Consider the following 56,584-nt stretch of genomic DNA (forward strand, 5'->3'; position numbering starts at 1 on the left):
CTCGTACTGGACGTACTTGGGCTTTCGGCCGGTGCGGCGAGAGTGCGTGCCGGGCGTCGCGACGGGGCGAACGTTGCCTGCCGGGGCACTAGGTCAAGGGGCCTCCGCAGGGGCCCATGACGGCCAGATGAGCACCGCCTCAGGAGTTCTTTCGGGACACTCGGGGATCAGTCTCGCCTTACCTCGCACCCGGGCGAGCGGCCCTGGTACCCCAGCCGCTGTTTGTACCAAGCGCGCAGTGCCTGACTCGACCCCCAGGGCCATGTGCCCCTGGATCCGCTCGGGATCGTAGGGCACCGCACACACCGTCACCGGAACTTCCCGGCTGTCCGGCTGCCCGCGGTGCATCACCGGTGCAGGGACTCGGCGACGGCCGGGTCCTCGAGCACGGTGACGCACCAGGCGAAGTGCTCGTCACCGCCGCCCGGCGCGAAGGCGTCGCTCGTGGCCATCGCATAGGCGGCCCGGTACAGCAGGAGGTCGTCGACCGCGTAGCCGAACTCGTCGGCGAACCGCGTGGTGAGCTGCCGGGTGATCTCCGGGGCGTGCTCGGTGCCCGCCGGGAAGATGGCCGCGGCCACGGCGGCGTCGAACCGGGGGTCCCCGCCTGTGGACAGGAAGCCGTAGTCCACGAGGGCGAGCGGCCGCAGGTCGTCGTCCACCAGCACGGTCTCCGGGAAGACGTCACCGTGGACGACCGCCTCGTCGGTACGGGGCAGCGAGCGCAGCTTCCGAAGCACCCGGGCGCGCGTGTCGTCGAAGTCGCGGACATGCGTGGAGAGCCGGTCCGCGCACCGGCTGACCCGCCGGTCCACCAGGTCCGCCAGGGCGGATCCGAACGTGGTGTGGCCTTCCCACAGCGGGCGTTCCTCGTCCAGCACGGGAAGGTGCTTGACCTCGTCGACGTCATGGGCGTCCGCGAGGGCGCGCAGCACGCCGACCAGGCAGTCGACCGCTTCGGGCAGCACCTCGTCCGGGTCGTCGGTGCGGATCCTGCCCGCCAAGGGCTCGCCGGTCAGCTCCCGCTCCACGGTCATCGGGACACCGTCGATGTCCTCGACGGCGAGGATCTCCGGGGAGCCGAACGGCAGGTGCGCCGCGGCATCGGCGTAGAAACGCTGCATCCGCCGCAGTTCGGATACCCGTCGGCGCTCCCACACCTTGGCCACCGTTCCGTCCCCGAGACGGTAGACGGCTCCCTCCACCGCCGCCTCGACGGGCCCGGCGTCGGGATATCCGGCGTCGACGAAATGTCGTACGCGCCGGGCCGTGGTGTCCCGTATCGCATCGGACATCTCGTGCCTCCTTCCGCCCCCGGCGTGAACGACCGGCCGGTCGGCGGGGCCGACGCCGGGACCATCTCCCACGGTAGGCCCCTCGCCCGCGCGACACCCGGTGACGGAGCGCTGCCGGGCGCCGTGCGGTCCGCCACGCGTATACGGCGGAACAGTGCCGGCGGATCCTGCGTATCCGGAGCCGACAGTGGCTGTTCCTTCGTACACTGGCGGCCGTCGCCCGCCGACGGCCGCGTCCGGCCACTGCGCGGGGACCCGCCGACGGGCACCATGCACTGCGGCGTCCGTCGGCCGCAGCCCCCTACCGCTAATCCGGCCGTGCCCCGCCCGGGACGCAGGCCGAACTCGACCTTGCAGGATCGTGGGCGGAGCGGGAGGCGGCCCTTGACCAGGGCGCACGGCGAAGGGCCGCCCGGGGCCCCGCAGTCCTGTCGTAGCAGGGCGTTCCCACCTTGGAGCCGAAGCTGCGATTCAGCGCTACCGACTAGTACTCCAGCCGGACCGGGGGCAGCGCACCCCCGAACAGATGACGCGTTCCGCACCGCCCTCGCTGACAGGATCGAACAGCACCTCGCGCATTACTGCTGGCTGCCCAACGAGCCGGACTTCGGCTCCTACATGCGCGCCCTCGTGGTCGACCCTGTGCCGGACGACGTGCTCACGGACGCCGCCGAGCGCGCCGGCTTCAGGCTCACCTCGTTCGACCTCCCGATGAGAACCGTGGTGTGGATCGACCCCGGCATCGTGAAGGTCGCCGCGGGCCACGGTGCTGGGTCCGTCGTTATCTGGGCGGCGCCCACCACTGCAACTACCGGGAGGATGACCTCCTGACCACTGAGCGCATGACGGCCCGAGTGAGGCTGATCCTTTCAGGGGGTTCCGCTCCGAGGTGATGTCAACTCCAGCGCTGGCTGGAGCCGTTGACATCTATGTCTGACATCAAGGACTGCGAATGGCCCCGTACATCGACGGCCTGCCGTGGAACCAGCGACGCCGGCAAGGGGGCTCCAAGCAGGGCGAGTATGGTCGCCGGATCGAACTCCTAAAGCGGGTGTGCCCCTAAAGCATGTACCGGCACGGCGGGTTTGGTCATCGGCCTCTAATGCGTCGGGCTTGGGCTGGGCGGTGCGCCGGTAGCGGCGCCGCCCTTCGAGGGCCTTGGTGATGGGGGCGTCGTGCCAGCGGTTGGCGCCGTCGCAGGTGTCGTCCGGCTCGGGCCGGCGGCCCCGGCTGCGGTCGGCACGGATCGTGGCGGCGGTGACGCCGATCCGGGCGGCCTCGAGCTCGCGGGCGGTGCAGAGGCGCTGCGGCTCGAGCTCGGGGCAGCCGCCGGATAAGAAGCGCCGAGTGTCCTGGAGACGGGCTGGGCATGAGATCCGGTTGCCGCAGCCGCGAGGTGGGACGCACCGAATGCCCTAGAGGTGGGCTGAGCCCCGTCAGATCGGGTGGGTGGGAGGGCACCGGGCCCGCTCTTGGCAGTCGCCGTATCGGAGGGCGGGTGCGAGGGGGTTTCGGCGGGCGTCGCTGCTGCCCGGTCGTCGCTTCCTCTAGTGCTCGATGTGACGGCAAGAGTCGCGCCCAGGGCCACGGAGAGGGCCAGGGCCGTACCCGCTGCCAGGCGACGGCTGCGGCGAGTGCCGCCGGGGAGGTCGCGCCGGGTGACTGCCGCCTCCTGAGAGCGTATGTGCTCTTCCGTTCCGGGGTGAGCGGCCAGCGGCGTCGGAAGGCGCGCCTCGGAGGGCGCCGAGAGCGGCAGGGGGTATGGATCAGGTCCGGCGTGCCGGGAGGCGAGGGCTTGCGCGCACTGCTCGGCGTCCGGGCGGGCCTCGGGGTCCTGGGCGGTCATGGCCCGCAGCAGGGCCGCGAGTTCCGAGGGGAGCCAGGTGGGGACTTCGGGTGGGCGGTGTAGGCGGGCGACTGTCGCTTCCAATGGGGTGCCCTGGTACTCCAGTTCGCCTTTCAAGCACTCCAGCAGGACCAGGCCGAGCGCGTAGACGTCGGCGGCCGGCCCGATCCGCCCGCCCTCAACCTGCTCCGGTGCCAGATAGGCGGCGGTGCCTATCAGCACATCCGGTGCCGTATGGCGGGTGGCGTTGGCCAGGCGCGCGATGCCGAAATCAGCCAGGTGAGGAGCACCGGCCGCGTCGAGGAGGATGTTCGACGGTTTGATGTCTCGGTGCACGACGCCGGCGCGGTGGACATAGGCCAGCACCCGCGCGAGGGCGGCGCCCACATCTACCACACGCCGCTCAGGCAGCGCTCCACACGCCAAAAGGCTGCGCAGCGTGGGGCCCTTGATCAGTTGCATGACCAGGTAGGTGCGGTCGTCGTGGCGGCCGGCGTCGTAGACGGTGACCAGTCCCGGGTGCTGCAGGCGGGCCAGAAGGACGGCCTCCGCGGTGAGACGGTCCTCCGTCTGCGGGTCCGTGCCGGGCCGGAACACCTTGACGGCCACGGGCCGCCGAAGGCGCGTGTCAACGCCCTCGTACACGTCGGCCATGCCTCCCGATCCGATCCTCGCTCCCAACCGGTAGCGGCCGGAGAGGACTTCGGCGGGCTGCTCATCCGCTGGAACCGGCGCTGGCGTCGGCGGGGCTGCTGATTGGCGGGCCTTCATCTGGTTCTCCGTTGCTGTCACCGCGTACCGGACTCGGCCATGGGCCTTGCTGCGAGGCGGGTACCCCCAGCCTGTGTCAGATATCCGAACCAAGTCGGCGCAGCGACGAAAACGGCCCCATCTCCCCCGTGGCTGGCGCGTTGCGGCAGGTCAGGCAAGCCGCCAGCCGGACAACTGCCGTCGTCGCCAACCTCCGCCGTCAGCCGCTTCCCCGGCAGGTCACTGACCGGTAGCCGACAGCCGACCTGATCGTCGCTCCGGGCCGCGACTGATACAGGGCGACCGCGTCCGCCTTGAACTCGGCAGGGTAGTGCTTCATGACCACGAGATGTCCGTTCTCAGATCCTCAAGATCTGGTGTCTCGTGTCTCCAAGATCAGGGGTGGCCCCGCAGCGTCGCGTCAACTGCACCCCACTGGTCAGGCACGCTGCCCGATTGGCCGCGCCTTTCTTTGCGCTCGTCTCGCCCTCGCCTCCTCGACCAAGAATCCGTGCAGCTGACGAATGCGGTTGTGCTCGTCAGCATCGGCAGCAAGAGTCGCCAAAATGGCGTCCAGGACCGACCGCTTGTACAGGTACTTTCCGGTCAGCGCGGCATGAACCGTACTTTGGGCAATGCCGCTCATGCGTGCGATTTGCGTGATCGTGGGAGTCCCGGCCTGCACGCGCAAGTTTTTCAGAGCGTTGGTGAGGGGGCGTAAATCACCTGGTGTGGGCCAGGGCTCGCCTGTGGGCGCCATGGGTGTGGGCCGAGGCTCGCGTGTGGGTGCCAGTTCCGTTCCGGAACTGTCGGCGACGGGAGGACGGAGCCGGAGCCGGATGAGCTGGTGGTGTGCCGGCGCAGCGCGGGCCGTCGTCGACTGGGTGATCCGGCTGCTCACCGGCCACTGAACCCTTCGGCCTTGGCGCCGGTGCTACGGACGAGTGATGTCGAGGCCGTTTTTCTGACGGCTCTTGAAACCGTCCCGGGCCGGTTGTGGGCGAGCCTGAAGAGACAATCAGTGATAGCAGTGCCGAAGATCCTGACGGTGGAGTTGACGGCGGAGCAGCCTGTCGAGGTGCGGCGTCGACTGTCCGGGCGTGATCTGCCGGGGAACGAGCGGCGGCGGCATGAGTGCGTCCGGTTGCTGAAGCGTGGCCTGACCGCACCGAAGGTCGCCGACTTGCTGGGCATCTGGCGCTCGGCCAAATACGAGGACTACCCCTCACCGGGCCCATACCAGCGTCGAGGCCATCGGCACCGCCGTGGACCAGTCCCTGACCGCCAGCGAGCTCACATACAAGGATCAGCAACAAACTTCACCAAGACCGCTTAGAGGGCGGTCTGAAGTCTCCCGGACCGTCCTCGCAGCGCGATGACACGGACCGCTATGGAGCGTCTCCGTCCTCCTCCAACGCCTTTGCGATCTTTGCTTTGGCGGCTTTCTCTTGACCGTCGATGCAGCCGTGATAGCACCGGTGTATCACCTCGGAAGTGTTGCCGACTCGCCGGGCTACCTCAGCGATCGGTACCCCGCGTTCAGTCACCGCGTCATGCAGGCGTGCCGCAGGTCGTACGGGCGTCCGGCCAACGGCGAGTCGACGTGCTCGGGCGGGAGCGCGTACCCCCGCGCTTCCTCCCACACTCGCCAATAGGTCTTCGTAGGTGGTCTTTTGACCACCCGCCGTGACCGTCGAGTCGGTGAAGCCGGCGCAGGACCGCAGCGGGGATGTGATGGTGCGGCTGTACGAGTCCTGGGGGCGGCGGGGCGCGGGCCACCTCACGCCCGGGTTCCCGGTGGGCCGGTCCGAGGTGAGGGACCTGCCGGAACGGCCGCTGCACGAGAGCGCCTTGGCCTTCGAGCTGCGACCGTTCCAGATCCTCACGCTGCGGCTGCGGCCGGAGTGACTACTTGCGTCCCACGCCCTTCTCACCGATGTGGAAGATCCTGTGGCTGTCGCGGGTCATGTCGACGACCAGCTTGACGGTGGAGCCGCTGCTCCAGGTGAGGGTGACGACGGCCTCCGTGTAGGTGCGGGTGGTGCCGTTGTCGGTGACCTTCCAGGCGAGCGGGACGTTCTGGGCGCGCAGGACGCCGTCGGCGTGCTCCCGGTCCTCCCAGGCCGCCAGCTCCTTCTGGAAGGCGGGGGTGAGGTAGTGGTTGCGCAGGGCCTTTCCGAGGTTGCCGCTGTCCTCGTCGAGCACCGCGTCGATGTAGGTGCCGTAGAAGTCGGCGATGCGAGTGATGTCGTCGGACGGCTTGCCGCTGACGCTGCGCGGGGCGCCGGCGGAGGCCTGGGCGGTGGCGCCGAGGCCGAGGGCGACGGCGAGGACGCCGGCGGTAAGGACGGTGCGGGTCTTGCTGCTCATGTGTGTTCCCTGTTTTCCGAGTCGTGCCGAATGGCGCCGGGTGGCGCTGTCGGTGGTCGATGGGCCGCTCTCCCCACCCCCGTGGCGGAGAGCGGCCCCGGTCATGCGGTCAGTGGATCTTGTTGACGGCCTTGACGGTCGTCTTCTTGAAGGCCTTCGTCTGCGCGTCCCCGAAGGCGCCCGGCTGCCCCCGGGTCGATGACCGTGACGGTCCTGCCGTCCCGGCCGAAGGAGAGCAGACAGACGTCGGAGGCGCCCCAGGAGCTCACCGTGTGCAGGCCTTGGACGTGGGCGCGCTCCTCGACAGGCAGCCGGCCGACGTCCTTCAGCGTGGCCTCGGTCTTTGGGTCGGCCTTCTCGATGGGTGCCGCACAGGACTTGATGCTTGATGTCCTTGTTCAGCCGCGAGAAGCGCCCCTTCGCCGCAGCTGTCGGGGGCAACTGCACGCCGACCCGACGGGCGCTCGTGTCGAGGTCGGTACGGAACTCCCGGTACCAGGTGTCCGAGCCGTCGCCGACCAGCGCCATGCCTGGCCAGGAGCGGGCCTGCTCGGGTGCGCTTGGGCATGGGTGTCCCCCGTGGATGAGTGCATGGGTGTCCCCCGTGGATGAGTGCATGGGTGTCGTCTGTCGGCCGCCGCCGACTGGTCGGTCCGGCCCTGATCGGTGCGACACCAGGAGCATCGGCCGTCACGGCGGCCCGGCGCAACGGCGGACGCCCGTTGGGCGACGGTGGAACCATCCCAGCCCATCTGACGTGCAGGTATATGGACCGCCTGGAATACGGGGACACGTGGGGGGACGGGGGAACGGTGTCGACCGGGGACGATGTCGAGCAGTTCGCGGCGCTGCTGCGCCGGCTGAAGGACCGCACGGACCGGAGCTACGGCTCTCTGGCCCGGCGCCTCAACATGAACACCTCCACGCTGCACCGCTACTGCGCGGGCGAGGCGGTCCCGCAGGACTACGCCCCGGTGGAGCGCCTGGCCGCCTTCTGCGGGGCGGCACCGGAGGAACGCCTCGAACTGCACCGTCTGTGGCTGCTCGCGGTGACGGCACGAAAGCGGCCGAGGGCGGCTGAGGGGGCGGCGGGGCCGACAAGGGCCGAGGAGGCAGCGGAGCCGACAAAGGCCAAGGGGGTGCTGGAGCCGATAAGGGGCGAGCGGGCTTCGGGTCCGGACATCCGGACGGTGCGGGGCGCGGGTGGCGGCGCGGGCAGCGTCGGTGGCGGCGCGGACGGCATCGGTGGCGGCGCGGACGGCATCGGTGACGGGGACGGCATCGGTGGCGGCGCGGGCAGCGTCGGTGGTGACGGGGACAGCATCGGTGACGGGGACGGCATCGGTGACGGCGCGGGCAGCGTCGGTGGCGGCGCGGACGGCATCGGTGGTGACGGGGACGGCATCGGTGGTGACGGGGGCGGCACGAGCGGTGCACCGCCGCGACTCGACGCGGGCGCACCCGACGTGGGCGCACCCGATGACGGGCTGCCCGCTTCCGACGCTCCCGGACCGGGCAGTCCCGGGCCGACGGTCCAGTGGGATGCGGCCCGCTCGGCCGAACGGCCCTGGTACCGCCGTCGCCGCACCGTCGTCGGTGCCGCCGCGGCGACCGTGCTGCTGGTGACGCTGGGCAGTCTGTCGGCGCTGTCGGCCGACCGGTCTCACGACAACTCGGCCGACGCCCCCGGTCCGTCCCGTACGACAGGATCCGCTACGTCGCAGCACTCCTCGGCCACTGCGACCAGCCCCTCCCCCAGTGGTTCGTCGGCCTCGCCCTCCGCAGGAGTACGGGCCTCGGGGAGTCCCGGGGCAAGGGGCGGACCGTCGGCGGACACGAGGGGCGACGCTCCCGCGCCGACCGGTGAGCCGCTCGCCTGGACCGCCGACTCACAGATCTGGGACGGTGGTTGCGGGCACGACTACGTCATCGGCAAGGAGCCGGCCCAGGTGCCCCCGCCTCCGGTGGAGCAGGACGCCGGGGTGTGGGCGGCGACGCAGGGGGCGGTGCCGGGGCGGCAGACGATGGTGCAGATCTCGGTGCAGGGGAAGTCGTCCACGGCCGTGGTCCTGGAGGCCCTCCGGGTCCGTATCGTCAGCCGCGGCACCCCGGTCACCGGCAACGTGTACGCCATGGGTCAGGGCTGCGGCGGCGACCTGACGCCCCGTGACTTCTCGGTGAACCTGGACGTCAACCGCCCGGTCGCCCACGCGCGCGCCGTGCAGTTCCCCTACCGCGTCTCCGCCGAGGACCCGGAGGTGCTGCTGGTCACCGCCACGACCGAGACCTACGACTGCGATTGGTACCTGGAGCTCGACTGGTCCTCCCAGGGCCGCACCGGCACGGTCCGCATCGACGACCACGGCCGCCCGTTCCGCACCAGCAGCATCAAGGGCCTGCCCCACTACTGGTACGGCACGAACGGCCACGGTGCGCGTCAGTGGGTGCCCGCCGACTCTTGAGCTGCGCCAGTGGGACTGGGCGGACGGCCACTGTCCATAGCCGCAGGCTCCGACAACGAGCCTGCCATGACTGCCCGTTAGGGTCTTTCGTTCGGATCACGCCGGGCTCGTGTGCCCCGGCATGATGGGCGAGACCGTGCTTCACGGCTACCGGCGGCGGCCTGGGGAAGTCCGGGGGTTCCGCAGAGGCGTACCGGGGGGGTACCAGCCGTGGGGCGAGGTCTTCCGACTTCACAAAGGGGGGCATCATGGACGCCAGTTGGACGGGGTTGTTGATCGCCATGGTGGGCGTGGCGGGAACGCTGGGAGCCGCGCTGCTGACACAGAACCGCGCGGACCGCACCAAGCGCATGGAACTCCAGGCAGCCGCTGAACAACGGCGCGAGGAACGAGGTCATGCCCAGGAGCTGCTCAGGGCGGAGCAGGCCAGACAACGGCAGCGCGAGGGCCTTGAACGGCGCCGCACCTGCTACATCACGCTGAACACTGCCTCACGCCAGTACCTGACGGCCATGACCAACTACCTGCACGCGCTTCAACGCAGCGAGGACGTTGCCACGTCCCTGGAGAACCTGGAGGCAGACAGGCTGGCCTATCGGGACAGCTACGCGGAATCCCAGATGATCGTTCCGGACGCCGTGTTGCGCGCCTCCAGCACGGCAAAGACGCGTCTGAACGCCGCGTACGGCAAGCTCAGGAAGTATGGAGCGGCACCCTCCACGTACACACAGGAACTGGCGAACCTGGAGGGTGAACTCCATAAGGAGGTCTGGCCTTGCCTGGGGGCACTGAAGCGGTCCATGCGCGCCGATCTGGGCGTCGACGAGTAGTGCCTGCCGGGGCACTAGCTTTGGCCAGACACCCCGTACCACAGCCGCACCAGAACGGGCGGGAACAGCGGTTGTCAGGGGCCGGCCGTCGCGCCTTGCTCCGGTCGACGACACGGGCAGTGTGGCGGAGGCCGGTGGGGGTGCGGCGAGACACACACGCGCGCGCGTGGTCGGTCGGCGTCCTCGCCGTCGCGGCTGACTGTCGTCCGCTGAGGTTCGTGCTACAGCATGTGGAACCACCACGCCGACGCGAGGTGAAGAACGCCGAGGAGGCCGGCGGAGATGGCCATGCCCTTGTTGCGCTGTTGTACGCCGATCGCCAAGTCGCCGATCTGGGCCAGGCCGGCGACGGCAAGAACGGGGGCGACGGTGGACCGGTCGCCCATGGCGAACAGGGCGAGGGTGACGGCGGCGAGGGGGATCGCCCGGGCTCCGTAGGCGTTCGCGTAGAGATGCGTGCCGCCGTTGACGGTCGTACCCCTGGGCAGGGCGAGGCCAGGCCTGATCATTCCGGCGATGCAGAAGCCGGCCGAGATGAGGGAGGCGAGGCTGTTGGCGGCAATGAGGATGGCCTGTGCGGTGGACGAGTTCACAGTTACGTCTCCCCGTGAATCATTCTGGTCGTGAATGGTTTTGGGAAGCTATCATTCTCGGTATGAGCGATGTCAATGGGGCGACGGTCGGCGATGCCTCGGGCCTGACCTCGACCGTGGTGTTCAGGCTCGGCACTCTCGGCACGGTGGTCACCGACCGGTTCACACAGGAGATCGAGGGGCTGGGCCTCAAACCAAAGCACGTCGGTCTGATGGCCGCGCTGAGCCTCGCTGCCGTGGCGTCCCAGCAGGAACTGGCCACGCGGATGGGGGTTGCGCCCAGCCTGATGGTGTCGCTGGCCGACTACCTGGAGGGTCTCGGCGCGGTTCAGCGGGTCCGGGATCCGCAGGACCGCCGGCGGCAGGTACTGACACTCACCGAGGAGGGGCAAGGCCTGCTGGACCGCTGCACTTCCTTGGCGCGGACCCTGGACAAGGAGTTCGTGGCCGGGCTGACGGAGGAGCAACGGATGGCGCTGGGCGAGGCGCTGCGCGTGATGGCGAACCGCGTCGGCCTGCCGTAGAGGACGAGGGAAGGCAGCGGCCCTGCCCAAGTTGGGGGCGAAGGGGTCGCCGTGGCACAGCCGTGCCGGACGCAGGGGTCAGCAAGAGGAGCCGGCGTAGGCGTCGTTGCCCGCCGGCTCGACCGGCGTTCCGGCATCCGCATGCGCGCCTATTCGGGGATGGCCGCGGATTCTGTCGCCGCGATCGTTTGGCGCAGTAGGTCTCGGGCCGTGGCCAGGTCGGCCGCGCGAAGGTCGAGGGTGGTCAACTGGGCACGCAGGTGGTCGAGGACGCCGGGGCACGGACGCAGGGTCGGGCCGTCGACGGCGCACGGGAGAAGCCGGCGGATGACCCGCGTGGGCAGGCCGGCAGCGAGCAGCGCGCGTATCTTCCGAACGGTCTCCACTGTCTCGTCGGCGTAGTCACGGTAGCCGTTGGCACGTCGTTCCGGCTGGATCAGCTCGGCGCGCTCGTAGTAACGCAGGAGGCGTTCACTGACTCCAGTGCGGCGTGACAGCTCCCCGATCAGCACGGCCTTCTCCTTCGGCTTGACCTTCCAACGGTGTCAGGGCGCAACGCTGACCCGGTCGGTCGCATTCCTGACCGACCGCTTTCACGCAAGGAGAGACGGATGATCATCGACGCGCACAGCCATGTCCACGATCCGGTCGAGGATCACATCGCGCTGTTGGACGACGCCGGGGTGGACCGGGCGGTGCTCTTCGGGACGCGGCCGCATCCGGAACGCGCCACCGGCCTCGAGTCGCTGCGCCGCGAGATGGCCCTGCTGGGCGAGGCGATCGGGGGCCGGGCCAACGGAGTCGGCGGGTACCGGACCGCATGGCAGGAGCTGGACGAAGCGCTCGACGCCCATCCGGATCGCTTCGTCGGCTTCAGGAGCGTGCCACTCGACCTGACGCCGCATCGGATCGCCGAGATGGTCGACCGGGACGTGGTCGGGCGTGGGCTTCGGGGGATCGGGGAACTGACGCCGCCACCCGGACGGGCAGACCTCGTCGAACCCGTGATGCGGGCGGCGGCGGACCACGGCAAACTGCCCGTTGTCGTCCACGGATTCGCGCCCACCACGGCGGAAGACCTGCGAACCCTGGCCCGGCTGGCGGCTGCGTATCCGTCCGTACCTCTGGTGATCAGCCAGCTCGGAGGGCTGAACTGGATGGACGCGATCGAGCTGGTCCGGGACACGCCCAGCATGTTCCTGGAGCTCTCCACGGCCAACGTGATCTTCGCCGTTCGGCTGGCCATCAGGGAGATACCGGACCGCACCCTGTTCGGCTCCGACGCCCCGTACGGCGATCCGGCACTCGCCCGCGCGACCGTCGAGCGCGTCACCAGCCCGGGTGAGGTACGCGATCAGGTGCTGGGAGGAACGGCAGCCCGGCTCCTGGGGCTCATCTGACAGGCCTCGAGGGTCGGTGGCTGTGCAGGGCCCCGTCCCGGACGATGCCCACGCCGCCGCTGAGCAAGGCGGCACGGGCCAGTTCTTCGTCACCTCGGTCGCACCCGGACGGGCGAACGTGAGAGGGCGCACAGTAAAGATGGCCACCGTCGTAGAAACGGCTGCACGAGCGTCATTGCGATCGAACCTATGAGAATTCTTCAATTTCTCGCGGTTTCAGCCACTCCCGTCGCTCCCGGACGCCGCTCCCGCGGCCCAGGTGGCACCGAGGACCAGCGGCCCGAACAGCATCACCAAGTGGTGTGCGTCTGGCCGTCCTTGAACACTTCGTAGTATTCCAAGGTGGGCAGGCTCAGTTCGAAGACCATGCCGTATTTCTTGCGGATGTCGGTGACGGTTGTCGACTGGTCCTCGTGATCGCACCGGGTCACCGGCGGGTCGGGTTTCACGCAGACGGGCGGTTCGCCGACCAGCGTGCGGTGCTGGTGGGTGCGGACCATGTCCCAGTTCAGGGTCTGCGAAGTGTCCGAGATTTGCGACGGCTCCTGGGTGTCGGGGCCCTGCGGGTTCGGGCCGTGGCCCCGGTAGTAGGCGACCAGCTTGCGCCGGTGGTCGTCATGGCCCAGGGCGACGCCTCCCCGTGGGGTGGGAGCAGCCTTGTAGCGGTCGCCGGCGGCGAGAACTCCGTCGAGCACGTCGCCGATCCGGTCCGGGTCGGCACCGTAGTAGGCGGTGACAGCCACGTCGCAGCGGACCTTGTAGGTGTCGTCGCCCGACAGCCAGTCGCCCGACGAACTGGTCTTGCAGTAGTCCCGGACGGTGACCAGGGCGAGGGTCAGGGGGGTGTCCTTGTCGTACGCCTGCACGATGCCACGGAGGTGCGTCTCGGCATGCTGCCTGGCCTGCACGGCCTGCTCGCTGCCCGCGTACTTCCGCAGTTCCCCGGGGCTGACGGAACTGCCCCCGGCGGAACACGAGGCCGTCCCGAGTACGCCGACGGCCCCGACGACAGCCGCCAGCTTCCGGGCCGTGCGGGACGTTCGAGACAGCGCCATGCCGGTTCTCCTTGTCTGTGCCGTGTCGCTTGCATTGTGTCCGCACACAGCAGGCAGGGCCTGAGTACGGGTACTCAGGCCCTGCCCGGGATCCGGGATTCCCCCTTCACCGCTCCTACTTCAGCGCCCGCTCCAGCACGTTGGCGTACAGCCGTGCTCCGGGGATCTTCGGGTGGAAGGTTGCCATTCCGACCTGGGTCAGGTCGAAGTTGTCGGCCTTGGAAAGGCCGGGTCTTCACGATGCGTTGATGCCCTCGGGGTCACCGCAGACACCCTTGCCGTCGAAAAACCGGTGTCGCCGGGCAGGGTGGAGTGGTCGTCGTCACCGGGCTGGGCGCCGTGACGCCGCTCGGCGTGGGGGTGGACGCCGGCCACCACGGGCCGACGTCGCCCGCATGCCTGTGGACCCGCATACCCGTGGACCCGCATACCCGTGGACCCGCATACCCGTGGACCCGCATACCTGTGGGTCCGCGTGTGCAGGCACCGGCGCGGGCCCGCTACGCAGTGCGCTTGCCGGAGGCCGTCTTCGTCGCGGTCTTCGCCGCGGTCTTCGCCGCCGGCTTTTTCGCCGTCCTTGTCGCCGTCTGTGCCACCGTCTTCTTTTCCGGGGCCTTCTTCGCCGGGGTCTTCTTGGCCGTGGACTTGCTGCTCGACGCCGTCTTCTTCGAGGCCCCGGCCGACTTCGACGTCGGCTTCTTCGCCGCGGCCTTCTTCGATGCCGACGTCGATTTCGACGGTGCCGTCGATCTCGAAGCGGACGTCGACTTCGATGCCGAAGCGGACTTCCTGCCCGTCGTCTCCTTGGGCCGGGCGCGGGCAGGCTTGCGCTGCCGGAGGTGTCTGACCTCGGCCGCCTCCCCGGCTTCCGCCGCCTCCTCCCCCGCTTCCCCCGCTTCCCCCGCTCCCCCCACTTTCACTGCTCTCCCCGTTTCCCCGCCCCGCGACTGCCTGGCCGCCGTGACGCTCTTCTCCAGGGCCGCCATCAGGTCGAGGACCTTGCCGCCGGACGCGGGCTCCGGGGCCTCGGGGGGTGCCTCGCCCGCGGCCTTGGCCGCGATGACCTCCTCCAGGGCCTCGCGGTACTCGTCGTGGAGTTCGTCCAGGTCGACCTCACCGAGGGTGTCCATCAGGGCCTCGGCCAGGTCCAGCTCCTTGTCGCGGATCTTCACGCCGGCGTCGGGGGCGACGCCCTCGGGGGCGCGGATCTCGTCCGGCCAGAGCAGGCCGTGCAGGGCGATGACGTCGTCCACCACGCGCAGCATGCCGAGGCGCTCGCGCCCGCGCAGGGCGAACTTGGCGATCGCGACCCGCTCACTGCGTTTGAGTGCCTCCCGCAGCAGTGTGTACGGCTTGGCGGCGGGCGCCCCGCTCGCGGCGAGGTAGTACGCGTTCTCCAACTGGAGGGGGTCGATCCGCTGGGCGGGGACGAAGGCCACGATGTCGATCGTCTTCGTGGTCTGGAGCGGAAGATGGGCCAGGTCCTCGTCGGTGATCGGAACGACGGTGCCGTCGGCGTCCTCGTAGCCCTTGGCGATCTCCGACTGGGTGACCTCGCGGTCCTCCAGTTCGCACACCTTGCGGTACCGGATGCGTCCGCCGTCGTCGGTGTGGATCTGGCGGAAGGAGATGGAGTGGCTCTCGGTGGCGTTCATCAGCTTGATCGGGATGCTGACCAGGCCGAACGAGATGGCGCCGTTCCAGATGGATCGCACGTGCAGCACCTTCCGGATCTGTCCCGGGATCTGATTCGGATCCGTTACCAACGGTTTGTGGTGATTTTCGTGGGATTCTCATCGTATGACGCCGATCACAGAGGTGGAGGGGCGACGGCTGGCGCTCAGCAATCTGGAGAAGGTGCTGTATCCGGCGAGCGGTTTCACCAAGGGTGAGGTGCTGCACTACTACGCGACGATCGCCGACACCGTGCTGCCCCATCTGCGGGATCGTCCGATGTCGTTCCTGCGGTACCCGGACGGGCCGGACGGTCAGGTGTTCTTCGTCAAGAACGTGCCGCCGGGTACGCCCGAGTGGGTCACCACCGCGCAGGTGCCACGGTCGGAGGGACCGGCGCGGATGGTGCTCGTGCAGGATCTGCCGAGCCTGATGTGGGCGGCCAACCTGGTCACCGAGTTCCATACGCCGCAGTGGCGGATCGGGACGCCGGGAGTGGCGGACCGGCTGGTGTTCGACCTCGATCCGGGGCCGCCGGCCACCGTCGTGGACTGCTGCCGGGTGGCCTTGTGGCTGCGGGAGCGGCTGGCGCAGGACGGGGTCGAGGCGTTCGCCAAGACGTCGGGGTCCAAGGGGCTCCATCTGCTCGCCGCGGTACGGCCCACGTCCAGTGAGCGGACCTCGGAGTACGCGAAGGGGCTGGCGGTCGAGGCGGAGCGGGCCATGCCGCGGTTGGTTCTGCACCGGATGGCGCGCAGCCTGCGGCCGGGGAAGGTGTTCGTGGACTGGAGTCAGAACGCGGCCCGGAAGACGACCGCGGCGCCCTACACGTTGCGGGCGCGGGCCGAGCCGATGGTGTCGGCGCCGGTGACGTGGGAGGAGGTGGAGGGGTGCCGGGTGCCGGAGCGGCTGGAGTTCCGGGCGGCCGACATCGGGCCGAGGGTGCAGGACTTCGGGGACCTGCTGGCTCCGTTGCTGGATGCGGGAAGCGCCCGTCCGCTGCCCTGAGGCCGTGCGGGCCGGGCGCCCCCGTCACGTGGGCCGGGTGCCCTGCCGTGCGGGCCGGGTGCCGTGTACAGACACGACGTCCAGACACGACGCTCGGACACGACGTCCAGACACGATGTTCGAACACGACGTTCAGACGCGCCCCCACGTCCGCCGGTCCCTCGCCATCGCGTGCAGTGCCTCCACGTCCGCGGGCTTGAGCACGCCGCCCAGCCGGGTCAGGGCCGCCAGGTCCGTGTCCTGGAGGATGCGGACCCCGCGCGGGGGCGCGGTCACGCGCAGGTCGGCGGGACCGGCCAGGGCCAGGATCGGGTGGACCTCGGCCGTCAGGGCGTAGGAGGCGCGGTCGGCGTCGGAACGGACACGCCGGAGCAGGGGCTGTGTCTCGCGGCGGCCCAGCGTGACCATCGGGTCGGCGACCAGCACCCGCTGTTTGCGGGCGTACAGCGCGTGGACGGCGAAGAGGCCGCCGGGGCCGATCATGAGGTGGTGGATGCGGTCCCCGCCGGGCAGCGGGATGGAGTGCAGTGCGTGCCAGCCGGCGCCGTCCAGGCGGTCCAGCGTCTCCCCGACCGTCTGTTCGGCCGTGAGGGCCCTGCGGCGCGGGTCCGGGCGGAGGCGGTGCGCGTGGGCCGCCTCCCGGTCGAGGGCGATCAGCAGTGCCTCGCCGGGGCGGTTGGGCGCCAGGTCGTCGTCCGGGTGCAGAGTCAGCCGGGCGAGCTCGGCGGGCGTGGGGACCGGGGGCGGTCCCACCATGACCGGGCCCGTGAGGAACGGGCCCAGGGCGTGCAGTATGTCGTCCTGCTCGCCCTCGCTGAGCAGGTTGACCCGGCCTGCCTCACGGTCGTACCAGGCGACGTTCCTGCCGTCCTCGTGGCACACGTACAGCCGCTCCTGACCGTGGCGCCAGGTCGGTATGACGCGCAGGCGGTGCCGGTCGTCCGGTCCACGTGATCCGCTCATGCACCATCACCCCATGACCATGGGAACAGGCGGGGTGCTCCAAGGGCAAGAACCCGGCTACCTTTGAGAGCAGTTGGGCTGGGGAGTGGGGAGGAGCCGTTGCGGACCCGCAGGAAGCAACCCGACGTACCGGCTCCGGACAGCCCGTGGAACGAGATCGTGCCCGGCCTGTGGATGGGCGGGCACGAGTTCAGGGGTCACTCCGGGCAGGTGCGGCTCGCCGTCGTGCACGATGAGTTCGATCTTGTGCAGACGCTGCTCAGGCTGCCAGGACACGGGCCGGATCCCGGGGTCGAGCACCATGTGTGGCCGATTCCCGACGGCCCGCTGGACGGGACACAGCTCGCGGGCGTGATGCGGCTGGCCCGGGCCGCCTGCGACGCGCTGGAGGAGGAGCGCCGGGTTCTCGTCCGCTGCTACCACGGGTACAACCGTTCGGGTCTCGTGGTCGCGCACGCGCTGGTCCGGCAGGGCCGCTCCACCGACGAGGCGATCCGGCTGATCCGCGCCCGCCGCTCCCCCTGGGCGCTGCACAACGAGCTGTTCGTGGACTACCTGCGGGCCGGGCTGCCGACGGCCCGATTACTGGAGGAACTGGCCGAATAATCGTTTCTGCCCGAGGTCCCCGGCACCCCGAGCGGCACCGGCCGACCGCACCCCGAAACAGCGCGGCGCCACCACGGCCCGGACCACGAACCACCTGGCCACCACGGCCCGGACAAGGACACCACCTGGCCACCACGGCCCACAGCTCAGCGCGACCATTTGTTCGCACCGCCGAACAAAAAGGACTTCCGTACGAATAAGGTGTACGAGGCAGTCGTACCCCTACCCACACCTACCCGGAGACCCGTGTTCCCCAGCCGTCCCCCGCACCCCCGCCGGCACAGACCGGCGCGTGCCGTGCTCCTCGCCGCCCTCGTCGGCCTGCTGTCGGCGACGGTGGCGGGCTGCGGCGACGCGGGCGGGCTGCGCGCCGCGGGCGCCACTCCGACCGCGGTCAGCCCGGCCCGGCTCTGGCCCTCGCTGGAACCGGCCGCCAGCCCGGCCTGGCCCTACGACGAGGTCCAGATCGAGACGATGAAGGGCATCACCGCACCCGGCGACGACATCCGCAAGGTGGACCCGGTGGCCGTCGTACGCGCCGAGGTGGCCGCCCACCCGGACGACTACAAGAGCGCCAAGGCGCAGTATCGCGAGACGGCGGTCCGGCTGGCGGACTGCGCCGCGGGCGGGGACCGCGCGAAGTGTCCCGTCATGCAGCCGTACTACCGTGACCTCACCGGTGACGGGCACGAGGACATGACGCTCGGTTTCCGGCTGTACCCGACCAACCAGACGGCCGTGCGGGTCTACACCTTCGAGGGACACAAGCTCGTGCAGGTCTTCGCCAACAACGACGCGGTGATCGGCGTGGAACTGGCCGGGCGCGCGGTGATCATCCGCTCGCCGGCCGGGATCGCCGGCTACGAGTACCGCACGTCCTGGTCGTGGGACCCGGAGCAGCGGGCCATGGTGTTCTCGCGGGACGAGTTCCTGCGCACCGGCCAGCACAAGCCCACGCACGCGCGCACCCCGGCGCCGACCGCCTCTCCCTCGCCGGTCCCCCGCCCGTCGCTCACCCCTTCCGCGAGCCCGGAATGAGGGTCGTGCTCCCCCAGTGGGCGGGAACGCTCGCCGCGAAGTCCGCCGCCTTCATCATCGTGATGTGCTGCGCGCTCGCCGCGCTGCTCGGCATCCTGGTGCACGTCTCGGTGACCAACCAGACCGTGGGCCAGGCACGCGCCCTGGCACTGTCCCGGTTGAAGGACGCGACCAGCGCGTTCGAGGCCGGGGACACGCTGCTGCCGGGCGCCGGTGTGGACCCGCAGGGGCTGCCGGAGTCACTGCGGCGGCTGGCCGCGCACGGGAAGCGCGGCACGATGGTCGACCGGCACAACGGGCGGCCGACGATGTGGGCGGCGGGGCCCGCCGACCGCGGACGGGCGCTGGCCGTGGAGGTCGACTACTCGCAGCAGGCCCGCACCATCGCCGCGCTGGACGGGTCGATCGTGTGGTCCTCGGGGCTGGCGATCGGGGCGACGCTGCTGGTGGGCGCCTTCGCGGTGACGCGGGTGACCCGGCGGCTGCACGCCACCGCGCGGGTGGCCCGGCGGATCAGTGCGGGCGACCTGGAGGCGCGCGTGCACGACCCGCTGGCGAAGGACCCGGCACGCCCGCAGGACGAGGTGGCCGCGGTCGCCGCCGCGCTGGACTCGATGGCGTCCTCACTGCAGGGCAAGCTGCTGGCGGAGCAGCGGTTCACGGCGGACGTGGCGCACGAACTGCGCACCCCGCTGACCGGGCTGCACGCGGCGGCCGAATTGCTGCCGCCGGGCCGCCCGACGGAGCTGGTGCGCGACCGGGTGGCCGCGCTGCGCACCCTCACCGAGGACCTGCTGGAGATCTCCCGCCTGGACACCGGGCGGGAGCGGCTGGAGCTGGACGGCGAGCACCTGAGCGCGGTGGCGGAGCGGGTGGTGCGCGCGGCGGGGGCCGACACCAAGGTCAGGATCGCGCGGGACGCGTACGTGGAGACCGACCGACGGCGGCTGGAGCGGGTGCTCGGCAACCTCGTGGCCAACGCACACCGGCACGGGCGGGCGCCGGTGGTGCTGACCGTGGACGGACCGGTCGTCACCGTGCGGGACCACGGCGAGGGCTATCCGCAGTACCTCGTGGGGCACGGGCCGCAGCGCTTCCGTACCGAGGGCGGCGCGACGGGGCACGGGCTCGGGCTGACGATCGCGCTGGGCCAGGCCGAGGTGCTGGGTGCCCGGCTGGAGTTCGCCAACGCGCCGGACGGCGGAGCGACGGCGACGCTGACACTGCCTCAGCACCCGCCGATGCCGCCGCGCACGGTGGCCGGGGGCACCGCCCCCGACGGCGCGGTGTGACGGGCGGTCATCCCGCGGCACTGCCGGGGTGACCCGTGGTGGGGCGGCGCGCCGGATCGGCATCCCGCGCAGCGCGCCTGGCGCGCGCATCACGCCACGCTGGTGCCGATCCACAAGGCAGACAAGACGCCCGTTTTGGGTAAGTTCCGGACATGACCAAGGCCGGAACCACCGTGGCAGCGGCGGACCCGCCGACGCCCGCCGTCCGCCTCCCCAGGCGCCGCGGCGTCGAACTCGCCCTCATCGTCGTGGCCGTGCTGCTGTCCGTGTACGGCTACTGCGCCGTGGGCCTGGCCAAGCACGGCACCATCCCGCCCGGCGCCGCCGGTTACGGCGCCGGGCTCGGTGTGCTCGCGCTGCTCGCGCACGTCGCCGTCCGGCTGCGGGCCCCGTACGCCGATCCGCTCCTGCTGCCCATCGGCGTGCTGCTCAACGGCCTGGGCCTGGTGCTGATCTACCGGCTCGACCTGGAGACCCCCGGTGACCGGGCCGCGCCCATCCAGCTGGTGTGGTCCACACTGGGCGTGGCGCTGTTCATCCTCGTCGTGCTGATGCTGCGCGACTACCGCTGGCTGCAGCGGTACGCCTACGTCTGCGTGGTCGCCGCGCTCGCACTGCTGGCGGCGCCCATTTGCTTCCCGGCCGTGAACGGCGCCCGCATCTGGATCCGGGTGGCGGGGTTCTCCATCCAGCCCGGCGAGTTCGCGAAGGTGCTGCTGGCCGTCTTCTTCGCCGCGTACCTGGCCGCCAACCGCAGCGCGCTGGCGTACACGGGCCGCCACCTGTGGCGGCTGCGGCTGCCCACCGGGCGGGTGCTCGGCCCGGTGGTGGCGATCTGGCTGCTGAGCGTGGGCGTCCTGGTGCTGGAACGGGACCTCGGCACCTCACTGCTGTTCTTCGGACTGTTCGTCGTCCTGCTGTACGTCGCCACCGGCCGCACCGGATGGCTCGCGGTCGGGCTGCTGCTCGCCGTGGCGGGGGCGCTCGCCGTCGGCCGGTGGGAGCCGCACGTGCACGGCCGCATCGAGGACTGGCTGCACCCCTTCGCGACCATCGACGCGGGCCAGGGCCCCAACCAGGTGGCCCAGTCGCTGTTCTCCTTCGCGGCCGGCGGGGTGCTCGGCACCGGGCTCGGCCTCGGCCACTCGATCCTCATCGGCTTCGCGGCCAAGTCGGACTTCATCCTGGCGACCGCCGGGGAGGAGCTGGGGCTGGCCGGGCTGTCCGCGGTCTTCCTGCTGTACGGGCTGCTCGTGGAACGCGGCTTCCGGGCGGGCCTCGCCCTGCGCGACCCCTTCGGCCGGCTCCTCGCGGTCGGGCTCGCCTCGATCGTGGCGCTCCAGGTGTTCGTCATCGCGGGCGGCGTGACGGGCCTGATCCCGCTGACCGGAATGGCGATGCCGTTCCTGGCGCAGGGCGGGTCGTCGGTGGTCACCAACTGGGCGATCGTGGCGCTGCTGATCCGGGTGAGCCATGTGGCACGACGGCAGTACGACGGGCGGGTGGCCCCGTGACCCGGTACATCCGGCACGCCGCCGCCTTCTGCATCCTGCTGCTGGTGGCGCTGGTGGTGAACACGGCCTGGCTGCAGGTCCTGCAGGCCCCCTCGTACGACGGCAACCCGGCCAACCGCCGTCCCACGATCGCCCGTTACAAACAGCCCCGCGGCGACATCCAGGTCGGCGGCCGGCCGGTCACCGGCTCCCGGGACAGCGGTGAGCAGCTGCGCTACGAACGGACCTACCCGGAGGGGCCCTTGTACGCGCCGGTCACCGGGTTCGCCTCGCAGCGGTACGGGACGACGTTCCTGGAGCACGCCGAGGACGAGGTGCTCTCCGGCACCGACCCGATGCTCTCGGGGTTCCCGCTGTGGCAGAACCTCACGCGGGTGGGGACCCCGGGCGGCAACGTGATCACGACCATCGACCCGGCCGCCCAGCGTGCGGCGTTCGACGGGCTGGCCGGGCGCAAGGGTGCCGTGGCGGCGATCGAGCCCACGACGGGCCGGATCCTCGCGCTGGTGTCCACTCCGTCGTACAACCCGGCGGAGCTGTCCGGGAACGGGCCGGCGGTCATCGCGGCCTGGGAGCGGCTGAACCACGATCCGGAGCAGCCGATGCTCAACCGGGCGGTGCGGCAGACGTATCCGCCGGGCTCCACCTTCAAGGTGGTCACCGCGGCGGCCGCGCTGGACGCGGGGGTGGTGACGGACCTGGACGCGCCGACCGACTCGCCGGACCCGTACCCCCTGCCGGGCTCGACGACCCGTCTGGCCAATGAGGCCGAACGCTGCCGGAACGCGCCCCTGCGCTACGCCTTCGAGTGGTCGTGCAACACGGTGTTCGCGAAGCTGGGCGTGGACGTGGGCGTGGACGCCATGACCTCGACGGCGCGCGGCTTCGGCTTCAACGACCCTGATCTGAGGATCCCCTTCTCGGTCTCGCCGAGCACCTTCGACTCCCGCGGGGACCGGGCGCAGCTCGCGCTGTCGTCCATCGGGCAGTACAACACGCGGGCCACCCCGCTGCAGATGGCGATGGTGGCGGCGGCCGTGGCCAACGGGGGCGAGGCGCGTTCGCCGTACCTGGTGGAGCGCACCACCCGCAGGAGCGGGGGCACGGTGTCAGCGGCCGGCTCCCGGCCGGTGCACCAGGTGATGCGCCCGTCGACCGCCGCGCGGCTGCGGGAGCTGATGGCCGACGTGGTCACCGAGGGCACCGGCAGGAACGCCGCGATCGCGGGCGCGACGGTGGGCGGCAAGACCGGCACCGCCCAGCACGGAGTCGGCAACACCGGTACGCCGTACGCCTGGTTCGTCTCCTGGGCGCAGGGCGACCATGACATGGACGCCAAGGTGGCGGTCGCCGTGGTGGTGGAGGACGCGTCGGCGCGGCGCGGGGACATCAGCGGGGGCGGCACGGCGGCACCGATCGCGAAGGCGGTGATGGAAGCGGTGCTGCACCCGTCGCCGACGACATGACGGCCGCTGGATGAGACGGGCGGGCCTGCCAGGAGCACCGGGAGTTGCTCTCAGGCGGCCCCTCAGCACGTGGACGCCCCCTGCTCGATCGCCTGCCTCACCTCCGCCACCCGCTCGCGTTCCTCCGCGGCGAAGCGCTCGGCGTCCAGTTTGTCGGCGATCTCCTCGTCCTGTGCCATGAGGAGGTCCAGGTTGGCGTCGCCCATCTCGAAGACGCCCATGTCGACGTAGGCCTGCTGGAGGCGTTTTCCCCACAGGCCGATGTCCTTGACGCACGGGACGATGCGGCTGAAGAGCAGCCGGCGGAAGAGCTGGAGGTATTCGGAGTTCTCGCTCAGCTCCTCGGCCTCCGCCCTCGGGATGCCGAAGTTCTCCAGGACCTCCACACCGCGCAGCCGGTCGCGCATCAGGTGGCAGCCCTCGATGACGAACTCCTCGCGTTCCCGGAGTTCGGCGTCGGTGAGCTGCTTGTAGTAGTCGCGCAGCGCCATGCGGCCGAAGGCCACGTGCCGGGCCTCGTCCTGCATGACGTAGGCCAGGATCTGCTTGGGCAGGGGCTTGTTCGTGGTGTCGCGGATCATGCCGAAGGCGGCCAGTGCCAGGCCCTCGATCAGGACCTGCATGCCCAGGTACGGCATGTCCCAGCGGCTGTCGCGCAGGGTGTCGCCGAGCAGGGCCTGGAGGTTGTCGTTGATCGGGTAGAGCATGCCGATCTTCTCGTGCAGGAAGCGGCCGTAGACCTCGGCGTGCCGGGCCTCGTCCATCGTCTGGGTCGCCGAGTAGAACTTCGCGTCCAGGTCGGGGACCGACTCCACGATCCGTGCCGCGCAGATCATCGCGCCCTGCTCGCCGTGCAGGAACTGGCTGAACTGCCAGGACGCGTAGTGCCGCCGCAGATCGCCCTTGTCCTTGTCGGTCATCTTCGCCCAGTACCGGGTGCCGTAGAGGTTCATCGCCTCGTCCGGGGTGCCGAGCGGGTCGTAGGCGTCGACCTCCAACTCCCAGTCGATCCGCTTCTGCCCGTCCCACTGCTTGTCCTTGCCCTTCTGGTAGAGGGCGAGCAGGCGGTCGCGGTTTTCGTCGTACTCCCAGCTGAAGCGCGCCGCGCCGCTCGCGGGGACCGGCCAGTGCGGGTCACCGGGTTCTTTGGCGTACAGGTCGTAGGTCGGCATACCTCGCAGGCTCACACGTAGACGCCGAGTCAACAAGTCATGTGCAAGGGATTGACGAGCTTGCTGACAGGCAGTCTCATAAGAGGCGAAGGGGTGACCCCCGGTAATTCGGCCACATCCCGTACGACGAGGTGGGACTGCGATGACGACCCTGACGGAAGCCGGCGCGCTCGAAGGGCTGCGCGACGCGCTCGGACTGCTCAAGGACCGCGAGCAGGTGGCCGAGCGGCTGCTCGCCTCTTCCGCCAAGCACTCCTTCGACCCGGACCGGGAACTGGACTGGGACGCGCCCTTCGAGGAGGGCAAGTGGTTCTGGCCGCCGGAGCTCGTCTCGCTCTACGGCACACCGCTGTGGCGGCGGATGAGCGAGGAGCAGCGGATCCTGCTCTCCCAGCACGAGGCCGCGGCGCTCGCCTCGCTGGGAATCTGGTTCGAGATCATCCTCATGCAGCTGCTGGTACGGCACATCTACGACAAGGCGGCCACGAGCGCCCACGTGCGCTACGCGCTGACCGAGATCGAGGACGAGTGCCGGCACTCGAAGATGTTCGCCCGCCTGATCGCCCACGGCGGGACGCCCTGGTACCCGGTGAGCCGGGTGCACCGGAACCTCGGGCGGCTGTTCAAGACCATCTCGACGACCCCCGGATCCTTCACGGCGACCCTGCTCGGCGAGGAGGTCCTGGACTGGATGCAGCGGCTGACCTTCCCGGACGAGCGGGTGCAGCCGCTGATCCGGGGCGTCACGCGGATCCACGTCGTGGAGGAGGCACGCCATGTGCGCTACGCCCGCGAGGAGCTGCGGCGGCAGATGGTGACGGCGCCGAGGTGGTCGCAGGAGTTCACCCGGATCACCTCCGGTGAGTTCGCCCGGGTGTTCTCGGTCGCCTTCGTCAACCCCGACGTCTACCCGAACGTGGGGCTGGACAAGCACGAGGCCATGGCTCAGGTGAAGGCGAGCGCGCACCGGCGGGAGGTCATGCAGACGGGAGCCAGGCGGCTCACGGACTTCCTGGACGACATCGGGGTGCTGCGGGGTGCCGGCCGACGGCTGTGGCGGGCGTCCGGGCTGCTCGCCTGACCACCCGCTGTGCGCCGAACCCTGCCGCGGAGGCCGGCCGCGGTGGTCGTCCGGGCGGCCGGCCCAGGTGCGGGCCGGGGGTCACCGATTACGCTGCGGGTCATGACCCCCGCCGCGCCCACCCCCGCCTACCGCCGCCTCAGCGTCGAGGAACGCCGGGCACAGCTCCTCGACGCGGCCCTCACCCTGTTCGCGCACCGTGCGCCCGAGGAGATCTCGCTGGACGACGTGGCAGAGGCGGCCGGGGTCTCGCGACCGCTGGTGTACCGGTACTTCCCCGGCGGCAAGCAGCAGCTGTACGAGGCCGCGCTCCGGTCCGCGGCCGAAGAGCTGCAGCACTGCTTCGACGAGGCGCACGAGGGCCCGCCGCTGCCCCGCCTCGCCCGCGCCCTGGACCGTTACCTCACCTTCGTCGACCAGCACGACGCCGGATTCAGCGCCCTGCTGCAGGGCGGCAGCGTCGTGGAGACGTCCCGCACGACGGCCATCGTGGACGGTGTGCGCAGGGCCGCGGCCGAGCACATCCTCAGCCACCTGCAGGTCACGGACCCGGGTCCGCGGCTGCGCATGACCGTGCGGATGTGGATCACCGCGGTGGAGGCCGCCTCGCTCATCTGGCTCGACGAGGGCAAGCAGCCGCCCGCCGGCGAACTGCGGGACTGGCTGGTCGAGCAGTTCGTCGCCGTGATGACCGTGACCGCCGCCCGGGACCCGCAGACGGCCGCCCTGGTGCAGGCCATCGCGTCGCGGGATGGCTGACACTGGTGCCGTGAAGAGCGAAGACACCCCTTTCGAGGGCGGCCCGATGGACGGCCGAGTGCTGCCCGTACTGCTGGGGCCCACCGGGCAGCCGCCCAGGACGTACCGCATCCCGGTCCCGGACGCGGCGGGCGGCAGGCCCACCGTGCTGGTCTACCGCCGGGTGCCCCGGGGGCACAGCAAACGGCTCGGACTGCCGCGGGGGTGGAAGTACGAGTTCGATCCCGAGGGGAAGAGCGCGGGCCGGCTGAAGTGGCCGTGGTCCAGGCCGGAGCCGAAGCCGGACACCCAACCCGGGCAGCCGCCGGGCGGCAAGCCGGGTGACACCGACGGGTGACGCTGTTGCGCCGGACGGCGCTCCTATGCACTGAAAGTCATCTCATACGTCCCATGCTCACGTTGCGGAGCGGAGAGTCCGCTGCGCAAAGGGAGGTGATGACGTGTCAGGAAAGGTGCTGCGTCTGGTGTGTGCGGCGGCGGTGGCGCAGGCCGCCCTCGCACCGGTGCCCGCCGCGGCCGCACCGCGGCCGCCCGCGGCCCCGGCGGCCGCACCGCAGCCGCCGGAGCCCGCACAGCGGTCGGTGTCCGACCTGCTGACGGACCTTCAGCGGCTGTACCGCCAGGCCGAGCAGGCCACCGAGGCCTACAACGCCACCGCCGAGCAGCTCAGGAAGCAGCAGTCCGAGGTCGCCCGGCTGGACACGGCCCTGTCCCGGGCCCGCCTCGCCCTGCACGACAGCCGTGGAGCGGCGGGCCGGCTCGCCCGGCAGCAGTACCAGGGCAGCACCGCCATCTCCCCGTACGTACGGCTGCTGCTCGCGCGGGACCCGCAGCACGCCCTGGACCAGGGCCATGTGATCGGGCAGCTGGCGCGGGAGCGGGCCGAGACCGTGGGGCGGCTGGTCGGCAGCGAGAAGAGGGCGAACGACCTGGCGGGCGAGGCACGCAAGGCGCTCGACGGGCAACTCGCCCTGGCCGCACGGCAGAAGAAGGCTCACGACGACGTGCGTGCACGCCTCGACGACGTGGAGAGGCTGCTGGCCTCGCTCAGCGCCGAGCAGCTGGCGGCCATCGCCGCGTTCGAGAAGAGCGGGATCGCCGAGGCGCAGCGGAAGTTCCTGGCGTCCGGGGCGCTCAGCGGCGAGCGTCCGCCGACCGAAGAGGGCGACCGGGCGGTGCGCTACGCGGTGCAGCAGCTGGGCAAGCCGTACCAGTGGGGTACCGCGGGTCCGGCGTCGTACGACTGCTCGGGGCTGACCTCGCAGGCCTGGGGGCACGCGGGGACGCTCATCCCCCGCACCAGCCAGGAACAGTGGGCCCGCCTCACGCGTGTCCCGCTGAACGAACTGCGCCCGGGCGACCTGGTCGTCTACTTCCCCGAGGCCACGCACGTCGCCCTGTACCTCGGTGACGGCATGGTGGTGCAGGCGCCCCGGCCGGGCGCGAAGATCAAGGTGTCGCCCGTGGCGGCCAACCCGGTGCTGGGGGCCGTGCGGCCGGACCCGCGCGGGGAGCCCCTGCGGCTGTACGCGCCACCGAAGCTCCCCAAGGGTGCCCTGGACGGACCGGACGAGGGCTACTACGCGGCGCCCGCCCCGGAGACCTCCGCCAGATAGGCCTGGGTCCTGGCCGGGTCGTAGAAGAAGTTCTCGAAGTCGGCCGGGTCGTTGAAGGCGTTGGCGAAGCGGTTGGCGACCGGCTGGAGCCGGCCCGCGGCGCCGATGAGGTTCAGGATGTGCTCCGGCGGCGGGGCGAGCATGGCGTTCGTCCACTTGGTGACGTGCTGGGCGGTGGCCCAGTAGCGGTCGAAGGCCTGCTGCATCCACTCCTCGTCGAAGGGCCTCTCGCCGTGTTCGAGGATGGCGGCGAGGTAGGCGGCGGCGCACTTGGACGCCGAGTTGGAACCCTGGCCGGTGATCGGGTCGTTGGCGACGACGACGTCCGCGACGCCGAGGACCAGGCCGCCGCCGGGCAGCCGGCCGATCGGCTTGCGGACGGTCGGGGCGTAGCGGCCGGCCAGCGTGCCGCCCGCGTCGGTCAGCTCCACCTTGGTGGCCCGCGCGTACTCCCAGGGCAGGAACTTCTCCATGAGCCGCAGGGTCAGGGAGAGGTGCTCGGCCGGGTCCTTCACGCCGTTGAAGACGTCCAGCGGGCCGCCCGGTATGCCCTCCCAGAACAGGATGTCGGCGCGGCCCGAGACGGTGAGGGTCGGCATGACGAACAGCTCGCCGACCCCCGGGACCAGGTTGCAGCGGACCGCGTCGAAGTCGGGGTGCTCCGGGCGCGGGCCCAGACCGTGCACGTACGCCACCGCCAGGGCGCGCTGCGGCTCGCTGTACGGGGAGCGGGAGGCGTCCCGCTCGAACATGGACACCAGCTCGCCCTTGCCCGCCGAGACCAGCACCAGGTCGTAGGCGCGGGAGAAGTAGTCGAGGTCGCCGACCGCCGCACCGTGGATGACCAGCTGGCCGCCGCGCTGCGCGAACGTCTCCATCCAGCCGGCCATCTTCACCCGCTGGTCGACCGACTGCGCGTACCCGTCGAGCCTGCCCACCCAGTCGATGGCGCGCTGCGAGGGGCCCGGGTCGAAGGAGCCGGGGGCGGCGACCGAGACGCCGAGTCCCTCGATCCTCGGCGCCTGCGACTCCCAGAAGTTCAGCTCCAGGTCGCGCTCGTGCTGCAGGGCCGTGTGGAACATGCACTGCGTCGACATGACCCGGCCGGAGCGGATCTCGTCCGCCGTCCGGTTGGACATCAGGGTGACCTCGTACCCGTGCGACTGAAGGCCGAGGGCGAGCTGGAGGCCGGACTGGCCGGCCCCCACGACGAGTATCTTCCGCATGCGGGGGTGTCTCCTAGGGCTTACTTCTGGACTACTCGGGGGTTTCCTCGAGTGCGTGGGCCACAAGGGCCAGCAGGGTCTCGATGGCCGAGATCCGGCGTCGCGCGTCCATGATCATGACAGGTATGTGTGCGGGAATGGTGAGGGCCTCGCGCACATCCTCGGGCTCGAAGAACTCGCTGCCGTCGAAGTGGTTGACCGCGACGACGTACGGCAGCCCGCAGCTCTCGAAGTAGTCCAGCGCCGGGAAGCAGTCCTTCAGCCGGCGGGTGTCGGCCAGGACGACGGCGCCGATCGCGCCGCGCACCAGGTCGTCCCACATGAACCAGAACCGCTGCTGGCCCGGCGTGCCGAACAGGTAGAGCACCAGGTCGTCGTCGAGCGTGATGCGGCCGAAGTCCATGGCCACGGTGGTGGTCAGCTTGCCCGGCGTGGCGGTGAGGTCGTCGGTCTCCTCACTCGCCTCGGTCATCAGCGCCTCGGTCTGCAGCGGCGTGATCTCCGAAACGGAGGTGACCAACGTGGTCTTGCCGACGCCGAAGCCGCCGGCCACCACGATCTTCGTGGCGATCGGGGCCTGGGTGCGGTCCGTCTGCCAGGGCCGCAGATGTTCCTCTTCGTCCACTGCGACGGCGGGCAGCGGGGAGACGCCGCGAGCGGCGTCAGAGACGGCGGAGTCCACTCAGCACCCTTTCCAGCAGAGCGCGGTCCGGCCGGCCCGTGCCATGGCCGGTCCCGGTTCCGTACACACGGATCTTTCCCTGGTCCGCGAGGTCGCTCAGGAGGACGCGGACCACACCGAGCGGCATCTTCAGCAGCGCGGCGATCTCGGCCACCGTGCGCATCCGGCGGCAGAGTTCGGCGATGGCCCGCATCTCCGGCATGACCCGGGTGGTGAGGGAACCGTTCGCCAGCTCCCTGCGCTCCTCCGGTGCCTCGAGCGCGGCCGTGCTCGCGACGAACGTCTCCACCAGCAGCACATGGCCGAAGCGGGTACGGCCGCCGGTGAGCGAGTAGGGGCGCACGCGGGCGGGTTTGCGGTCGCCACCGCGGACCGGGAGCTGACTGGGCGTACTGCTCATCGGGTACTCCCCACCGACGCGGACTCCAGGGACTTCCGCAGCTCGCTGCGGAGTTCGGGCGTCAGAACGTGTCCGGCGCGGCCGACGAAGAGCGCCATGTGGTACGCCACCACGCTCATGTCGCACTCCGCGGAGCCGTGCACACCGAGCAGCGAGCCGTCACTGATCGACATGACGAACAGACTGCCCTCGTCCATGGCGACCATCGTGTGTTTGACCCCGCCGAACTGCATCAGCCTGGCGGCGCCGACGGTGAGGCTGCCGATGCCGGAGACGATGGTGGCCAGGTCGGCGGCAGAGCCACGCGGGCCGGTGCGGCTTACGGCGCGGGCCTGCCTCGCCTCGTGGTTGCGGCCGGGGTCGGACGAGAGGAGCAGCAGGCCGTCGGAGGAGACCACCGCGACCGAGAGGATGCCGGGCACCTCCTCGACGAGGTTGGTCAGCAGCCAGTGCAGGTTGCGGGCGTCACTGCTCAGTCCGAAGGTACTGGGCGCGGTCAACTGCTTGCCTCCTCGACGGTGCCCCCCGTGGCTTCTTCGGCGTTGCGCTCCGCGGGCTGGGCCGCGGGTGTCCTGTGCTGGTCCGTCTGTGCGGCGATCTCGGCCTCTACGGCACGGAGACCTGCCTGGGCCCCCTGGCGGAAGCCGCCCAGCCGGCGGCGGAGGGCGTCCGCGTCCACGGAACCGCTGGGCCGGCGCGGGGCCGGGTCGGGTGCGGTGATCCTGGGAGTGCGCTTGGGCAGGCCCTTGGCGGTGACGGGTTCCTCCGCCCGGTCCGGGGCGCGTCCGTGCTCCGCCGCGGCCTCGCCTTCGGCAATCGCACCCGCACCGCCCGTGCGCGTCTGGTGGACCGTTGGCTCCTGCGGCGCCGTCCCGTCGTCGGCGACCGCGTGCCCCTCGTGCCCCGGGCCGGCATCGGACGCCGGGTGGGGCCTGGCCGGATCCGGCTCGGATGCCGGGGCCAGGGCCGGGAGCAGGAGTTCCATCGTGGTCTCGGCGGGGCGCTCCGCAACCGGCTCCGGCCCGACGGCAGGCTGGTGCGGGATGCGGTGCCCCGGCTGTGGGACCTCCGGCGTCGGCTGCGGAGTGTCCTGCGCAGGCCGTTCGGCGCCGTGCGCAGGCTGCGGGGCGCGGTCCGGCCCCGGCTGCAGGAGGTCCTGCGGCGGCTGCGCCCCTCGGTCCGGCGACGGCTGTGCGATGTCCTGCGTCGGCTGCGGGATGCCATGCCCCGGCCGGCGGACCTCCGGCGTCGGCTGCGGGACGCGGTCCGGCCCCGGCTGCGGGATCTCCTCCGACGGCTGTGCCGCTCGGTCCGGCGACGGTTGCGGGGCGTCGTGCGCAGGCGGCGCGGCGCGACCCGGCGTCGGCTGCGGGAGGTCCTGCGGCGGCTGCGGAGCGTGGTCCGGAGGCGTCTCCGAGCGTCGTACCGCCTGTTCCGCCAGGTTCACCAGCGGGTCGCCGTCATCGAAGCGGCCGGGCAGGACGTTGGAGTTGGCCTCGGCGTTGGCTCCGGGCAGGGAGAACGTCTGGGTGCCGCCGGACGCCGGGGCGGCGGCCGGCGGGGTGGCCAGCAGCATGTGCGGGACGACGACCACCGCCGCCACACCGCCCTGCCGCTGCTCGCGCAGCTGCACCCGCACACCGTGGCGGTGCGCCAGGCGGGCCACGACGTACAGGCCGAGGCCGAGTCCGTCCTCGCCCTCCTGGTCGTAGGGGGCCTCCGGGTCCAAGGCGGCGAGACGGCCGTTGAGACGGGTCATCCGTTCGGTGGTCATGCCGATGCCCTCGTCCTGGACGGAGAGCATCACCTCGCCGTTCTCCAGGAGCCAGCCGGAGACCTCGACGGGCCGGTCCGGCGGGGAGAACGAGGTGGCGTTCTCCATGAGTTCGGCCAGGAGGTGGGACAGGTCGTCGGCCACGAAGCCCGCCACATGGGCGTGCGGCGGCAGCGCGGCGATGCGGACGCGTTCGTACCGCTCGATCTCACTGACCGCGGCCCGGACCACGTCGACCAGCGGGACCGGCCCGGCGTGCTGCTGGACGTGCTCGGTGCCGGCGAGGACCAGGAGGTTCTCGCTGTGCCGGCGCATGACCGTGGCGAAGTGGTCGAGCTTGAAGAGGGTCGACAGGCGGTCGGGGTCCTGCTCGCGCTCCTCCAGGCCCTCGATGACGGCGAGCTGCCGCTCGACCAGACCCAGGGTGCGCAGCGCCAGGTTGACGAAGGTGCTGCCGATGCTGGTGCGCAGCCGCTCCAGCTGAGCGGCCGAGCCGGCGAGTTCGGCCCGCAGTTCCTCACGGGCGTCGGCCATCTTCTGGCGCTGGCCGACCAGATGCTTGCGGTCGGCCTCCAGGGTGGCGACGCGCTCGGCGAGGGCGGCGGCGTGCGCGTGCAGCGCGTTGACGGAGCGCACGACCTGGGCGAACTCGTCGTTGCGGCCGGTGAACTTGAGGGGCTCCTCGGCCGTCGGGTCCTCGGCACCGGCCAGCCGGGCCGAGCCGAGGCGGAGCACGGCGAGCGGGCGGGTCAGGGTGCGGGCCAGGGCGGTGGCGATGCCGATGGCGGCCAGCAGGAGGGCGCCCAGGACGGCGATGCGGATCTCCAGCGCGGTGACGTCGTCGTCGCGCAGCTTGGTGAGGTCCTTGGTGCGGTGGTCGTACAGGGACGACTCCACGCCGCCCATCAGGTCGACTCGGGCGCTGAGCGCGGCGTCGGCCTTCCTGACGCTGGTGTTCAGGTCGCTGTCGGAGAGCGTCGGCCGGTCGGTGAGACCGGCGAGGTACTTCTCGGCGGACGTGACCTCCGGTCCGGTCACCGTGGAGTCGTAGGAGGCGCGCGCCGTCTCGGGCGCGGTGTCGCGGAAGTCGGTCAGGGCGGCGTCGGAGCGCACCCGCGCCTGCTGGGCGGCGGCGCTGAGCGCGGCGCGCTGCTTGGTGTCGGCGTCCGAGGAGGTCGCGGTCGTCGTGGGCAGGCCGGTGGTGGGGCTGATGACGGTCTGCGTGGAGTACGGCACGTTGAGGGCCGCGAGGAGCAGTCCGCGGGCGGCGGCGGCCTGCTGGACGGCGGTGTCGAGCTCGGCGAGGGCATGGGCGCCCGAGCCCGCACGCGGGGGCATCTGCTCGGCCAGCTGTTCGGCGAGCCTGTGCAGCTCGGCGATGGGCGCGGAGTACGCCTGGTGCGCCTGGAGGGCGGTGCTCTGCCCGGTGAGGGCCGCCCGCCGCACGGCCGCGATGCCGTCGAGGTCGGTGCGCAGCCAGGCGGGCGTGTCGGGGTTGGCGCGCAGTTCGTCGACCTGACGGTCGACACGGGTGCTGCGCTGCTCCGAGGGCGCCTTCGACCTGGGCCGGCCCGCGGCGACGTACGAGGTGACCTCGTCGCGCTCGTCGGCGAGCGAGTGGGCCAGGGCGAGGGCGTCCTCGGTCTGCCCGGCCAGCGTGACCAGGTCCTGGGAGTCGCTCAGCTGCCCGGAGGCGGCGATCACCGAAGGGGCGCCGGCCCCGGCCACGGCGGCAGCCACCACGGCGACGGCGGCTATCAGACGGTTGCGTACGTGAGTCGGACGCCCCTTGCCGACAGGGGGCGCGACGGGCGTCTGCTGCGCACCTCCCGCGGAGGCCGTCTGCTTGCCTGTGCGCCGAAGCCGCGTCTTCTGCACCGGTGCTCGCATTTCTGTACTCGTGTACTCATGGACCCGAGTGGCGCCCCCGTCAACTGGTGCGGCCGGTACGTACACCCGGTACGGATCCCGACCCTCCCAGTGCCGATGGGCAGTGGTCCCGCATCATCCGCCCCGCCACCCGAAGGAGTGAACATCGGAGGGGAGTTGGCGGGCAAGTTCCGCTGGTGCGTCCGACGGCCGTGTGCGGTGGGCCGGTTGGACGTCTGCGGCAGGCTTTGACAGTATTCGCCACCACGCCTTGCGGGAGCCATTCATTCCGGCCCAAACCAGGCGTCTGACCTGCGGTACTGCGCCAATTCCGAGAGTATTGCCAGCCTTTCGCAAACCTTGTGAAGGCTTCGTGCAGACTGGCTGAATGCGCACTGAGGTTGTTTCGGAGCCCGGTCACCCGGATCGCCCCAACGAGGACTTCGCGAGCGTCGGACTACCGGCTTTCGGGCAGGGCGGCTGCCTTGTCGTCCTGGACGGGGTGACACCGCCGAGGAGCGGGACCGGCTGTCTGCATTCGGTCCCCTGGTTCACCGCGCGCCTGGGCGGCGTGCTGACCGAACTGACCGTTTCCTGCAGAGATCTGACATTGACGGAGATCCTGGCGCGCGCGATCTCCCGGACCTCCGAGGCCCACGCGATCACTTGTGAGCTTTCTCACCCGCGCACTCCACAGGCAACCGTGGTCCTGGCGCGCTGGTCGCCGGAGGCCGTCGAGTACCTGGTCCTGTCCGACTCCGCGCTGCTGGTGGAGTCGTCCGAGGGTCTCGTCACCCCCGTCCTGGACGACCGGCTGACCCGGCTGCCCCGGGCCTCGCTGGCCACCGACGCGCTCATAGACGCCACCGTCCGCAACAAGGAGGGCGGCTTCTTCACCGCGGCCGCGGACCCCTCGGTGGCGCGCCGGGCCGTGACGGGCACGCTGCCCCGCGCCGAGGTCCGTTCGCTGGCCGCGCTGACGGACGGGGCGGGGCGGTGGGTGGAGAAGTTCGGCCAGGGCGACTGGGCGCAGTGTCTGGGCCTGGTACGGAAAGAGGGTGCGCGCGCGCTCGTGGACCGCGTACGGGCCCTGGAGCACGCCGACCGCGATGAGCGAATCCACCTGGGCCGCAGCAAGACGCACGACGACGCGACGGTGGTGTTCGTGGAACTGTGACGACGGCGACCGACGCCGGCGGGGGCAGCCCGGGGCGGGGCCGCAGGGCCGCAGGGCCGCAGGGCCGCAGGGCCGCAGGGCCGCAGGGCCGCAGGGCCGCAGGGCCGCAGGGCCGCAGGGCCGCAGGGAGACACTGCCCCCGCGGGGCGGCGCCACGTCCGGTTACTTCTCCATCACTCGGTTCAACTCGTGCAGCAGCCGGGCCAGTTCCGACACCTCTCGGCGGTCCCAGTGGGCGAGTTGGCTGACGTACCGGGCGCGGCGGGCCTCGCGCACCTGGCCGACGCGGCCGCGGCCCTCGTCGGTGAGGGCCACGAGCCAGGCCCGCCCGTCCGCCGGGTCCGGTTCCCGGGCGACGAGCCCGAGCTCCTCCAGGGCGCGCAGCTGGCGGGACATCGTGGCCTTGCCGACGCCGATGTACGCGGCGAGTTCCGTGGCGCGCTGACTGCCGCACTCGTCCAGCCGTACCAGCAGTCCGTACGCCGCGGACTCCAGGTCCGGATGGACCTCGCGCGCCATCTCGCCCTGGTTGGCCCGGGCCCGCCGCAACAGCACCGTCAGTTCCCGCTCCAGGGACAGGAACTCCCGGTCCGCACCACTGGGCGGCACGTCGGATCCGACTCGGCGTCGCTCGCCGTTTGCCTCTTCGTGCACGTCAGCCCCTGCCTGGATTTTCCCGGTCCTGAAAGTTTCCGCCAGTCGCCGCCATCACCGCAGCTCCGTAAGTATTTCGCAGGCGTAGACCAACGGCAGCCTCCGGACCCCCTTCCCACCCCCGTTCTACGTGCGTAGCTTCTTGACCAGGCAATTACTGGCATGCCCACGCCATAACCGTGCCGACGGGCCGGCGGACCGACGACGCCCCGTCCTCCCCAGCACGGCCGGGGCACGCCTGCGCTTCCCCCCACCGAGCACCACCGAGCCTTCGGAGGCACGTCATGCTCGTGCTCAGATCCAAAGCCGCCCGCGCGCGGCGCCTCACCGTCGCGGGGATCCTGCTCGCCGCGTTCTGCCCCCTGCTCACGCTCCCCTCCTCGGCCGCCACCACCCCCGCCCGCGGCTCCGCGTACATGGGCATGGGCGTCGTGGCGCACGACGGCCGGGGGCCCCTGCCCACCGGCGTGCTCGCCGCCCAGACCGAGGGTGTGGACGTCAGCGCCTACCAGGGCAACGTCGCCTGGTCCACGCTGTGGACCAGCGGGGTCAGATGGGCGTACACGAAGGCGACCGAAGGGACGTATTACACGAACCCCTACTTCGCCCAGCAGTACAACGGCTCGTACAACATCGGCATGATCCGGGGGGCGTACCATTTCGCGACCCCGGACACCACCAGCGGTGCCACCCAGGCCAACTACTTCGTCGACCACGGCGGCGGCTGGTCCCGCGACGGCAAGACGCTGCCCGGCACGCTCGACATCGAGTGGAACCCGTACGGGGCCGAGTGCTACGGCAAGACGCGCAGCGCGATGGTCGGCTGGATCGCCGGCTTCCTCAGCACCTACCGGGCCCGCACCGGCCGGGACGCCGTGATCTACACGGCCACCAGCTGGTGGACCGACTGCACCGGCGACTACGGCGGCTTCGCGGCCAACAACCCGCTGTGGATCGCCCGTTACACCTCCACCCCGGGGACGCTGCCGGCCGGCTGGGGCTACCACACGATGTGGCAGTACACCTCGTCCGGCCCGACGGTCGGCGACCACGACAAGTTCAACGGGGCACTGGACCGCGTACAGGCACTGGCCAACGGCTAGCGGGCGTACGCATGGCGAAGCCGGCACGGTGAAAGCCGCATGGTGAAGCAGCCCGCATGGTGAAGGCCCGGGTCTCCCTCACGGGACCCGGGCCTTCCCTCATCCGGTCACGTCCGTCACGCCGCGACCGGAACCTCCGGCGCCGCACCGTTCGTGGCCGGTGCGAGTGCCAGCTCCAGGACCTGGCGGACGTCGGTCACGGCGTGGACGTCGAGCTTGTCCAGCACCTCGGCCGGGACGTCGTCCAGGTCGGGCTCGTTGCGCTTGGGGATGATGACGGTCGTGACCCCGGCGCGGTGGGCGGCCAGCAGCTTCTGCTTCACGCCGCCGATCGGCAGGACCCGGCCGGTCAGCGACACCTCGCCGGTCATCGCCACGTCCGTGCGGACCAGGCGGCCGGAGAGCAGCGACGCGAGCGCCGCCGTCATCGTGATGCCCGCGCTCGGGCCGTCCTTCGGCACCGCGCCCGCCGGGAAGTGGATGTGCACGCCCCGGTCCCTCAGGTCACCCACCGGCAGTTCCAGCTCGGCGCCGTGGCTGCGCAGGAAGCTCAGCGCGATCTGCGCCGACTCCTTCATCACGTCGCCCAGCTGACCGGTCAGCGTCAGACCCGCCGCGCCCGTCTCCGGGTCGGCCAGGGAAGCCTCGACGAACAGCACGTCGCCACCCGCACCGGTGACCGCGAGACCGGTCGCCACGCCCGGGACCGCCGTGCGCCGCTCGGCCGGGTCCTGCGCGGACTCCGGCACGTGGTGCGGTCGGCCGATCAGGGCGCGCAGGTCGCCGTCCGTGACGGTGAACGGCAGCGTCCGCTCACCCAGCTCGTGCTCGGCGGCCACCTTGCGCAGCAGCCGCGCGATGGACCGCTCCAGGGTGCGCACGCCCGCCTCGCGCGTGTACTCGCCGGCCAGCTTGCGCAGCGCGCCCTCGTCGATGGTGACCTCGTCCTCGCGCAGGCCCGCCCGCTCCAGCTGGCGCGGGAGCAGGTGGTCACGGGCGATGACGATCTTCTCGTCCTCGGTGTACCCGTCGAGACGGACGATCTCCATACGGTCGGCCAGCGCCTCCGGGATGGCCTCCAGGACGTTCGCCGTCGCCAGGAAGACGACGTCGGACAGGTCCAGTTCGACCTCCAGGTAGTGGTCCCGGAAGGTGTGGTTCTGCGCCGGGTCCAGGACCTCCAGCAGGGCCGCGGCCGGGTCGCCGCGGAAGTCGGAGCCGACCTTGTCGATCTCGTCGAGGAGCACGACCGGGTTCATGGACCCGGCCTCCTTGACGGCCCGCACGATCCGGCCGGGCAGCGCGCCGACGTACGTACGCCGGTGGCCGCGGATCTCGGCCTCGTCACGGACGCCGCCGAGCGCCACGCGGACGAACTTGCGGCCCATGGCGTGCGCCACCGACTCGCCGAGCGAGGTCTTGCCGACGCCGGGCGGTCCGACGAGCGCGAGCACGGCACCGCCGCGCCGCCCGCCGATCACGCCGAGGCCGCGGTCGGTGCGCCGCTTGCGCACCGCCAGGTACTCGGTGATCCGCGCCTTCACGTCCTCCAGGCCCGCGTGCTCGGCGTCCAGGATCGCCTTGGCGCCCTGGATGTCGTAGGCATCCTCCGTCCGCTCGTTCCACGGCATGTCGAGGATCGTGTCCAGCCAGGCGCGGATCCAGGAGCCCTCGGGCGACTGGTCGGAGGCCCGCTCCAGCTTGTCGACCTCCTTCAGGGCCGCCTCGCGGACCTTCTCGGGCAGGTCGGCCGCCTCGACACGGACGCGGTAGTCGTCGGACTCCTCCGCGTCGCCGTTCTCGCCGTTCAGCTCGCGCAGTTCCTTGCGGACGGCCTCCAGCTGGCGGCGCAGCAGGAACTCGCGCTGCTGCTTGTCGACGCCCTCCTGGACGTCCTTGGCGATGGTCTCGGCGATGTCCTGCTCGGTGAGGTGGTCGCGCAGTTGCTGGGTGGCGAGCTTCAGGCGGGCCACCGGGTCGGCGGTCTCCAGGAGCTCGACCTTCTGTTCCGTGGTGAGGAACGGCGAGTAGCCGGAGTTGTCGGCGAGCGCGGACACGTCGTCGATGGCCTGGACGCGGTCGACGACCTGCCAGGCGCCGCGCTTCTTCAGCCAGCTGGTGGCGAGGGCCTTGTACTCCTTGACGAGTTCGGCGACGTGGCCGGGCAGCGGGTCCGGCACGCTCTCGTCGATCATGGTCCCCTCGACCCACAGCGCCGCACCCGGGCCGGTGGTCCCGGCGCCGATCCGGACGCGGCCGCGGCCGCGGATCAGGGCGCCCGGGTCGCCGTCGGCCAGCCGGCCGACCTGCTCGACCGTGCTCAGGACGCCGGTCTTCGCGTACGTCCCCTCGACGCGTGGCACCAGCAGAACCCTGGGCTTCCCCGGCTCTGCCCGGGCGGCGGCCTGTGCGGCCTCCACCGCCGCCCGCACCTCGGAATCGCTCAGGTCCAACGGGACCACCATCCCGGGCAGCACGACCTCGTCGTCGAGCGGCAGCACGGGCAGGGTGAGCGGTGTGAACGCCGTGGACTCAGCAGCCATGATCTCCCCTTCGGCAGTCAAGTTGAGCTATGCCGACTCAATGCTTGGGAGTTCTTGATTGTTCCCCGGCATGCGTTCGCTCTGAGCGATCGGGCGGGGACCAGGACGAAATGCCGCACCGGTAGCGACAGCCATGGGCGCACGTCATTTGTTCCGGGCGGCACCGCGAGTGCCCCGGCGGCCCGTCCCTTCGGGGGCTGTCCCGCAGCGACGGCGGCTCAGGCGGGGGCCGGCTCCTGGTACGTGTCCGGGTCCGGGCCGTCCTGGACGCGGGCGCGGCAGCGGCGGCGCAGCACCGGCCAGGTGGCCACGCCGAGACCCACGGAGATGAGGTGCCCCCAGCCGGTCAGCGGGTCCGTGACGTCGACGAGGAGGTCTTTGAGGACAAGCCCGACGAACGCGGCGAGCAGCGGCCAGCGCAGCCGGGGTGTGAGCAGGCCGGACAGGGCGCCGATGCTGCAGGCGACGCCGAAACTGATGCCGTAGTCGAGGCGGTGCAGTGAGCTGTCCGGCAGCCCGCCCGCGAGCACCGCGAGCGCCACGGGGACCTCGGTGGCGAGGGTGGCCAGCACATGCCCGAACAGGAACACGCCGACCGTGCGCACTCCGCCGGTCCGGCGCTCCAGCGCGGTGAGTACGAGCAGGAAGCACAGGCTGTACGGCGACGCGATCCCGCCCGCGATCCACAGCGCGCTGGCGGGCAGCACCAGCAGGGGTGCCTGCACCAGGTGGGCGACGTCCGTGCTGGAGCTCTGGTAGAGGGTGTCCATCAGCGCGGGGTCGGCGTACCGGGCCACGAGCGAGGTGAGCGAGAGCAGGGCCGCGTACCAGAAGGTGAACGGGGTGCCGGCGGGGGTGGGGAGCAGGTGCCGGGGCCGGAGCCCGCTCAGCCGCCCGGGAAGGCGGGAGGTCCCGGCCCACCGCCCGCCCCACGGCCGCGCGACCGCCGGATCGACGAGCGCAACGGCCGACGAAGCGACATGCGAAGCGCCAGACACTGCGACCGGCGAAACAGCCGACGAAGTGGCAGGCACGGCAACCGGCGAAGCCGCAGACGCGGCGACCGGCGAAATGACGGGCAACGCCGCAGGCACGACAACCGACGGAGCGACCGGCGCGGCGGCAGCCGCCCGCCCCCGCTGCTGCGGCATGCCGTCCAGCAACTGCGAGAGATCCCCGAGCACCGCGTCCGCCGTCTCGGCAGCGGCGGGCGCAGGGGCATCCGCGTCCGGTGGAAGGGGCGGGCCCGAAGGCATCGACGAGGCCGCGGCGTCAGCCGTCGCAGTCCGTTCCACGGTGTGGCGCTCCTTCCGTCCCGCCCCACCCTTGGTGCCACACGAGCCCCTGTCTATGACCGACGCCACGCGGAGACGCATTCACAGGACTTTCTGACCTTCGGCAGCGCACATCCACCCACGGAGCGAACAGATGAACTATTCGATCCTTCGACCCGCCGGTGATGCACACGGCCGGACGTTCCCGCGACCTGACCGGCCGTCACCCGTAATTCACGTGGCGGTACGGGCCCGTTCGGGCAGGATGACCCCATGACCACCTCGTACGAGACTCCTGTGGTGCTGGACCGTCGCGAGGGACCCCACGGCGAGGTCGTGCTGCGCCGGCACGGCGGGCTGCTGCAGATCATCGTCAACGGCTGCTTCCTGATGGACACCTCCGACGGCCGCTCCGAGCGCGTCCTCGTCGACGCGGCCGCCGGCGCGCTGGACGGGCGGACGGAGCCGCATGTGCTGATCGGCGGCCTCGGCGTCGGCTTCTCACTGGCCCGCGCGGCGGCCGACCCGCGCTGGGGACGGATCACGGTCGTCGAACGCGAGAGCGCCGTCATCGACTGGCACCGGACCGGCCCCCTCGCCGAGCTGACCGCCGAGGCGCTCGCCGACCCGCGCACCGAGATCGTGGAAGCCGACCTGATCGACTACGTCATTGAGACATCCGACACGTTCGACGCCCTGTGCCTCGACATCGACAACGGCCCTGCCTGGACGGTCACCGACGGCAACGGCGGACTGTACGAACCGGCCGGACTGGCAAGCTGCGCAAGCGTGTTGAGCAACGGCGGGGTGCTTGCCGTATGGTCGGCGCAGCCGTCGCCGGAATTTGAAGGAACCTTGCGGAATGTCGGGTTCCAGCAGGTGCGCACCGAAGAGATCCCCGTTGCCCGGGGCGTTCCGGACGTCGTGCACCTTGCCGTCCGACCTGGATAGCAAAGGCGCGGTGACTCCCCGTACTCTGCTTCTCTGACGCGGATCATTCAAGCGTCAATCGCAGTCATGGGATCACCCCACGGATTCCGGAAAGCACACTTCAGGGGCGGGCGATGGAGCAGACACACACCTCGCACAACGGCACGACGGCGACCCCGGGCGCACAGCGCCGGGTCCTGGTGGTCGAGGACGACCCGACCATCGTGGACGCCATCGCCACCCGCCTGCGCGCCGAGGGATTCCTCGTGCAAACCGCGGGCGACGGCCCGGCCGCCGTCGACACCGCCGAGGCCTGGCAGCCCGACCTGCTGATCCTCGACATTATGCTGCCCGGCTTCGACGGCCTGGAGGTCTGCCGCCGGGTGCAGGCCCAGCGGCCGGTGCCGGTGCTGATGCTCACCGCGCGGGACGACGAGACCGACATGCTGGTCGGGCTCGGGGTCGGCGCCGACGACTACATGACCAAGCCGTTCTCGATGCGGGAGCTGGCGGCACGCGTCCATGTGCTGCTGCGCCGCGTGGAGCGGGCGGCGATCGCCGCGTCCACCCCGCGCTCGGGCATCCTGCGCCTGGGCGAGCTGGAGATCGACCACGCGCAGCGCCGGGTGCGGGTGCGCTCCGAGGACGTACACCTGACGCCCACGGAGTTCGACCTGCTGGTGTGCCTGGCCAACACCCCGCGCGCGGTGCTCTCCCGTGAGCAGTTGCTCGCGGAGGTGTGGGACTGGGCGGACGCCTCCGGCACCCGGACCGTCGACAGCCACATCAAGGCGCTGCGCCGGAAGATCGGCGCCGAGCGGATCCGCACGGTGCACGGCGTGGGCTACGCGCTGGAGACGCCGACACCATGAGCGACGGGCCGGCCGCACGGAGGGAGCCAGGGGAACCCTGGGGTGGCGTGCGCCCGTTCTCCATCAAGACCAAGCTGGGCGCGCTGGTCGTCATCGCGGTGCTGATCACCACGGGTCTGTCGATGATCGCGGTGCACACCAAGACCGAGCTGCGCTTCATCATGGTCTTCTCGATGATCGCCACACTCCTCATTACGCAGTTCGTGGCCCATTCGCTCACCGCGCCGCTGGACGAGATGAACACCGTGGCCCGCTCCATCTCGCACGGCGACTACACGCGCCGGGTACGCGAGAACCGCCGCGACGAACTGGGCGACCTCGCGCAGACGATCAACCGCATGGCCGACGAGCTGGAGGCCCAGGACCGCCAGCGCAAGGAGCTCGTGGCCAATGTCTCGCACGAGCTGCGCACCCCCATCGCGGGCCTGCGCGCGGTGCTGGAGAACATCGTCGACGGGGTCACCGAGGCCGACCCCGAGACCATGCGCACGGCCCTGAAGCAGACCGAGCGGCTCGGCCGGCTGGTCGAGACGCTGCTGGACCTCTCCCGCCTGGACAACGGCGTCGTACCGCTGAAGAAGCGGCGGTTCGAGGTCTGGCCGTACCTGTCGGGGGTGCTGAAGGAGGCCAACATGGTCGCCTCCGCCCGCGCGGGCATCGCCTCCGGCTCCGGCAGCCACACGCGTACCGACGTGCACCTGCACCTGGACGTCTCCCCGCCCGAGCTGAGCGCGCACGCCGACCCGGAGCGCATCCACCAGGTGGTCGCCAACCTCATCGACAACGCGGTCAAGCACAGCCCGCCGCACGGCCGCGTGACGGTGAAGGCACGGCGCGGGCCGCAGCCGGAGTCCCTGGAGCTGGAGGTCCTCGACGAGGGTCCCGGCATCCCCCGTTCCGAGTGGCACCGGGTCTTCGAGCGCTTCAACCGCGGGGCGGTGAGCCGGCCGCACGGTCCCGGCAGCGACGGCGGCACCGGCCTCGGCCTCGCGATCGCCCGCTGGGCGGTGGATCTGCACGGTGGCCGGATCGGTGTGGCCGAATCCGAACGCGGCTGCCGGATCCTGGTCACGCTTCCGGGGCTACCGGCTCTGCCAAGTTGACGTAAAGTTCGATCTCGAACCGCAAGATCCACGAGGGTCCCGCAGGCGGACACGTGTGATCAGGCAGGGGACTGCACCTTCCCAGGGTCAGGCCCCGCTCACACCTTCCCTTCCACAGCGGAACTACGCTTGTTTCCCGCCATTTCAAGCCCCGAAACACAGCTTTCGATGTGACTTACACGACGAAGGACGGGCCCGACCTGACCTTCACGGTCTTGGAGGCGTAGCCTTTATTCCCGCTGTCCATCACCTTGTGAAGCGGAAGAGGGCGGTTGCCGCCGTGTCGCCACAGTCCCCCAGTAACTCGAGCTCCCCCAGCCTTCGGCCGGGAGGTGCCCCCACGACCGACACCGACCAAGCCGGGAAGAACCCCGCGGCCGCGTTCGGTCCCAACGAGTGGCTCGTCGACGAGATCTATCAGCAGTACCTCCAGGACCCGAATTCGGTAGACCGCGCCTGGTGGGACTTCTTCGCCGACTACAAGCCGGGCGCCCCCACGTCCTCGGCTCCGGCGGGTACTGCGGCCGCGGGGGCCGCAGAGACCACCACCACGGCTCCGGCGGCGCCCGCCGCCCCGGCTGCGCCCGCCCGGCCCGCGGCGCCGGCCGCCGCCGCCCCGAAGGCCGCCGCCGCTCCGGCGCAGGCCGCCGCCCCGGCCCCGGCCCCGGCGAAGCCGGCCGCTCAGGCCCAGGCGCCCGCGAAGCCCGCCGCCCCGGCGGAGCCGGCCACCTCGGCCCCGCAGGGCCCCGAGCTCGTCACGCTGCGCGGCCCGTCGGCCGCGGTCGCGAAGAACATGGACGCCTCCCTCGAGCTGCCCACGGCCACGTCCGTGCGCGCGGTCCCGGTGAAGCTGCTGTTCGACAACCGCATCGTCATCAACAACCACCTCAAGCGGGCCCGCGGCGGGAAGATCTCCTTCACGCACATCATCGGCTACGCGATGGTCCAGGCCATCAAGGCGATGCCGTCCATGAACTGGCACTACGCCAAGAAGGACGGCAAGCCGACGCTGGTCAAGCCGGAGCACGTCAACCTCGGTCTCGCCATCGACCTGGTGAAGCCCAACGGCGACCGCCAGCTGGTCGTCGCGGCCATCAAGAAGGCCGAGACGCTGAACTTCTTCGAGTTCTGGCAGGCCTACGAGGACATCGTCCGCCGTGCCCGCGACGGCAAGCTGACGATGGACGACTTCACCGGCGTCACGGCCTCCCTGACCAACCCCGGCGGCCTCGGCACGGTCCACTCCGTGCCGCGCCTGATGCCCACCCAGTCGGTGATCATGGGCGTCGGCTCCATGGACTACCCGGCGGAGTTCCAGGGCACCTCCCAGGACACCCTGAACAAGCTCGGCGTCTCCAAGGTCATGACGCTCACGTCGACCTACGACCACCGGGTCATCCAGGGCGCCGCCTCCGGCGAGTTCCTGCGCCAGGTCGCCAACCTGCTGCTCGGCGAGAACCGCTTCTACGACGAGATCTTCGAGGCGCTGCGCATCCCCTACGAGCCGGTCCGCTGGCTCAAGGACATCGACGCCTCGCACGACGACGACGTCACCAAGGCCGCCCGTGTCTTCGAGCTGATCCACTCCTACCGGGTCCGCGGCCACGTCATGGCCGACACCGACCCGCTGGAGTACCGCCAGCGCAAGCACCCCGACCTGGACATCGTCGAGCACGGTCTCACCCTGTGGGACCTGGAGCGCGAGTTCGCCGTCGGCGGCTTCGCCGGCAAGTCGATGATGAAGCTGCGCGACATCCTCGGCGTGCTGCGCGACTCGTACTGCCGCACCACCGGCATCGAGTACATGCACATCCAGGACCCCAAGCAGCGCAAGTGGATCCAGGACCGCGTGGAGCGCGCGCACTCCAAGCCGGAGCGCGAGGAGCAGCTGCGCATCCTGCGCCGCCTGAACGCGGCGGAGGCCTTCGAGACCTTCCTGCAGACGAAGTACGTCGGCCAGAAGCGCTTCTCGCTGGAGGGCGGCGAGTCCGTCATCCCGCTGCTCGACGCGGTGCTGGACTCGGCCGCCGAGTCCCGCCTGGACGAGGTCGTCATCGGCATGGCCCACCGCGGCCGCCTCAACGTGCTGGCCAACATCGTCGGCAAGTCGTACGCGCAGATCTTCCGCGAGTTCGAGGGCAACCTCGACCCGAAGTCGATGCACGGCTCCGGCGACGTGAAGTACCACTTGGGCGCCGAGGGCACCTTCACCGGCCTGGACGGCGAGCAGATCAAGGTCAGCCTGGTCGCCAACCCGTCGCACCTGGAGGCCGTGGACCCGGTCCTGGAGGGCGTCTCCCGCGCCAAGCAGGACATCATCAACAAGGGCGGCACGGACTTCACCGTCCTGCCGGTGGCGATCCACGGCGACGCGGCCTTCGCGGGCCAGGGCGTGGTGGCCGAGACCCTGAACATGTCGCAGCTGCGCGGCTACCGCACCGGCGGCACGGTCCACATCGTCATCAACAACCAGGTCGGCTTCACCGCGGCCCCCGAGTCCTCGCGCTCCTCGATGTACGCGACGGACGTGGCCCGCATGATCGAGGCCCCGATCTTCCACGTGAACGGCGACGACCCCGAGGCCGTCGTGCGGGTCGCGCGGCTGGCGTTCGAGTTCCGCCAGGCGTTCAACAAGGACGTGGTGATCGACCTCATCTGCTACCGCCGCCGCGGTCACAACGAGTCGGACAACCCGGCCTTCACCCAGCCGCTGATGTACGACCTGATCGACAAGAAGCGCTCGGTGCGCAAGCTGTACACCGAGTCCCTGATCGGTCGCGGTGACATCACCCTGGAGGAGGCCGAGCAGGCCCTGCAGGACTACCAGGGCCAGCTGGAGAAGGTCTTCACGGAGGTCCGCGAGGCGACCTCGCAGCCGGCCGCCTCGGACACCCAGGAGCCGCAGGACGGCTTCCCGGTCGCGGTGCCGACGGCCGTCTCCACCGAGACCGTCAAGCGGATCGCCGCCTCCCAGGTCAACATCCCCGACCACATCACCGTCCACCCGCGTCTGCTGCCGCAGCTGCAGCGCCGGGCGGCGATGGTCGAGGAAGGCACGATCGACTGGGGCATGGGCGAGACGCTGGCGATCGGCTCGCTGCTCCTTGAGGGCGTCCCGGTCCGCCTGTCCGGCCAGGACTCCCGCCGCGGCACCTTCGGCCAGCGGCACGCGGTGATCATCGACCGCGAGACCGGCGAGGACTACACGCCGCTGCTGTACCTGTCCGAGGACCAGGCCCGCTACAACGTCTACGACTCGCTGCTCAGCGAGTACGCGGCGATGGGCTTCGAGTACGGCTACTCGCTGGCCCGCCCGGACGCGCTGGTGATGTGGGAGGCCCAGTTCGGCGACTTCGTCAACGGCGCCCAGACGGTCGTGGACGAGTTCATCTCGTCGGCCGAGCAGAAGTGGGGCCAGACGAGCGGTGTGACACTGCTCCTGCCGCACGGCTACGAGGGCCAGGGCCCGGACCACTCCTCGGCCCGCCCGGAGCGCTTCCTGCAGCTGTGCGCGCAGAACAACATGACGGTCGCGATGCCGACCCTGCCGTCGAACTACTTCCACCTCCTGCGGTGGCAGGTGCACAACCCGCACCACAAGCCGCTGGTCGTCTTCACCCCGAAGTCGATGCTGCGCCTGAAGGCCGCGGCCTCGAAGGCGGAGGAGTTCACCACGGGCCAGTTCCGCCCGGTCATCGGCGACGAGTCGGTCGACCCGGCCGCGGTCCGCAAGGTCGTCTTCTGCGCCGGCAAGGTCTACTACGACCTGGAGGCCGAGCGCAGGAAGCGTGGTCTCACCGACACGGCGATCATCCGCCTCGAGCGCCTGTACCCGCTGCCGGGTGCCGAGCTCCAGGCGGAGATCAGGAAGTACCCGAACGTCGAGAAGTACATCTGGGCCCAGGAGGAGCCGGCGAACCAGGGCGCCTGGCCCTTCATCGCCCTCAACCTGATCGACCACCTGGACTTGGCGGTCGGCGCGGACATCCCGCCGGGCGAGCGCCTGCGCCGGATCTCCCGCCCGCACGGTTCGTCCCCGGCCGTGGGTTCCGCCAAGCGGCACCAGGCGGAGCAGGAGCAGCTGGTGCGCGAGGTGTTCGAGGCGTAACCGCTCCCGCGGGTCATGCGTGACCGGGCCGCACCTCCGATTCGGGGGTGCGGCCCGGCCGTTTGCGCGCATCTATCCTTGACCTCATGTACTTCACGGACCGTGGCATCGAAGAGCTGGAGAAGCGGCGCGGCGAGGAGGAGGTCACCTTCGAGTGGCTCGCCGAGCAGCTGCGGACCTTCGTCGACCTGAACCCCGACTTCGAGGTGCCGGTGGAGCGACTGGCGACCTGGCTGGCCCGGCTGGACGACGAGGACGACGAGGACGACGAGTAGGACGAGCGCGGCACGAGCGGCGGGCCCGAGCGTCAGGCACGAGCGCGGCACGAGCGGCGGGCCCGAGCGTCAGGCACGAGCGCGGAACGAGCGGCGGGCCCGAGCGTCAGGCACGAGCGCGGAACGAGCGGCGGGCCCGAGCGTCAGGCACGAGCGGCGGGCATCGCCGTTGGACGGGGCGCCCCGATGCGGGGCGCCCTTCGGTTTTCCCGGAGGCACTGGGCGATCACCTGAACGGGTGTCTTGACTTCCCGTGACCGCGATATATCGTGTTTCTTGAAGACGCGATATGGCGTGACGAGTCGCGTGTCCGGTCCGTCCCAGGAGGTCTGCATCATGCCCGAGTGGTCCGTCGGCGAGCCCAGGAAGCTCACCTTCGACGAGCCCGTGACCGAGCTCCACGTCCGCACCGTCAACGGAACGGTGAACGTCGTGGGCACGGACGAAGGTTCCGCCCGCCTGGAGGTCTCGGAGATCGAGGGACCGCCGCTGGTGGTCACCCAGCAGGGCGGCACACTCACCGTGGCGTACGAAGACCTGCCCTGGAAGGGCTTCCTCCGGTGGCTCGACCGGAAGGGCTGGCGACGCAGCGCGGTGGTGTCGCTGGCGGTTCCGGCGAGCACACGCGTGGAGCTCGGTGTGGTCGGCGCCGCCGCGATGGTCTCCGGGATCGACGGGCGCGCGGAGGTGAAGGGAGTCACCGGGGACACCACCCTGGTGGGGCTCACGGGCCCGGTCCGGGCGGACACCGTCTCGGGGAACGTGGAGGCGCAGGCGCTCTCGGGAGACCTCCGGTTCAACTCGGTCTCCGGCGACCTGACGGTGGTGGACGGCGCCGGCTCCTCGGTGAAGGCCGACTCGGTGAGCGGATCGATGATCGTCGACCTGAACTCGGCGGGGCGCCCGACCGACATCAGTTTGACGAACGTCTCCGGCGAGATCGCCATCCGGCTGCCCCACCCGGCGGACGCACAGGTGGAGGCGAACACCGCGAGCGGGACGGTGTCCAACGCCTTCGAGGACCTCCGGGTCAGCGGGCAGTGGGGCGCCAAGCGCATCACGGGGCGACTGGGCGCGGGCAACGGCAGGTTGAAGGCGACCACGGTCTCCGGCTCGATCGCCCTGCTGCGGCGCCCCCCGGCGGAAGACGAGCCATGGGACTCGGAAGACCATTCCGAATCCGGTCCGGACAGCCCCTCCGGCAGTGCTCCGGCCGACGGTACGACCGACAAGAAGGTGCTCTGACATGCCTCCCGTCTTCGCCCACGGCCGTCTGCGTCTGTATCTGCTCAAGCTGCTCGACGAAGCCCCGCGCCACGGTTACGAGGTGATCCGCCTCCTCGAGGAGCGCTTCCAGGGGCTGTACGCGCCGTCGGCCGGCACCGTCTACCCGCGGCTGGCCAAGCTGGAGGCCGAGGGGCTGGTCACCCACACCACCGAGGGCGGCCGGAAGGTGTACGCCATCACGGACGCGGGCCGGGCCGAACTGGCCGACCGCAGCGGCGAACTGGCCGACCTGGAGCTGGAGATCCGTGAATCGGTCGCCGAACTCGCCGCCGAGATCCGGGCCGATGTGCGCGGCGCGGCGGGTGACCTGCGGCGCGAGATGCGTGCGGCGGCCTCCGAGGCGCGGCAGGGCACAGGCACCCGCACGACGGGGGCCGGGGAGTACGGCGGCCTCGACGACAGGGAGGCATGGCGCGTCGCCAAGGAGGAGATGCGCCGCGTCAAGCAGGAGTGGAAGGAACAGGCCCGGCGTGCCAAGGACGAGAGCCGTCGGGCCCGCGAGGAGGCCGAGCGGGCCCGGCGCCAGGCCAAGGAGGCACAGGAGCGGGCGCGCGCCCAGGCGCAGGAGGAGATGCAGCGCATCGCCCGGCGGGTCCAGGAGCAGGTGCAGGACCACTTCGCCCGCGGCGACTGGCCGACGGGAGTGCGCGAGGGTCTGACCGAACTGGCCAAGGAGTTCGGCGAGTTCGGAAAGGACTTCGGCAAGGAGTTCGGCAAGGACCTCGGGTTCGGGCGGACGGCGGCCGAGGGCGGTCCGGCGGCGGATGCCGAGTACTCGCAGACCCCGAAGGACTTCCCGGCCGGCTATGAACCGGCCTGGGCGCACGAGGACCTCACCGGTGACCCGGCCCGTGACCTGGACCGGCTCCTCGACCGCTTCCGGGACGACATCCGCGACGCGGCCCGCGACCACGGCGTCACGTCCGACCAGCTCCGCGACACCCGCCGCCACCTGTCGACGGCGGCGGCCCACATCGGGGCGATACTGCGCACCCCGAAGGCCTGACCCGACGGCCCGGCCCGGCGGCCTGACCCGGCGGCCCGCCCCGAAGGCCTGCGGAGCAGAACCCGGCAGGCCGGTGCAGACTCGGCTCACGCCGGGCGCACCGGCCTGCCGGGGCGGGCAACCGGTGCCGCCGCGGCGCCCTCAGCCGGCCAGCGCCTCTCCCCCGCCGTACAGCACGCGCGTCAGCGACTCGTACGTGACGCCATGATCGGCGAGGACCTCGGCGGGCGCGCCCGGCCGGGCCGTCAGGGCGAGCAGCAGGTGCTCGTCGCCGATGTGCCGGTCACGGCGACCGAGGGCGACCCGGAGCGACTCCGTGAGCAGTTCCTTCGCCCCGCGACTGAAAGGCCGCCGCCCGGACCAGCGTCCGGGGCCACCCGCCCTCCCCTTCGCCAGCGCCCCCTGCCCATGGGCCTCCTCGACCCGCGACACGATCGCCGCCACATCGATGCCCAGCCCGGACAGGGCGTCCGTGTCGGCCCGCGAGAGGCCGCCCCGGCGGCGGACCTCGGCCAGGTCCCGCGCCACCGCCTGCCGCCGGGACGGCGTGAGGCCGAGCGCCGCCAGCGCGAACAACGCCCGGCTGCCCTCTCTGTCGAGCAGGGCGAGCAGGACGTGCGACTCCTCGACCCGGTCGGTTCCGGCTCGCGCGGCGCAGCCGGCCGCGGCCTCGACCACGGCACGGGCATCCTTGGTGAATCGTTCGAACATCACTGCCTCCCGTACTTCTTGTGTACGGCCTGCCTGCTGACACCGAGTTCGGCGGCGATCTCCTGCCAGGACCAGCCCTGGTTGCGCGCGCTGCGCACCTGTACCGCCTCCAGCTGTTCCAGCAGCCGCCGCAGCGCGGCGACGGCCCGCAGCCCGACTCTCGGATCGCGGTCACCCGCACGCTCGGCGAGATCCGTTGCTTCGGTCATGACGTCAACTTACGTTGACAATCCGGCAACTGTCAATCACGGTTGACATCAAGGGCGATGCGCCGGCCGAAACAGCACGGCGGGCCCGGACATTCGGTCCGGGCCCGCCGACAAGGGACTGGGGAGGATCAGGAGCTGGTCAGCACGATCTTGCCGAACTGGTCGCCCGACTCCAGCCGTTCGAAGCCCTCGCGGGCGCGGTCGAGCGGGAGCACCTCGTCGATGACGGGACGAACACCCGTGGCGGCACAGAAGGAGAGCAGGTCCTCCAGCTCGTCCTTGGTGCCCATCGTCGAGCCGACGACCTTGAGTTCCAGGAAGAAGATGCGGGTCAGCTCGGCGTGCGTCGGCCGGTCGCCGCTCGTGGCGCCGGAGATGACGAGGGTGCCGCCCGGGCGCAGCGACTTCACCGAGTGCGACCAGGTGGCCGCGCCGACGGTCTCGATGACGGCGTCCACGCGCTGCGGCAGCCGTGCTCCCGGCTCCACCGCCTCGACGGCACCGAGGTCCACGGCCCGCTTGCGTTTGGCCTCGTCCCGGCTGGTGGCGAAGACACGCAGGCCGGCCGCCTTGCCGAGCACGATGGCGGCCGTGGCGACACCGCCGCCGGCACCCTGCACGAGGACCGAGTCGCCCGGGCGCACCCCGGCGTTGGTGAAGAGCATGCGGTACGCCGTGAGCCAGGCCGTGGGCAGGCAGGCGGCCTCCTCGAAGGAGAGCTCCTTGGGCTTGGGCAGGATGTTCCACGTGGGCACGGCGACCTGTTCGGCGAAGGTGCCCTGGTAACGCTCGGTGAGAATGGAACGGGGCTCCCCGGGACCGACCCCGTGCCCGGTCTGGCCGATGACGGAGTGCAGGACGACCTCGTTGCCGTCCTCGTCGACGCCGGCGGCGTCGCAGCCGAGGATCATGGGCAGTTTGTCCTCGGGCAGGCCGACGCCCCTCAGTGACCAGAGGTCGTGGTGGTTCAGGGAGGCGGCCTTGACGTTGACGGTGCTCCAGCCGGGGCGGGCCTGCGGGGCTGGGCGCTCCCCCAACTCAAGGCCGGTCAGCGGCTGGTCGCGGTCGATTCGGGCGGCGTAGACAGCGAACATGACCTTGACGATAGGTGCGCTGCCCGCGTGACGGAACCATGGCGGCCTGTGACACACGCCCTCTTGCCAACGGGGTGCCGGTCGGCCGGGGCCGGCCGCGCCCCGCGGCCCCGGAAAACCGGGGTCCTGAGGCCTGGGGCCTGGGGCCTGGGGCCTGGGGCCTGGGGCAGCGAAAAGCCCCGCCACCCGGGCGGGGCCATTCGGGTCACTTCACGTCAGCGGCGAGCAACGCCCTCCGCGCGAGCGGCCGCGGCCACCGCCGCCGTCACCGCCGGAGCCACCCGCTCGTCGAACGGCGACGGAATGACGTAGTCCGCGGCGAGGTCGTCCCCGACGACCCCGGCCAGCGCCTCGGCCGCAGCGATCTTCATGCCCTCGGTGATCCGCGACGCCCGCACCTGCAGCGCCCCGGCGAAGATCCCGGGGAAGGCCAGCACGTTGTTGATCTGGTTCGGGAAGTCGGACCGCCCGGTCGCCACCACGGCCGCGTACTTGTGCGCGACCTCGGGGTGCACCTCGGGGTTCGGGTTGGCCATGGCGAAGACGAAGGCCCCCTCGGCCATCGACGCCACCGCAGACTCCGGGACCGTACCGCCGGAAACCCCGATGAACACGTCGGCCCCGGCCAGCGCGTCCTCCAGCGTCCCGACGATGCCCGCCTTGTTGGTGAACCCGGCGAGCTCCCGCTTGACCGGGGTCAGGTCCTCCCGGCCGGCCGACACGATGCCCTTGCGGTCGGCCACGGCGACGTCCCCGATGCCGGCCTCCACCAGCATCTTCGCGATGGCGACACCGGCCGCCCCCGCGCCGGAGATGACCGCTCGCAGGTCGCCGATCGACCGGCCGCTCAGCCGCGCGGCGTTGCGCAGCGCCGCCAGCGTCACGACGGCCGTGCCGTGCTGGTCGTCGTGGAAGACCGGGATGTCCAGCCGCTCCTGCAGCTTCCGCTCGATCTCGAAGCATCGCGGCGCCGAGATGTCCTCCAGGTTCACCCCGCCGAAGGACGGGGCCAGCCGGACCACGGTCTCGACGATCTCGTCGACGCCCGTGCAGTCGAGCGCGATGGGAACCGCGTCGACGCCTCCGAACTGCTTGAAAAGAATCGCCTTCCCCTCCATCACCGGAAGGGAGGCCTCGGGCCCGATGTCACCGAGCCCCAGCACAGCCGTACCGTCGGTCACGACGGCGACCACGGACGACTTCCACGTGTAGTCGTGCACCAGCTCGGGCTGCTCCGCGATCGCGGTGCACACCCGCGCGACGCCGGGCGTGTACGCCAGGGACAGGTCGTCCTTGTCACGGACGGGCACGGTGGCCTGCACGGCCATCTTGCCGCCGCGGTGCAGCGCAAAAGCCGGATCGAAGGAATCGAGGGGCTCGGCCCCGCCGTCCTGGTCCGTATTGCTGTCGCTGCGAGGATTGACGATCTCCGCTGCCACTTGGTTTTACCCCTTAAGTGTTCATGGTTTGAGGGTGGCCACTCCTGGTTGAGGGGTGGGCGGGACCGCGCACGGCCCTGATCGGTGATCGTGTCGGGCGCATACGCGACGGGCGCGCCGCACACGCGCCCTGAGCCCCGGATGAGGGGTGTAAAGAACCTTCTTACCGGACCGACGGCACCGACGACGAGTCCATAACGCCAAGGTCACATGACGGAGAACCGACACTTGACCCAATATGGGGACAAGCTCTCGGCTATCGCTCGACAAAGCGTCGAGCATGAACAAAAACCTCGTCGCAGTCGGCCGCAACCCGAGATGTGCCGGAGATCTTCCGGCTCGAAGGAGACATTCCCACAGATGGTCCGGCCCCGACGGCTCGGCTTCAGGGGTTCGGGGGTCACCCGTTATCCGATTTTGACATGGAGAGTCCCCTGAATGGCGTAGCCCGAATGGCAAGATGCGGTCAATCACACGAGGTCGCAACACCCAACGGTGTGTGTTCTCGTCGACCCATCGGCTAACTCCACTCATCTGCCGGAGGAACCCACCATGACCGCACGTTCCACCCGTCGCCCGACCGCCGCGCACTCCCGGACCGCCGCGGTCGGTGCCATCGCGGTCGCAGGCGCCCTGATTCTCACCGGCTGCGGTGACCAGACGAAGGACAAGAACAAGTCCTCCGGCAGCAGCTCTGCCGTCTCGGCCCCGCTGGCCGCCAAGCTCCCGGCGTCGATCCGCGACAAGGGCGTCATCCGGGTCGGATCCGACATCTCCTACGCGCCGGTCGAGTTCAAGGACAACTCCGGCACGGTCGTCGGCCTGGACCCGGATCTCGCCGCGGCGATGAGCAAGCAGCTCGGCGTGAAGTTCGACTTCCAGAACGGCACCTTCGACGCCCTGCTCACCGGCATCCGCTCCAACCGCTACGACGTCGCCATGTCGGCGATGACGGACAACAAGAGCCGCCAGGAGGGTGTCGACCCCACCACGGGCAAGAAGGTCGGCGAGGGCGTCGACTTCGTCGACTACCTGACCGCGGGTGTGTCGATCTACACGCGCAAGGGCGACACCAAGGGCATCACCAGCTGGTCCGACCTGTGCGGCAAGAAGATCGCCCTGGAGCGCGGGACCATCTCGGAGGACCTCGCCAAGGCCGAGGCCAAGAAGTGTCCGAGCGGAAAGAAGCTCACCATCGAGGCCTTCGACGACAACCAGCAGGCGCAGACCCGTCTGCGTTCGGGCGGCGCGGACGCGGCCTCCTCCGACTTCCCCGTCGCCGCCTACGCGGTGAAGACCTCCGGCGGCGGCAAGGACTTCCAGATCGTCGGCGCCCAGGTCGAGGCGGCGCCGTACGGCATCGCCGTCGGCAAGACCAACACGCAGCTGCGTGACGCGCTGCAGGCCGCGATGAACGCGGTCATCCAGAGCGGCGAGTACCAGAAGATCCTCCAGAAGTGGGGCGCCCAGGACGGCGCCATCAAGCAGTCCGTCGTCAACGGTGGCAAGTGACCGCTCCCGAGCGGCCACTGAGAGGCAAGACCCGTGACTGACATCGACAAGACGGCGGAGCCGAAGGACACACCCCCGACCGGCGCGGAGGCCATCAAGGCCATTCCGGTCCGGCACTACGGGCGGTACGTCTCCGCCGTCATCGCCATCGCGCTACTCTTCGCGATCATCTACGCGTTCGGCCAGGGCAAGATCAACTGGCACGCTGTCCCGGACTACTTCTTCGACGACCGGATCCTGACCGGCGTCGGCAAGACCCTTCTGCTGACGGTCCTGTCGATGCTGATCGGCATCGTCGGCGGCATCGTCCTCGCGGTGATGCGTCTGTCGAAGAACCCGGTGACCTCGTCCATCGCCTGGTTCTACATCTGGTTCTTCCGCGGCACCCCGGTCCTGGTCCAGCTGTTCCTGTGGTTCAACCTGGGCCTGGTCTTCGAGTACATCAACCTGATGCCGTTCTACAAGGACTACTGGTCGAACTTCATGACGCCGCTGCTGACGGCGCTGCTCGGCCTCGGTCTGAACGAGGCGGCGTACATGGCGGAGATCTGCCGCGCCGGCCTGCTCGCCGTCGACGAGGGCCAGACCGAGGCCGCCCACGCCCTGGGCATGAGCCACGGCAAGACCCTGCGCCGCATCATCATCCCGCAGGCCATGCGGGTGATCGTGCCGCCGACCGGCAACGAGGTCATCAACATGCTGAAGACGACCTCGCTCGTCGCGGCCGTCCAGTATCCGGAGCTGTTCCGCTACGCCCAGGACATCGGCCAGGTCTCCGGTGCCCCGGTGGAGATGTACTTCCTCGCCGCGGCCTGGTACCTGATCATGACCTCGGTCCTGAGCGTGGGTCAGTACTACATCGAGCGGTACTACGCCCGCGGCTCCAGCCGCAGCCTGCCGCCCACCCCGTGGCAGAAGGTCAGGGCACACCTGACGACCTTCTCCAGCAGGAAGGTCACGGCATGACCGACAAGCTCACCAAGAACGGTTCCGCACCGAAGGACACGTCCGACCCGTCCGCCGCGATGGTCAGGGCCGAGGGCGTCCACAAGTCCTTCGGACCGGTCGAGGTCCTCAAGGGCATCGACCTGGAGGTCAAGCCCGGAGAGGTGTTCTGCCTCATCGGCCCCTCCGGCTCCGGCAAGAGCACGTTTCTGCGGTGCATCAACCACCTCGAGAAGATCAACGCCGGCCGTCTGTACGTCGACGGCGAGCTCGTCGGGTACCGGCAGCACGGCGACAAGCTCTACGAGCTGCGCGACCGCGAGGTCGCCATGAAGCGCCGGGACATCGGCATGGTCTTCCAGCGCTTCAACCTGTTCCCGCACATGACCGCGCTGGAGAACGTGATCGAGGCGCCGGTGCAGGTCAAGGGCCTGGGCAAGAGCCAGGCCAGGGAGCGGGCGATGCAGCTGCTGGAGCGCGTCGGCCTGGCCGACCGGGCGGGGCACTACCCCTCGCAGCTCTCCGGCGGCCAGCAGCAGCGCGTGGCGATCGCCCGGGCCCTGGCCATGGATCCGAAGCTGATGCTGTTCGACGAGCCGACCTCGGCACTGGACCCGGAGCTGGTCGGTGACGTCCTCGACGTCATGCGCGACCTCGCCGAGTCCGGCATGACGATGGTCGTCGTCACCCACGAGATGGGCTTCGCCCGCGAGGTGGGCGACAGCCTGGTCTTCATGGACGAGGGCGTGGTGGTCGAGTCCGGACATCCGCGCGAGGTCCTGACGAACCCGCAGCACGAACGCACCCAGTCGTTCCTGTCGAAGGTCCTGTAGGCGATACGCGGCGAAGGGGCGGTACGGATCTCCCGTACCGCCCCTTCGTGCTGGGCCCGTACCGCCCCTTGGCGTTGCGCCCGTACCGCCCCTTGGCGTTGCGCCCGTGCCGAACCGGCTCCGTTGCCCTACTTCAGCGCCAGCAGCAGCGTGTCGGAGGGCGAGCACCACACCGGGCGCGCCTCGGCGAAGCCCTTCTCGCGCAGCACGCGCGCGTGCCACCCGGGGGACGGCATGTCGCCGT

At 70.8% G+C, this 56,584-nt stretch carries 50 protein-coding genes and 1 pseudogene (1 of these 51 cut by a window edge); 28 read left to right on the forward strand and 23 right to left on the reverse strand.

Features of this window, described 5'->3' with window-relative positions; translation table 11 throughout:
- Positions 1-347 precede the first annotated feature (347 nt).
- Complete coding sequence (locus tag AB0A61_RS31365; RefSeq protein WP_361299737.1) at positions 348-1,295, reverse strand: phosphotransferase; 948 nt, start codon at positions 1,293-1,295, stop codon at positions 348-350.
- Positions 1,296-1,913: 618 nt separating this feature from the next.
- Between AB0A61_RS31365 and AB0A61_RS31370 the strand changes: the two genes are divergently transcribed.
- Positions 1,914-2,126, forward strand: coding sequence for a hypothetical protein (locus AB0A61_RS31370; protein WP_361299740.1), 213 nt, complete (start codon positions 1,914-1,916; stop codon positions 2,124-2,126).
- A gap of 268 nt (positions 2,127-2,394) precedes the next feature.
- On the opposite strand, the gene AB0A61_RS31375 is transcribed toward AB0A61_RS31370, so the two are convergent.
- Both AB0A61_RS31375 and AB0A61_RS31380 read right to left on the reverse strand, forming a co-directional pair.
- Complete coding sequence (locus AB0A61_RS31375) at positions 2,395-3,912, reverse strand: protein kinase (RefSeq protein WP_361299743.1); 1,518 nt, start codon at positions 3,910-3,912, stop codon at positions 2,395-2,397.
- Positions 3,913-4,330: 418 nt separating this feature from the next.
- Complete coding sequence (locus AB0A61_RS31380) at positions 4,331-4,651, reverse strand: helix-turn-helix transcriptional regulator (RefSeq protein ID WP_361299746.1); 321 nt, start codon at positions 4,649-4,651, stop codon at positions 4,331-4,333.
- A gap of 920 nt (positions 4,652-5,571) precedes the next feature.
- Between AB0A61_RS31380 and AB0A61_RS31385 the strand changes: the two are divergent.
- A pseudogene (locus AB0A61_RS31385) lies at positions 5,572-5,799 on the forward strand (glycosyl hydrolase-related protein); the annotation flags it as partial.
- On the opposite strand, the gene AB0A61_RS31390 reads toward AB0A61_RS31385, so the two are convergent.
- Positions 5,800-6,261 (reverse strand): hypothetical protein, encoded by a 462-nt coding sequence (locus AB0A61_RS31390; protein ID WP_361299749.1) that lies wholly within the window; start codon positions 6,259-6,261, stop codon positions 5,800-5,802.
- A gap of 767 nt (positions 6,262-7,028) precedes the next feature.
- Here AB0A61_RS31390 and AB0A61_RS31395 point away from each other — a divergent pair.
- Entirely contained in the window at positions 7,029-8,723 is a 1,695-nt protein-coding gene (locus tag AB0A61_RS31395; RefSeq protein ID WP_361299752.1) for a helix-turn-helix transcriptional regulator, read from the forward strand.
- A gap of 248 nt (positions 8,724-8,971) precedes the next feature.
- Positions 8,972-9,553, forward strand: a complete 582-nt coding sequence (locus AB0A61_RS31400; protein ID WP_361299755.1) for a hypothetical protein — start codon at positions 8,972-8,974, stop codon at positions 9,551-9,553.
- A gap of 221 nt (positions 9,554-9,774) precedes the next feature.
- On the opposite strand, the gene AB0A61_RS31405 is transcribed toward AB0A61_RS31400, so the two are convergent.
- Positions 9,775-10,146, reverse strand: coding sequence for a DUF4267 domain-containing protein (locus AB0A61_RS31405; RefSeq protein ID WP_361299758.1), 372 nt, complete (start codon positions 10,144-10,146; stop codon positions 9,775-9,777).
- Positions 10,147-10,208: 62 nt separating this feature from the next.
- Between AB0A61_RS31405 and AB0A61_RS31410 the strand changes: the two genes are divergently transcribed.
- A complete protein-coding gene (locus tag AB0A61_RS31410) occupies positions 10,209-10,670 on the forward strand; it encodes a MarR family transcriptional regulator (protein ID WP_361299761.1) in 462 nt (153 codons plus the stop codon).
- A gap of 149 nt (positions 10,671-10,819) precedes the next feature.
- Here AB0A61_RS31410 and AB0A61_RS31415 read toward each other — a convergent pair whose 3' ends face one another.
- Positions 10,820-11,182 (reverse strand): MerR family transcriptional regulator, encoded by a 363-nt coding sequence (locus AB0A61_RS31415; protein WP_361299764.1) that lies wholly within the window; start codon positions 11,180-11,182, stop codon positions 10,820-10,822.
- 99 nt (positions 11,183-11,281) lie between these two features.
- Between AB0A61_RS31415 and AB0A61_RS31420 the strand changes: the two genes are divergently transcribed.
- Positions 11,282-12,070 (forward strand): amidohydrolase family protein, encoded by a 789-nt coding sequence (locus tag AB0A61_RS31420; protein WP_361299767.1) that lies wholly within the window; start codon positions 11,282-11,284, stop codon positions 12,068-12,070.
- 290 nt (positions 12,071-12,360) lie between these two features.
- On the opposite strand, the gene AB0A61_RS31425 is transcribed toward AB0A61_RS31420, so the two are convergent.
- Positions 12,361-13,125 (reverse strand): hypothetical protein, encoded by a 765-nt coding sequence (locus tag AB0A61_RS31425; RefSeq protein WP_361299770.1) that lies wholly within the window; start codon positions 13,123-13,125, stop codon positions 12,361-12,363.
- 500 nt (positions 13,126-13,625) lie between these two features.
- Complete coding sequence (locus tag AB0A61_RS31430) at positions 13,626-14,840, reverse strand: Ku protein (protein WP_361299773.1); 1,215 nt, start codon at positions 14,838-14,840, stop codon at positions 13,626-13,628.
- Positions 14,841-14,925: 85 nt separating this feature from the next.
- Between AB0A61_RS31430 and ligD the strand changes: the two genes are divergently transcribed.
- The gene (ligD, locus tag AB0A61_RS31435; protein ID WP_361299776.1) at positions 14,926-15,807 is read left to right on the forward strand and encodes a non-homologous end-joining DNA ligase; all 882 of its coding nucleotides are present in this window, start codon (positions 14,926-14,928) and stop codon (positions 15,805-15,807) included.
- A 132-nt stretch (positions 15,808-15,939) separates the two neighbouring features.
- Here ligD and AB0A61_RS31440 read toward each other — a convergent pair whose 3' ends face one another.
- Positions 15,940-16,770 (reverse strand): nuclease-related domain-containing protein, encoded by an 831-nt coding sequence (locus tag AB0A61_RS31440; protein WP_361299779.1) that lies wholly within the window; start codon positions 16,768-16,770, stop codon positions 15,940-15,942.
- Positions 16,771-16,869: 99 nt separating this feature from the next.
- On the opposite strand from AB0A61_RS31440, the gene AB0A61_RS31445 reads away from it, so the two are divergent.
- The 5 genes from AB0A61_RS31445 (at position 16,870) to AB0A61_RS31465 (ending at position 22,686) form a co-directional block, all read left to right on the forward strand.
- A complete protein-coding gene (locus AB0A61_RS31445) occupies positions 16,870-17,376 on the forward strand; it encodes a dual specificity protein phosphatase family protein (protein ID WP_361299782.1) in 507 nt (168 codons plus the stop codon).
- A gap of 246 nt (positions 17,377-17,622) precedes the next feature.
- Positions 17,623-18,414, forward strand: a complete 792-nt coding sequence (locus AB0A61_RS31450; RefSeq protein ID WP_361299785.1) for a hypothetical protein — start codon at positions 17,623-17,625, stop codon at positions 18,412-18,414.
- The gene (locus AB0A61_RS31455) at positions 18,411-19,706 is read left to right on the forward strand and encodes a HAMP domain-containing sensor histidine kinase (RefSeq protein ID WP_361299788.1); all 1,296 of its coding nucleotides are present in this window, start codon (positions 18,411-18,413) and stop codon (positions 19,704-19,706) included. The genes AB0A61_RS31450 and AB0A61_RS31455 overlap by 4 nt, the downstream gene beginning before the upstream one ends.
- A gap of 152 nt (positions 19,707-19,858) precedes the next feature.
- Positions 19,859-21,220, forward strand: coding sequence for an FtsW/RodA/SpoVE family cell cycle protein (locus tag AB0A61_RS31460; protein WP_361299791.1), 1,362 nt, complete (start codon positions 19,859-19,861; stop codon positions 21,218-21,220).
- Positions 21,217-22,686, forward strand: a complete 1,470-nt coding sequence (locus AB0A61_RS31465; protein WP_361299794.1) for a penicillin-binding transpeptidase domain-containing protein — start codon at positions 21,217-21,219, stop codon at positions 22,684-22,686. The genes AB0A61_RS31460 and AB0A61_RS31465 overlap by 4 nt, the downstream gene beginning before the upstream one ends.
- Positions 22,687-22,748: 62 nt before the next feature.
- On the opposite strand, the gene AB0A61_RS31470 is transcribed toward AB0A61_RS31465, so the two are convergent.
- Positions 22,749-23,858 carry a ferritin-like domain-containing protein gene (locus tag AB0A61_RS31470; RefSeq protein ID WP_361299797.1) on the reverse strand — a complete coding sequence of 370 codons (1,110 nt, stop codon included), beginning with the start codon at positions 23,856-23,858 and terminating at the stop codon, positions 22,749-22,751.
- Positions 23,859-24,000: 142 nt separating this feature from the next.
- On the opposite strand from AB0A61_RS31470, the gene AB0A61_RS31475 reads away from it, so the two are divergent.
- The 4 genes from AB0A61_RS31475 to AB0A61_RS31490 all read left to right on the forward strand — a co-directional run bounded on the left by AB0A61_RS31475 (position 24,001) and on the right by AB0A61_RS31490 (position 27,314).
- A complete protein-coding gene (locus tag AB0A61_RS31475) occupies positions 24,001-24,939 on the forward strand; it encodes a diiron oxygenase (RefSeq protein WP_361299800.1) in 939 nt (312 codons plus the stop codon).
- Positions 24,940-25,041: 102 nt separating this feature from the next.
- Positions 25,042-25,698, forward strand: coding sequence for a TetR/AcrR family transcriptional regulator (locus AB0A61_RS31480; RefSeq protein ID WP_361299803.1), 657 nt, complete (start codon positions 25,042-25,044; stop codon positions 25,696-25,698).
- Positions 25,691-26,035, forward strand: coding sequence for a hypothetical protein (locus AB0A61_RS31485; RefSeq protein ID WP_361299806.1), 345 nt, complete (start codon positions 25,691-25,693; stop codon positions 26,033-26,035). The genes AB0A61_RS31480 and AB0A61_RS31485 overlap by 8 nt, the downstream gene beginning before the upstream one ends.
- A gap of 103 nt (positions 26,036-26,138) precedes the next feature.
- Positions 26,139-27,314, forward strand: coding sequence for a C40 family peptidase (locus AB0A61_RS31490; protein WP_361299809.1), 1,176 nt, complete (start codon positions 26,139-26,141; stop codon positions 27,312-27,314).
- On the opposite strand, the gene AB0A61_RS31495 is transcribed toward AB0A61_RS31490, so the two are convergent.
- The 5 genes from AB0A61_RS31495 to AB0A61_RS31515 are packed head-to-tail and all read right to left on the reverse strand — an operon-like array spanning position 27,278 to position 33,286.
- Positions 27,278-28,540 (reverse strand): styrene monooxygenase/indole monooxygenase family protein, encoded by a 1,263-nt coding sequence (locus AB0A61_RS31495; RefSeq protein ID WP_361299812.1) that lies wholly within the window; start codon positions 28,538-28,540, stop codon positions 27,278-27,280. The two genes, AB0A61_RS31490 and AB0A61_RS31495, sit on opposite strands and share 37 nt — an antisense overlap.
- Positions 28,541-28,571: 31 nt before the next feature.
- On the reverse strand, positions 28,572-29,222 hold the full coding sequence (locus AB0A61_RS31500; RefSeq protein WP_361299815.1) for an ATP/GTP-binding protein: 651 nt from the start codon (positions 29,220-29,222) through the stop codon (positions 28,572-28,574).
- A complete protein-coding gene (locus AB0A61_RS31505; RefSeq protein WP_361299818.1) occupies positions 29,203-29,622 on the reverse strand; it encodes a DUF742 domain-containing protein in 420 nt (139 codons plus the stop codon). Before AB0A61_RS31505 ends, AB0A61_RS31500 begins: the two co-directional genes overlap by 20 nt.
- Positions 29,619-30,122: a roadblock/LC7 domain-containing protein gene (locus tag AB0A61_RS31510; protein WP_361299821.1), complete on the reverse strand. Its 504-nt coding sequence runs from the start codon at positions 30,120-30,122 to the stop codon at positions 29,619-29,621. Before AB0A61_RS31510 ends, AB0A61_RS31505 begins: the two co-directional genes overlap by 4 nt.
- Positions 30,119-33,286 (reverse strand): nitrate- and nitrite sensing domain-containing protein, encoded by a 3,168-nt coding sequence (locus tag AB0A61_RS31515; protein WP_361299824.1) that lies wholly within the window; start codon positions 33,284-33,286, stop codon positions 30,119-30,121. The genes AB0A61_RS31510 and AB0A61_RS31515 overlap by 4 nt, the downstream gene beginning before the upstream one ends.
- Before the next feature lie 367 nt (positions 33,287-33,653).
- Between AB0A61_RS31515 and AB0A61_RS31520 the strand changes: the two genes are divergently transcribed.
- Positions 33,654-34,442, forward strand: a complete 789-nt coding sequence (locus tag AB0A61_RS31520; RefSeq protein ID WP_361299827.1) for a protein phosphatase 2C domain-containing protein — start codon at positions 33,654-33,656, stop codon at positions 34,440-34,442.
- Between the two features lie 162 nt (positions 34,443-34,604).
- Here AB0A61_RS31520 and AB0A61_RS31525 read toward each other — a convergent pair whose 3' ends face one another.
- Entirely contained in the window at positions 34,605-35,096 is a 492-nt protein-coding gene (locus AB0A61_RS31525) for a MarR family transcriptional regulator (RefSeq protein WP_361299829.1), read from the reverse strand.
- Positions 35,097-35,380: 284 nt separating this feature from the next.
- On the opposite strand from AB0A61_RS31525, the gene AB0A61_RS31530 reads away from it, so the two are divergent.
- Positions 35,381-36,199, forward strand: a complete 819-nt coding sequence (locus AB0A61_RS31530; RefSeq protein ID WP_361299832.1) for a lysozyme — start codon at positions 35,381-35,383, stop codon at positions 36,197-36,199.
- A gap of 116 nt (positions 36,200-36,315) precedes the next feature.
- Here the strand turns inward: AB0A61_RS31530 and lon are convergent, their stop codons facing one another.
- Both lon and AB0A61_RS31540 read right to left on the reverse strand, forming a co-directional pair.
- Positions 36,316-38,742, reverse strand: coding sequence for an endopeptidase La (lon, locus tag AB0A61_RS31535; protein ID WP_361299835.1), 2,427 nt, complete (start codon positions 38,740-38,742; stop codon positions 36,316-36,318).
- 218 nt (positions 38,743-38,960) lie between these two features.
- Positions 38,961-39,893: a rhomboid-like protein gene (locus AB0A61_RS31540; RefSeq protein WP_361299936.1), complete on the reverse strand. Its 933-nt coding sequence runs from the start codon at positions 39,891-39,893 to the stop codon at positions 38,961-38,963.
- Between the two features lie 396 nt (positions 39,894-40,289).
- Here AB0A61_RS31540 and AB0A61_RS31545 point away from each other — a divergent pair, with 396 nt between their 5' ends.
- The 7 genes from AB0A61_RS31545 (at position 40,290) to AB0A61_RS31575 (ending at position 49,597) form a co-directional block, all read left to right on the forward strand.
- Positions 40,290-40,967 carry a spermidine synthase gene (locus AB0A61_RS31545; RefSeq protein WP_361299838.1) on the forward strand — a complete coding sequence of 226 codons (678 nt, stop codon included), beginning with the start codon at positions 40,290-40,292 and terminating at the stop codon, positions 40,965-40,967.
- A gap of 113 nt (positions 40,968-41,080) precedes the next feature.
- Positions 41,081-41,818: a response regulator transcription factor gene (locus AB0A61_RS31550; RefSeq protein WP_361299841.1), complete on the forward strand. Its 738-nt coding sequence runs from the start codon at positions 41,081-41,083 to the stop codon at positions 41,816-41,818.
- Positions 41,815-42,921: an ATP-binding protein gene (locus tag AB0A61_RS31555; protein ID WP_361299844.1), complete on the forward strand. Its 1,107-nt coding sequence runs from the start codon at positions 41,815-41,817 to the stop codon at positions 42,919-42,921. Before AB0A61_RS31550 ends, AB0A61_RS31555 begins: the two co-directional genes overlap by 4 nt.
- A 280-nt stretch (positions 42,922-43,201) precedes the next feature.
- The gene (locus tag AB0A61_RS31560) at positions 43,202-47,029 is read left to right on the forward strand and encodes a multifunctional oxoglutarate decarboxylase/oxoglutarate dehydrogenase thiamine pyrophosphate-binding subunit/dihydrolipoyllysine-residue succinyltransferase subunit (protein WP_361299847.1); all 3,828 of its coding nucleotides are present in this window, start codon (positions 43,202-43,204) and stop codon (positions 47,027-47,029) included.
- A gap of 86 nt (positions 47,030-47,115) precedes the next feature.
- Entirely contained in the window at positions 47,116-47,304 is a 189-nt protein-coding gene (locus tag AB0A61_RS31565) for a DUF6104 family protein (protein WP_030597201.1), read from the forward strand.
- A gap of 336 nt (positions 47,305-47,640) precedes the next feature.
- Positions 47,641-48,549: a DUF4097 family beta strand repeat-containing protein gene (locus AB0A61_RS31570; protein WP_361299850.1), complete on the forward strand. Its 909-nt coding sequence runs from the start codon at positions 47,641-47,643 to the stop codon at positions 48,547-48,549.
- Position 48,550: 1 nt separating this feature from the next.
- On the forward strand, positions 48,551-49,597 hold the full coding sequence (locus tag AB0A61_RS31575) for a PadR family transcriptional regulator (RefSeq protein ID WP_361299853.1): 1,047 nt from the start codon (positions 48,551-48,553) through the stop codon (positions 49,595-49,597).
- 141 nt (positions 49,598-49,738) lie between these two features.
- Here the strand turns inward: AB0A61_RS31575 and AB0A61_RS31580 are convergent, their stop codons facing one another.
- From AB0A61_RS31580 to AB0A61_RS31595, 4 genes are all read right to left on the reverse strand, one after another.
- Positions 49,739-50,308, reverse strand: a complete 570-nt coding sequence (locus AB0A61_RS31580) for a Clp protease N-terminal domain-containing protein (RefSeq protein WP_361299856.1) — start codon at positions 50,306-50,308, stop codon at positions 49,739-49,741.
- A complete protein-coding gene (locus AB0A61_RS31585; RefSeq protein WP_018571396.1) occupies positions 50,308-50,517 on the reverse strand; it encodes an HTH domain-containing protein in 210 nt (69 codons plus the stop codon). The genes AB0A61_RS31580 and AB0A61_RS31585 overlap by 1 nt, the downstream gene beginning before the upstream one ends.
- 128 nt (positions 50,518-50,645) lie before the next feature.
- Positions 50,646-51,611 (reverse strand): zinc-binding dehydrogenase, encoded by a 966-nt coding sequence (locus tag AB0A61_RS31590; RefSeq protein ID WP_361299859.1) that lies wholly within the window; start codon positions 51,609-51,611, stop codon positions 50,646-50,648.
- Positions 51,612-51,826: 215 nt separating this feature from the next.
- Positions 51,827-53,050 carry an NADP-dependent malic enzyme gene (locus AB0A61_RS31595; protein ID WP_361299862.1) on the reverse strand — a complete coding sequence of 408 codons (1,224 nt, stop codon included), beginning with the start codon at positions 53,048-53,050 and terminating at the stop codon, positions 51,827-51,829.
- 552 nt (positions 53,051-53,602) lie between these two features.
- Here AB0A61_RS31595 and AB0A61_RS31600 point away from each other — a divergent pair.
- The 3 genes from AB0A61_RS31600 to AB0A61_RS31610 are packed head-to-tail and all read left to right on the forward strand — an operon-like array spanning position 53,603 to position 56,340.
- Complete coding sequence (locus tag AB0A61_RS31600) at positions 53,603-54,562, forward strand: ABC transporter substrate-binding protein (protein WP_361299865.1); 960 nt, start codon at positions 53,603-53,605, stop codon at positions 54,560-54,562.
- A 33-nt stretch (positions 54,563-54,595) separates the two neighbouring features.
- The gene (locus AB0A61_RS31605; RefSeq protein ID WP_361299868.1) at positions 54,596-55,528 is read left to right on the forward strand and encodes an amino acid ABC transporter permease; all 933 of its coding nucleotides are present in this window, start codon (positions 54,596-54,598) and stop codon (positions 55,526-55,528) included.
- Complete coding sequence (locus AB0A61_RS31610; RefSeq protein ID WP_361299871.1) at positions 55,525-56,340, forward strand: amino acid ABC transporter ATP-binding protein; 816 nt, start codon at positions 55,525-55,527, stop codon at positions 56,338-56,340. The genes AB0A61_RS31605 and AB0A61_RS31610 overlap by 4 nt, the downstream gene beginning before the upstream one ends.
- A gap of 128 nt (positions 56,341-56,468) precedes the next feature.
- On the opposite strand, the gene AB0A61_RS31615 is transcribed toward AB0A61_RS31610, so the two are convergent.
- On the reverse strand, positions 56,469-56,584 hold the 3' portion of the coding sequence (locus AB0A61_RS31615; protein ID WP_361299874.1) for a class I SAM-dependent methyltransferase. It continues 682 nt past the right edge of the window; the window shows 116 of its 798 coding nt (coding positions 683-798); its start codon lies off the right edge, out of view; its stop codon occupies positions 56,469-56,471.

This window comes from Streptomyces sp. NPDC046197 (assembly GCF_040646295.1).
Classification (GTDB): Bacteria; Actinomycetota; Actinomycetes; order Streptomycetales; family Streptomycetaceae; genus Streptomyces.

Bases quoted from the DNA above. Each gene is read 5' to 3' on its own strand.
- AB0A61_RS31365 (WP_361299737.1), bottom strand. From the start codon at position 1,295: ATGTCCGATGCGATACGGGACACCACGGCCCGGCGCGTACGACATTTC.
- AB0A61_RS31370 (WP_361299740.1), top strand. From the start codon at position 1,914: ATGCGCGCCCTCGTGGTCGACCCTGTGCCGGACGACGTGCTCACGGAC.
- AB0A61_RS31375 (WP_361299743.1), bottom strand. From the start codon at position 3,912: ATGAAGGCCCGCCAATCAGCAGCCCCGCCGACGCCAGCGCCGGTTCCA.
- AB0A61_RS31380 (WP_361299746.1), bottom strand. From the start codon at position 4,651: ATGGCGCCCACAGGCGAGCCCTGGCCCACACCAGGTGATTTACGCCCC.
- AB0A61_RS31390 (WP_361299749.1), bottom strand. From the start codon at position 6,261: ATGAGCAGCAAGACCCGCACCGTCCTTACCGCCGGCGTCCTCGCCGTC.
- AB0A61_RS31395 (WP_361299752.1), top strand. From the start codon at position 7,029: ATGGACCGCCTGGAATACGGGGACACGTGGGGGGACGGGGGAACGGTG.
- AB0A61_RS31400 (WP_361299755.1), top strand. From the start codon at position 8,972: ATGGACGCCAGTTGGACGGGGTTGTTGATCGCCATGGTGGGCGTGGCG.
- AB0A61_RS31410 (WP_361299761.1), top strand. From the start codon at position 10,209: ATGAGCGATGTCAATGGGGCGACGGTCGGCGATGCCTCGGGCCTGACC.
- AB0A61_RS31420 (WP_361299767.1), top strand. From the start codon at position 11,282: ATGATCATCGACGCGCACAGCCATGTCCACGATCCGGTCGAGGATCAC.
- AB0A61_RS31425 (WP_361299770.1), bottom strand. From the start codon at position 13,125: ATGGCGCTGTCTCGAACGTCCCGCACGGCCCGGAAGCTGGCGGCTGTC.
- ligD (WP_361299776.1), top strand. From the start codon at position 14,926: ATGACGCCGATCACAGAGGTGGAGGGGCGACGGCTGGCGCTCAGCAAT.
- AB0A61_RS31440 (WP_361299779.1), bottom strand. From the start codon at position 16,770: ATGAGCGGATCACGTGGACCGGACGACCGGCACCGCCTGCGCGTCATA.
- AB0A61_RS31455 (WP_361299788.1), top strand. From the start codon at position 18,411: ATGAGGGTCGTGCTCCCCCAGTGGGCGGGAACGCTCGCCGCGAAGTCC.
- AB0A61_RS31460 (WP_361299791.1), top strand. From the start codon at position 19,859: ATGACCAAGGCCGGAACCACCGTGGCAGCGGCGGACCCGCCGACGCCC.
- AB0A61_RS31470 (WP_361299797.1), bottom strand. From the start codon at position 23,858: ATGCCGACCTACGACCTGTACGCCAAAGAACCCGGTGACCCGCACTGG.
- AB0A61_RS31475 (WP_361299800.1), top strand. From the start codon at position 24,001: ATGACGACCCTGACGGAAGCCGGCGCGCTCGAAGGGCTGCGCGACGCG.
- AB0A61_RS31480 (WP_361299803.1), top strand. From the start codon at position 25,042: ATGACCCCCGCCGCGCCCACCCCCGCCTACCGCCGCCTCAGCGTCGAG.
- AB0A61_RS31485 (WP_361299806.1), top strand. From the start codon at position 25,691: ATGGCTGACACTGGTGCCGTGAAGAGCGAAGACACCCCTTTCGAGGGC.
- AB0A61_RS31495 (WP_361299812.1), bottom strand. From the start codon at position 28,540: ATGCGGAAGATACTCGTCGTGGGGGCCGGCCAGTCCGGCCTCCAGCTC.
- AB0A61_RS31505 (WP_361299818.1), bottom strand. From the start codon at position 29,622: ATGAGCAGTACGCCCAGTCAGCTCCCGGTCCGCGGTGGCGACCGCAAA.
- AB0A61_RS31515 (WP_361299824.1), bottom strand. From the start codon at position 33,286: ATGCGAGCACCGGTGCAGAAGACGCGGCTTCGGCGCACAGGCAAGCAG.
- AB0A61_RS31520 (WP_361299827.1), top strand. From the start codon at position 33,654: ATGCGCACTGAGGTTGTTTCGGAGCCCGGTCACCCGGATCGCCCCAAC.
- AB0A61_RS31530 (WP_361299832.1), top strand. From the start codon at position 35,381: ATGCTCGTGCTCAGATCCAAAGCCGCCCGCGCGCGGCGCCTCACCGTC.
- lon (WP_361299835.1), bottom strand. From the start codon at position 38,742: ATGGCTGCTGAGTCCACGGCGTTCACACCGCTCACCCTGCCCGTGCTG.
- AB0A61_RS31540 (WP_361299936.1), bottom strand. From the start codon at position 39,893: ATGCCGCAGCAGCGGGGGCGGGCGGCTGCCGCCGCGCCGGTCGCTCCG.
- AB0A61_RS31545 (WP_361299838.1), top strand. From the start codon at position 40,290: ATGACCACCTCGTACGAGACTCCTGTGGTGCTGGACCGTCGCGAGGGA.
- AB0A61_RS31550 (WP_361299841.1), top strand. From the start codon at position 41,081: ATGGAGCAGACACACACCTCGCACAACGGCACGACGGCGACCCCGGGC.
- AB0A61_RS31555 (WP_361299844.1), top strand. From the start codon at position 41,815: ATGAGCGACGGGCCGGCCGCACGGAGGGAGCCAGGGGAACCCTGGGGT.
- AB0A61_RS31565 (WP_030597201.1), top strand. From the start codon at position 47,116: ATGTACTTCACGGACCGTGGCATCGAAGAGCTGGAGAAGCGGCGCGGC.
- AB0A61_RS31570 (WP_361299850.1), top strand. From the start codon at position 47,641: ATGCCCGAGTGGTCCGTCGGCGAGCCCAGGAAGCTCACCTTCGACGAG.
- AB0A61_RS31575 (WP_361299853.1), top strand. From the start codon at position 48,551: ATGCCTCCCGTCTTCGCCCACGGCCGTCTGCGTCTGTATCTGCTCAAG.
- AB0A61_RS31580 (WP_361299856.1), bottom strand. From the start codon at position 50,308: ATGTTCGAACGATTCACCAAGGATGCCCGTGCCGTGGTCGAGGCCGCG.
- AB0A61_RS31585 (WP_018571396.1), bottom strand. From the start codon at position 50,517: ATGACCGAAGCAACGGATCTCGCCGAGCGTGCGGGTGACCGCGATCCG.
- AB0A61_RS31590 (WP_361299859.1), bottom strand. From the start codon at position 51,611: ATGTTCGCTGTCTACGCCGCCCGAATCGACCGCGACCAGCCGCTGACC.
- AB0A61_RS31600 (WP_361299865.1), top strand. From the start codon at position 53,603: ATGACCGCACGTTCCACCCGTCGCCCGACCGCCGCGCACTCCCGGACC.
- AB0A61_RS31610 (WP_361299871.1), top strand. From the start codon at position 55,525: ATGACCGACAAGCTCACCAAGAACGGTTCCGCACCGAAGGACACGTCC.